General features: G+C 63.3%; 49 protein-coding genes and 7 tRNA genes (1 of these 56 running past the window's edge). 14 read left to right on the top strand and 42 right to left on the bottom strand.

Going from position 1 to position 57,671, the window contains the following annotated elements; genetic code table 11:
* Nucleotides 1-58: 58 nt before the first annotated feature.
* The 3 genes from gloB to HNQ60_RS02200 all read left to right on the top strand — a co-directional run bounded on the left by gloB (nt 59) and on the right by HNQ60_RS02200 (nt 3,530).
* Nucleotides 59-835 (top strand): hydroxyacylglutathione hydrolase, encoded by a 777-nt coding sequence (gene gloB / locus HNQ60_RS02210; protein WP_184329377.1) that lies wholly within the window; start codon nt 59-61, stop codon nt 833-835.
* 106 nt (nt 836-941) lie between these two features.
* Nucleotides 942-2,615, top strand: coding sequence for a LysM peptidoglycan-binding domain-containing protein (locus HNQ60_RS02205; protein WP_184329376.1), 1,674 nt, complete (start codon nt 942-944; stop codon nt 2,613-2,615).
* A 126-nt stretch (nt 2,616-2,741) separates the two neighbouring features.
* Nucleotides 2,742-3,530, top strand: a complete 789-nt coding sequence (locus HNQ60_RS02200; protein ID WP_184329375.1) for an enoyl-ACP reductase FabI — start codon at nt 2,742-2,744, stop codon at nt 3,528-3,530.
* A gap of 99 nt (nt 3,531-3,629) precedes the next feature.
* Here the strand turns inward: HNQ60_RS02200 and HNQ60_RS02195 are convergent, their stop codons facing one another.
* The 15 genes from HNQ60_RS02195 to gltX form a co-directional block, all read right to left on the bottom strand.
* Nucleotides 3,630-5,528 (bottom strand): SurA N-terminal domain-containing protein, encoded by a 1,899-nt coding sequence (locus HNQ60_RS02195; protein ID WP_184329374.1) that lies wholly within the window; start codon nt 5,526-5,528, stop codon nt 3,630-3,632.
* 136 nt (nt 5,529-5,664) lie between these two features.
* A tRNA-Asp gene (locus HNQ60_RS02190) sits at nt 5,665-5,741 on the bottom strand.
* 87 nt (nt 5,742-5,828) lie between these two features.
* A tRNA-Val gene (locus HNQ60_RS02185) sits at nt 5,829-5,904 on the bottom strand.
* 109 nt (nt 5,905-6,013) lie between these two features.
* Nucleotides 6,014-6,286 carry an HU family DNA-binding protein gene (locus HNQ60_RS02180; protein WP_184329373.1) on the bottom strand — a complete coding sequence of 91 codons (273 nt, stop codon included), beginning with the start codon at nt 6,284-6,286 and terminating at the stop codon, nt 6,014-6,016.
* A 167-nt stretch (nt 6,287-6,453) separates the two neighbouring features.
* The gene (gene lon, locus HNQ60_RS02175; RefSeq protein WP_407676422.1) at nt 6,454-8,898 is read right to left on the bottom strand and encodes an endopeptidase La; all 2,445 of its coding nucleotides are present in this window, start codon (nt 8,896-8,898) and stop codon (nt 6,454-6,456) included.
* 266 nt (nt 8,899-9,164) lie between these two features.
* Entirely contained in the window at nt 9,165-10,484 is a 1,320-nt protein-coding gene (gene clpX / locus HNQ60_RS02170; RefSeq protein ID WP_184329372.1) for an ATP-dependent Clp protease ATP-binding subunit ClpX, read from the bottom strand.
* A 175-nt stretch (nt 10,485-10,659) separates the two neighbouring features.
* Nucleotides 10,660-11,268, bottom strand: coding sequence for an ATP-dependent Clp endopeptidase proteolytic subunit ClpP (clpP, locus tag HNQ60_RS02165; RefSeq protein WP_184329371.1), 609 nt, complete (start codon nt 11,266-11,268; stop codon nt 10,660-10,662).
* A 106-nt stretch (nt 11,269-11,374) separates the two neighbouring features.
* The gene (gene tig / locus HNQ60_RS02160) at nt 11,375-12,670 is read right to left on the bottom strand and encodes a trigger factor (RefSeq protein WP_184329370.1); all 1,296 of its coding nucleotides are present in this window, start codon (nt 12,668-12,670) and stop codon (nt 11,375-11,377) included.
* A gap of 60 nt (nt 12,671-12,730) precedes the next feature.
* Nucleotides 12,731-12,815: transfer RNA gene (locus HNQ60_RS02155), tRNA-Leu, on the bottom strand.
* A gap of 166 nt (nt 12,816-12,981) precedes the next feature.
* Nucleotides 12,982-13,057 (bottom strand) — tRNA-Lys (locus HNQ60_RS02150).
* Nucleotides 13,058-13,073: 16 nt separating this feature from the next.
* Nucleotides 13,074-13,149: transfer RNA gene (locus HNQ60_RS02145), tRNA-His, on the bottom strand.
* 124 nt (nt 13,150-13,273) lie between these two features.
* Nucleotides 13,274-13,350, bottom strand: a tRNA-Arg gene (locus HNQ60_RS02140).
* 26 nt (nt 13,351-13,376) lie between these two features.
* A tRNA-Pro gene (locus HNQ60_RS02135) sits at nt 13,377-13,453 on the bottom strand.
* A gap of 99 nt (nt 13,454-13,552) precedes the next feature.
* The gene (gene cysS, locus HNQ60_RS02130) at nt 13,553-14,965 is read right to left on the bottom strand and encodes a cysteine--tRNA ligase (protein WP_184329369.1); all 1,413 of its coding nucleotides are present in this window, start codon (nt 14,963-14,965) and stop codon (nt 13,553-13,555) included.
* A gap of 2 nt (nt 14,966-14,967) precedes the next feature.
* Complete coding sequence (gene gltX, locus HNQ60_RS02125) at nt 14,968-16,398, bottom strand: glutamate--tRNA ligase (RefSeq protein ID WP_184329368.1); 1,431 nt, start codon at nt 16,396-16,398, stop codon at nt 14,968-14,970.
* A 224-nt stretch (nt 16,399-16,622) separates the two neighbouring features.
* Here gltX and HNQ60_RS02120 point away from each other — a divergent pair, with 224 nt between their 5' ends.
* Both HNQ60_RS02120 and lpxH read left to right on the top strand, forming a co-directional pair.
* Complete coding sequence (locus tag HNQ60_RS02120; RefSeq protein ID WP_184330157.1) at nt 16,623-17,111, top strand: peptidylprolyl isomerase; 489 nt, start codon at nt 16,623-16,625, stop codon at nt 17,109-17,111.
* Between the two features lie 75 nt (nt 17,112-17,186).
* Nucleotides 17,187-17,921: a UDP-2,3-diacylglucosamine diphosphatase gene (lpxH, locus tag HNQ60_RS02115; RefSeq protein WP_184329367.1), complete on the top strand. Its 735-nt coding sequence runs from the start codon at nt 17,187-17,189 to the stop codon at nt 17,919-17,921.
* 39 nt (nt 17,922-17,960) lie between these two features.
* On the opposite strand, the gene miaE is transcribed toward lpxH, so the two are convergent.
* The 13 genes from miaE to prmB form a co-directional block, all read right to left on the bottom strand.
* On the bottom strand, nt 17,961-18,575 hold the full coding sequence (gene miaE / locus HNQ60_RS02110; RefSeq protein ID WP_184329366.1) for a tRNA-(ms[2]io[6]A)-hydroxylase: 615 nt from the start codon (nt 18,573-18,575) through the stop codon (nt 17,961-17,963).
* Complete coding sequence (locus HNQ60_RS02105) at nt 18,572-19,867, bottom strand: serine/threonine-protein kinase (protein ID WP_184329365.1); 1,296 nt, start codon at nt 19,865-19,867, stop codon at nt 18,572-18,574. Before HNQ60_RS02105 ends, miaE begins: the two co-directional genes overlap by 4 nt.
* A gap of 28 nt (nt 19,868-19,895) precedes the next feature.
* On the bottom strand, nt 19,896-21,407 hold the full coding sequence (purF, locus tag HNQ60_RS02100; protein ID WP_184329364.1) for an amidophosphoribosyltransferase: 1,512 nt from the start codon (nt 21,405-21,407) through the stop codon (nt 19,896-19,898).
* A 4-nt stretch (nt 21,408-21,411) separates the two neighbouring features.
* Nucleotides 21,412-21,945: a CvpA family protein gene (locus HNQ60_RS02095; protein ID WP_184329363.1), complete on the bottom strand. Its 534-nt coding sequence runs from the start codon at nt 21,943-21,945 to the stop codon at nt 21,412-21,414.
* 185 nt (nt 21,946-22,130) lie between these two features.
* On the bottom strand, nt 22,131-22,796 hold the full coding sequence (locus HNQ60_RS27795) for an SPOR domain-containing protein (RefSeq protein ID WP_184329362.1): 666 nt from the start codon (nt 22,794-22,796) through the stop codon (nt 22,131-22,133).
* Between the two features lie 81 nt (nt 22,797-22,877).
* The gene (gene folC / locus HNQ60_RS02085; RefSeq protein ID WP_184329361.1) at nt 22,878-24,164 is read right to left on the bottom strand and encodes a bifunctional tetrahydrofolate synthase/dihydrofolate synthase; all 1,287 of its coding nucleotides are present in this window, start codon (nt 24,162-24,164) and stop codon (nt 22,878-22,880) included.
* A 32-nt stretch (nt 24,165-24,196) separates the two neighbouring features.
* Nucleotides 24,197-25,069: an acetyl-CoA carboxylase, carboxyltransferase subunit beta gene (gene accD, locus HNQ60_RS02080; protein ID WP_184329360.1), complete on the bottom strand. Its 873-nt coding sequence runs from the start codon at nt 25,067-25,069 to the stop codon at nt 24,197-24,199.
* Nucleotides 25,070-25,109: 40 nt separating this feature from the next.
* Complete coding sequence (truA, locus tag HNQ60_RS02075) at nt 25,110-25,916, bottom strand: tRNA pseudouridine(38-40) synthase TruA (RefSeq protein ID WP_184329359.1); 807 nt, start codon at nt 25,914-25,916, stop codon at nt 25,110-25,112.
* 160 nt (nt 25,917-26,076) lie between these two features.
* Nucleotides 26,077-29,043: a FimV/HubP family polar landmark protein gene (locus HNQ60_RS02070; protein ID WP_184329358.1), complete on the bottom strand. Its 2,967-nt coding sequence runs from the start codon at nt 29,041-29,043 to the stop codon at nt 26,077-26,079.
* A gap of 129 nt (nt 29,044-29,172) precedes the next feature.
* On the bottom strand, nt 29,173-30,195 hold the full coding sequence (locus tag HNQ60_RS02065; protein ID WP_184329357.1) for an aspartate-semialdehyde dehydrogenase: 1,023 nt from the start codon (nt 30,193-30,195) through the stop codon (nt 29,173-29,175).
* Between the two features lie 12 nt (nt 30,196-30,207).
* On the bottom strand, nt 30,208-31,374 hold the full coding sequence (locus tag HNQ60_RS02060; protein WP_184329356.1) for an MFS transporter: 1,167 nt from the start codon (nt 31,372-31,374) through the stop codon (nt 30,208-30,210).
* A 19-nt stretch (nt 31,375-31,393) separates the two neighbouring features.
* Nucleotides 31,394-32,494 carry a chorismate synthase gene (gene aroC, locus HNQ60_RS02055; protein ID WP_184329355.1) on the bottom strand — a complete coding sequence of 367 codons (1,101 nt, stop codon included), beginning with the start codon at nt 32,492-32,494 and terminating at the stop codon, nt 31,394-31,396.
* A gap of 66 nt (nt 32,495-32,560) precedes the next feature.
* Nucleotides 32,561-33,460: a 50S ribosomal protein L3 N(5)-glutamine methyltransferase gene (gene prmB / locus HNQ60_RS02050; RefSeq protein WP_184329354.1), complete on the bottom strand. Its 900-nt coding sequence runs from the start codon at nt 33,458-33,460 to the stop codon at nt 32,561-32,563.
* 87 nt (nt 33,461-33,547) lie between these two features.
* Between prmB and HNQ60_RS02045 the strand changes: the two genes are divergently transcribed.
* The 4 genes from HNQ60_RS02045 to HNQ60_RS02030 are packed head-to-tail and all read left to right on the top strand — an operon-like array spanning nt 33,548 to nt 36,540.
* Entirely contained in the window at nt 33,548-34,180 is a 633-nt protein-coding gene (locus tag HNQ60_RS02045; protein WP_184329353.1) for an SCO family protein, read from the top strand.
* Between the two features lie 19 nt (nt 34,181-34,199).
* Nucleotides 34,200-35,105 carry an archaetidylserine decarboxylase gene (gene asd / locus HNQ60_RS02040; protein WP_184329352.1) on the top strand — a complete coding sequence of 302 codons (906 nt, stop codon included), beginning with the start codon at nt 34,200-34,202 and terminating at the stop codon, nt 35,103-35,105.
* Nucleotides 35,102-36,055, top strand: a complete 954-nt coding sequence (gene epmA, locus HNQ60_RS02035; protein ID WP_184329351.1) for an EF-P lysine aminoacylase EpmA — start codon at nt 35,102-35,104, stop codon at nt 36,053-36,055. The genes asd and epmA overlap by 4 nt, the downstream gene beginning before the upstream one ends.
* 2 nt (nt 36,056-36,057) lie before the next feature.
* Nucleotides 36,058-36,540 (top strand): GAF domain-containing protein, encoded by a 483-nt coding sequence (locus tag HNQ60_RS02030; protein ID WP_184329350.1) that lies wholly within the window; start codon nt 36,058-36,060, stop codon nt 36,538-36,540.
* A gap of 132 nt (nt 36,541-36,672) precedes the next feature.
* Here HNQ60_RS02030 and efp read toward each other — a convergent pair whose 3' ends face one another.
* Complete coding sequence (gene efp / locus HNQ60_RS02025) at nt 36,673-37,242, bottom strand: elongation factor P (protein ID WP_184329349.1); 570 nt, start codon at nt 37,240-37,242, stop codon at nt 36,673-36,675.
* A 142-nt stretch (nt 37,243-37,384) separates the two neighbouring features.
* Between efp and epmB the strand changes: the two genes are divergently transcribed.
* Together epmB and HNQ60_RS02015 are read left to right on the top strand one after the other, a co-directional pair.
* Nucleotides 37,385-38,452, top strand: coding sequence for an EF-P beta-lysylation protein EpmB (epmB, locus tag HNQ60_RS02020; protein ID WP_184329348.1), 1,068 nt, complete (start codon nt 37,385-37,387; stop codon nt 38,450-38,452).
* Nucleotides 38,453-38,526: 74 nt separating this feature from the next.
* A complete protein-coding gene (locus HNQ60_RS02015) occupies nt 38,527-40,578 on the top strand; it encodes an EAL domain-containing protein (protein ID WP_184329347.1) in 2,052 nt (683 codons plus the stop codon).
* Between the two features lie 104 nt (nt 40,579-40,682).
* Here HNQ60_RS02015 and parC read toward each other — a convergent pair whose 3' ends face one another.
* The 5 genes from parC to HNQ60_RS01990 all read right to left on the bottom strand — a co-directional run bounded on the left by parC (nt 40,683) and on the right by HNQ60_RS01990 (nt 47,623).
* On the bottom strand, nt 40,683-42,947 hold the full coding sequence (gene parC, locus HNQ60_RS02010) for a DNA topoisomerase IV subunit A (RefSeq protein ID WP_184329346.1): 2,265 nt from the start codon (nt 42,945-42,947) through the stop codon (nt 40,683-40,685).
* Nucleotides 42,948-43,062: 115 nt separating this feature from the next.
* The gene (gene parE, locus HNQ60_RS02005) at nt 43,063-44,949 is read right to left on the bottom strand and encodes a DNA topoisomerase IV subunit B (protein ID WP_184329345.1); all 1,887 of its coding nucleotides are present in this window, start codon (nt 44,947-44,949) and stop codon (nt 43,063-43,065) included.
* A 153-nt stretch (nt 44,950-45,102) separates the two neighbouring features.
* Entirely contained in the window at nt 45,103-45,693 is a 591-nt protein-coding gene (locus HNQ60_RS02000) for a DUF3501 family protein (RefSeq protein WP_184329344.1), read from the bottom strand.
* A 2-nt stretch (nt 45,694-45,695) separates the two neighbouring features.
* Entirely contained in the window at nt 45,696-47,048 is a 1,353-nt protein-coding gene (locus HNQ60_RS28020; RefSeq protein ID WP_184329343.1) for a heterodisulfide reductase-related iron-sulfur binding cluster, read from the bottom strand.
* A 158-nt stretch (nt 47,049-47,206) separates the two neighbouring features.
* A complete protein-coding gene (locus tag HNQ60_RS01990) occupies nt 47,207-47,623 on the bottom strand; it encodes a rubrerythrin family protein (RefSeq protein WP_184329342.1) in 417 nt (138 codons plus the stop codon).
* Nucleotides 47,624-47,825: 202 nt separating this feature from the next.
* Here HNQ60_RS01990 and HNQ60_RS27345 point away from each other — a divergent pair, with 202 nt between their 5' ends.
* The 3 genes from HNQ60_RS27345 to dxs are packed head-to-tail and all read left to right on the top strand — an operon-like array spanning nt 47,826 to nt 50,942.
* Complete coding sequence (locus HNQ60_RS27345; RefSeq protein ID WP_407676421.1) at nt 47,826-48,119, top strand: exodeoxyribonuclease VII small subunit; 294 nt, start codon at nt 47,826-47,828, stop codon at nt 48,117-48,119.
* A gap of 4 nt (nt 48,120-48,123) precedes the next feature.
* Nucleotides 48,124-49,032: a polyprenyl synthetase family protein gene (locus tag HNQ60_RS01980; protein WP_322096830.1), complete on the top strand. Its 909-nt coding sequence runs from the start codon at nt 48,124-48,126 to the stop codon at nt 49,030-49,032.
* Between the two features lie 26 nt (nt 49,033-49,058).
* Entirely contained in the window at nt 49,059-50,942 is a 1,884-nt protein-coding gene (gene dxs / locus HNQ60_RS01975) for a 1-deoxy-D-xylulose-5-phosphate synthase (RefSeq protein WP_184329339.1), read from the top strand.
* Nucleotides 50,943-51,118: 176 nt separating this feature from the next.
* Here dxs and HNQ60_RS01970 read toward each other — a convergent pair whose 3' ends face one another.
* From HNQ60_RS01970 to nrdR, 8 genes are all read right to left on the bottom strand, one after another.
* Nucleotides 51,119-52,402, bottom strand: a complete 1,284-nt coding sequence (locus HNQ60_RS01970; protein WP_184329338.1) for a serine/threonine-protein kinase — start codon at nt 52,400-52,402, stop codon at nt 51,119-51,121.
* 33 nt (nt 52,403-52,435) lie between these two features.
* Nucleotides 52,436-52,918 carry a phosphatidylglycerophosphatase A family protein gene (locus tag HNQ60_RS01965; protein ID WP_184329337.1) on the bottom strand — a complete coding sequence of 161 codons (483 nt, stop codon included), beginning with the start codon at nt 52,916-52,918 and terminating at the stop codon, nt 52,436-52,438.
* The gene (thiL, locus tag HNQ60_RS01960; RefSeq protein WP_184329336.1) at nt 52,915-53,871 is read right to left on the bottom strand and encodes a thiamine-phosphate kinase; all 957 of its coding nucleotides are present in this window, start codon (nt 53,869-53,871) and stop codon (nt 52,915-52,917) included. Before thiL ends, HNQ60_RS01965 begins: the two co-directional genes overlap by 4 nt.
* An 89-nt stretch (nt 53,872-53,960) precedes the next feature.
* Complete coding sequence (gene nusB, locus HNQ60_RS01955) at nt 53,961-54,413, bottom strand: transcription antitermination factor NusB (protein WP_184329335.1); 453 nt, start codon at nt 54,411-54,413, stop codon at nt 53,961-53,963.
* 104 nt (nt 54,414-54,517) lie between these two features.
* Nucleotides 54,518-54,994 (bottom strand): 6,7-dimethyl-8-ribityllumazine synthase, encoded by a 477-nt coding sequence (ribH, locus tag HNQ60_RS01950; RefSeq protein WP_184329334.1) that lies wholly within the window; start codon nt 54,992-54,994, stop codon nt 54,518-54,520.
* Between the two features lie 119 nt (nt 54,995-55,113).
* Nucleotides 55,114-56,217: a bifunctional 3,4-dihydroxy-2-butanone-4-phosphate synthase/GTP cyclohydrolase II gene (ribBA, locus tag HNQ60_RS01945; protein WP_184329333.1), complete on the bottom strand. Its 1,104-nt coding sequence runs from the start codon at nt 56,215-56,217 to the stop codon at nt 55,114-55,116.
* A complete protein-coding gene (gene ribD / locus HNQ60_RS01940; protein WP_246433354.1) occupies nt 56,214-57,344 on the bottom strand; it encodes a bifunctional diaminohydroxyphosphoribosylaminopyrimidine deaminase/5-amino-6-(5-phosphoribosylamino)uracil reductase RibD in 1,131 nt (376 codons plus the stop codon). The genes ribBA and ribD overlap by 4 nt, the downstream gene beginning before the upstream one ends.
* Nucleotides 57,344-57,671, bottom strand: the 3' portion of a protein-coding gene (nrdR, locus tag HNQ60_RS01935; protein ID WP_184329332.1) for a transcriptional regulator NrdR. The gene runs 191 nt beyond the window's last position; 328 of the gene's 519 nt are visible here — the last part of the coding sequence; its start codon lies off the right edge, out of view; the stop codon is at nt 57,344-57,346. Before nrdR ends, ribD begins: the two co-directional genes overlap by 1 nt.

Raw genomic sequence — 57,671 nt, 5'->3', positions numbered from 1 at the left:
AGGAAGTCCGCATGTTTAATACGCCCTTGCCAGAGCCACCCGGATCCATTCGCGAACGATGCTGCAGGTCACGCCGGTCCAGGCCTTCTCGGATAACTACATCTGGCTGATCCACTCGCCGCGCGATCCGCGCAAGGTTGTCGCAGTGGACCCGGGCGATGCCGCGCCTGTTCATCAGGCATTGACCGATCGGGGACTCCAGCTTTCGGGCATTTTCATGACCCATCACCATCGGGATCATGTCGGCGGTGTCGTCGAACTGCTACGTCAGCATCCGGTCCCCGCGTTCGGTCCGGCCGGCGAAGCGGTTCCCGGCGAACCGGCCCGGCTGCGCGAGGGCGAGGCTGCGTCTCTCGAAGCCCTCGGCCTCGACTTCCGCGCGATCGACGTGCCGGGCCACACGGCCGGCCACATCGCGTATGTCGGCCATGGCGCGCTTTTCTGCGGCGATACGCTGTTCAGCGCGGGCTGCGGGCGGCTGTTCGAAGGGACAGCGGAACAAATGACGGCTTCGCTGGCCAAATTTGCCGCGTTGCCGGATGAAACGCTGGTCTACTGCGGTCACGAGTACACCGTGAACAATTTGCGCTTCGCGCTCGCGGTAGAACCGGGCAACGAGGAATCGGCAGCCTACCTGGAGGAATGCCGACAGAAACGGGCCCGGCATGAGGCAACGGTGCCGTCGGACATGAGGCGTGAGAGGAATGTGAACCCGTTCTTGCGCTGCCATAGACAGACTGTGAAACAAGCCGCGGAAGCCCGGGCGGGGCGCGAGTTGAATCCCGTGGAGGTTTTCGCAGTCGTTCGCGAGTGGAAGGACGGATTCAAGGGTTAGTGAAAACGCGCCCGCGACCGAGGTGGGCGAGGTGAAAGATCAAGGCAAAGGGGCCTGCTCGGCCCATGGTACGGCGGACTTCAGGTCCGCTTCGGTGGAGGGGTTGATGACTATGGTCCGAGGCATCCCGGCGGCGCTGCTTGCAGCCGCGTTCCTGACGTTCTTCAACGCCGGCTGCAGCCATGTCGCCAAGACCGCTGCCCCTGCCGTCGAAGAAGATCCGGAACTGGTCGCCGCGGACGACGCGGACACGGACGCCCCCGACGAACCCACCAAGGTCGACGAAGCCGATATCGGTATCGCCGGCCCCGACCAGATCGAAGCCGCCATCGAAGCGCTGGACGCCCAGGCGGGCGGCCCGTCGCTCGTCACGGAACTCGGCGCCAATGGCGCACCCGCTGCCGTCCCAGGCGGCGACCTCTTCGACCGCATCCGCTCGGGTTTCGCGTTGACGGACATCGACCGCGCGGAAATCGACCGCGAGCAGTCCTGGTACGTCAAGCATCCCGCTTACCTCGACCGCACTTTCAAGCGCGGCGAACGTTACCTGTACCACATCGTCGGTGAGCTCGAAGCGCGGAACATGCCGCTCGAACTCGCGCTGTTGCCGGTCGTCGAAAGCGCCTTCAATCCGGTCGCGTTTTCTCGCGCCCGTGCGTCGGGACTCTGGCAGTTCATTCCCGCGACGGGCCGGCGCTACGGCATGAAGCAGAACTGGTACTACGACGGCCGTCGCGATGTTCTCGTTGCGACGACGGGTGCTCTCGACTACCTGCAATTCCTGGCGAACGAATTCGACGGCGACTGGTTGCTCGCGGTCGCGGCCTACAACTGCGGTGAAGCGGCCGTTGCGCGCGCGATCGCGAAGAATCGCGCTGCCGGCAAGCCCACCGACTTCTTCAGCCTCAAGCTCCCGAAAGAAACCCGCGCCTACGTGCCGAAGCTGATGGCGATGCGCCGCATCGTCGCCGACCCGACGAGCCAGGGTCTCGCATTCGCACCGATCGCAAATCAGCCTTACTTCTCGAAGGTGGACGTCGGCGGCCAGATCGACCTGCACGTCGCCTCCGAGCTCGCCGAGCTGCCGAAGGAAGAGCTCCTCGCGCTCAACCCGGCCTTCAATCACTGGGTGACGGATCCGGATGGTCCGCATCACCTCCTCGTCCCCGTCTCCTATCATGCCCGCCTGACAGACGCCGTTGCTGCCCTGCCGCCGGAGAAGCGCGTTCGCGTCGTCTATCACCGCGTTCGTCCGGGCGATACGCTCGGCGCGATCGCTGACAAATACGGCGTCAGCGTCAGCACGCTGAAGGCTTCCAACAAGATCCGCGGAACCGTGATTCATCCCGGCCAGGATCTGCTCGTAACCGCGGCTCCGCGTGGCATGGAAGCTCGCGTTGCCTACGACGAACCGCGCACGACAACGACGCGGCGCACCTCGTCGTCCAGCAAACACATCGTCCGCCGTGGCGACACGCTCTGGAGCATCGCCCGGGCCCACAGCATCAGCATGGATAGCCTGGCGACCACCAATGGTCTGCAGCGCAACAGCACGCTCGCCGTCGGCCAGGTCCTCGCGATCCCCGGCACTGCGACGCTCGCATCCACGAACGCCAGCGCGATTGCCGCCGAGCCCACGACCTACGTCGTGCGCCGGGGCGACACCCTTTCACGCATCGCCACCAAGTTCAGCGTCAGCATGTCGGACCTGCTCGGCTGGAATCGCCTGAGCAAGAATTCGGTCATCAAGCCAGGACAGCGGATCGTGATGTATCGATGATCAGAGGCTGGCCAACTGGCTAGCTGGCCAACTGGCTAGGTGGCCGGAAACGGACGGCCAACGGCCACCTCCCCTCCCTCGTGGCACAATACGCTCCGGTTTCATTCGTCGACCGGAGACAAGCGTATGGGATTTCTCGCCGGCAAACGGGCCCTGATCGTCGGGCTCGCCACTGAACGCTCGATTGCGCATGGAATTGCCACGGCAATGCGGCGCGAAGGCGCGGACCTGGCTTTCAGCTACCAGGATCGGTTCAAGGACCGCGTCATCGGCATGGCGGGAGAGTTCGGCTCCAGCATCGCTTTCGAGATGGATGTCGCGAACGACGACAGCATCCAGTCGGGATTCGATCAGCTGAAGAAGAGCTGGGACGGACTGGACATCCTCGTGCACGCCGTCGCCTTTGCCCCATCCGATGCAATCCGCGGCGGATTCGTCGAATCGACCACACGTGAGAATTTCCGCATCGCCCACGACATTTCGAGCTACAGCCTCACGGCGCTCGCCAAGGCCGCGTATCCGCTGATGGACGGCCGACAGGCTTCGTTGCTCACGCTGAGCTATCTCGGCGCCGTGCGCTCTCTGCCGAGCTACAACGTGATGGGACTCGCCAAGGCGAGCCTGGAGGCGAACGTGCGCTTCCTGGCGGCGGATCTGGGTCCCAAGGGAATTCGCGTCAACGGCGTCTCGGCAGGGCCGATCAAGACGCTCGCAGCGGCGGGCATCGGCGGCTTCCGCAACATGCTCAAGCACGTTGCGGGCATCGCTCCGATTCGTCGCAACGTCACCGCGGAGGACGTCGGCAACACGGCAGCGTTTCTCTGCTCCGATCTGGCCGCGGGCATCACGGGCGAGATCGTTTACGTCGACGGTGGATTCAGCACAGTCGCCATGTCGTTCGGCGACGGCGAGTAGGACGCAGGAAGGCGGTGAGCAGCGAGTGATGAACAACGAGCCAGCGCCGAAACGCGGTTCTGGCTCATCGCTCGCAGCTCGTCGCTCGCTGCCTCGAATTTATTCGAACACTTTCTCGTTGCGGACGATCTTGACCTTGCGCTCGGCTTCGGTCACGTACGCGGCGAACTCTCCGCCGCCGACCTGCTGCGCAACCTGACGCTGACGTGCGCTCCGTTCGTTTGCGGACTGGGCCCCGGCCGCGCCGTTGCGAACCGCGCTGATCGCGAACAGGGCGTAGTTGCCGTCGTCGGTGGTCGTCGTGCCGTAGTGCGGCTTCTCTTCGGAGACACCGCCGGACGACGCGCTGAACGCCGCGCGGACGATTGCCGCGGGAACGATCGTGTCCTGTCTCGTCACATAGCGCTTGCCGACCGCGGTCAATCCGAACTCGCTCGCGACAGCGGACCAGGGAGCGCCCTGCTGCAACTTGGCGAGCGCGCCGGCACCCTTTGCGCTTGCGGCATCACGCGCCGCCTGCAGCTTGAGCTGGGCTTCGATCTGGGCACGTACTTCAGCCAGCGGACGCGGAACAGCAGGCTTGTGGTTGGCCACGCGCAGGACGATTGCGCGATCCTCACCGACAGCAACCAGCGGACTATTGCGACCCTGCGTCAGGACTTCATCGCTGAACGCTGCGTCGATGACGCCCGGATCAGCACCGAGTTCGCCGCCGCCTTCCCGCGAAAAGCCTGTCACGGTCTTGATAGGCAGATCCAGCTGCTTCGCGACGGAGTCGAGTTCCGTCAGGCTGGAGAACGCGAGGTCCGCCAGCTTCTGCGATTCGTCGTAGAACAGTGACTGCGAGCGCTCCGTCCGATAGTCGGCTTCGAGTTCCGCCCGAACGTCGTCATACGGACGAACCTGACCGGCTTCGACCTTCTCCAGCTTGATCACGTGGTAGCCGAACTGGGTCTTGACCGGGCCGCTGATGTCGCCCGGCTTCATGCTGAACAGCGCTTCTTCGAACGGACCGACGAACATGCCGCGCTGGGCCCAGCCCAGATCGCCGCCCTGCTGCGCCGAGCCCGGATCCTTCGAATTCTGCTTCGCGAGCTCCGCGAAGTCGGCGCCTGATTTCGCCTGGGCTGCGAGCTCGTCGGCCTTCTTGGACGCCGCGGCATCATCGACGCCGTCGCCGGTGGTGATCAGGATGTGACGCGCCTGGCGACGCTCCGGCGATTCGAAGCGCTCCTTGACCTGCTCGTAGTGATCCGTCAATTCCTGTTCAGTCACTGCGACGGCGCTCTCAGCCTTCGCGCGCGTCAGCTCGACGTACTGCAGATCCACCGTTTCCGGGATCAGGTAGTTGTCCTTGTGGGAGTCATACCAGGCCTGGATCTGCTCGTCGGTGACGTTGACCTGACCCGCGAAATCGCTCGTCGCGATGAGGGCGTAGTCGATCTCGCGTTCCTGCTTCTCGAGCGCGAACCGGCGATCGAGTTCGTAGGGCGCGACGAACGCCGACTGCACGACGCCGTTCTGCAACTGATTGATGGCCATGTTCGAGCGCAGATCGGCCTCGAACTGCGGCTCGGTGCGACCCTGCTGGCGCAGCAGCATCGCATAGCGGTCGCGGGAGAATTTGCCGTCCACCTGCAACTGTGGGAACTGCATGATCTGCTCGGCCAGATCTTCATCACTGACGCGATAACCGAGCTTCTGCGCGCGGTTTGTCAGGAGCGTGTCGCGGATGAACTGATCGAGCAGCGCGGCCTGCTGCGACTTCACGAGGTCGGGCGGCAATTCCGTCCGCATCATCTGCTGCAACTGCTGCTGTCGCTGCTGCCAAGCGCGCCGGACCTGGTCCGTGGGAACCGTTTCGCCGTCGACCTTGGCAGCGTAGTTGCCGGCGGCGGACTTCAGATCGACGCCGAAGAGAGCGAACACGACGCCGATGGCGCCGAGCACGATGATGGCGATCCAGCCGCTGGTCTTGTCTCGTATTGTTTGCAGCATGTGCAGGGTGCGCTAGTGACGGACGGTCAGTGACGATTCGACGACAGGAATCGACGATACGACGCAGCGCGAGCAAGGTTTGATCTTTGTGATCTTGCTCGGCACACGTCGTTCGTACACGTCACTGTTGGTGGAATGGCGGAGCGGACGGGACTCGAACCCGCGACCCTCGGCGTGACAGGCCGATATTCTAACCAGCTGAACTACCGCTCCGCGCTTGAAAACCTTGAGAACTCTTTACCACGGCCCTGTCACGAGGCTTTGGCACGATGCTATGGCCATGGTGTTGCGGCCAAGGCGTGGTGGGTGCTGAGGGGATCGAACCCCCGACATTCGCCTTGTAAGGGCGACGCTCTACCAGCTGAGCTAAGCACCCTTTGTCCGCCTGGCACCCGGCGCAAAAACGCCGGCTTGCCTCAACCTAACCCTGAGTCCTCGCGAAAGAAACGTTCCGACTATTGGCCGGGCGCCCTTTCAAAGGCGCGCTAATTTACAGCATCCTTCAGGCCCTTGCCAGCCTTGAATCCGGGCACTTTGCTTGCCGCGATCTGGATCGGCTCGTTGGTGCGGGGATTGCGGCCCGTACGAGCAGCGCGCTCCTTCACGACGAACGTGCCGAATCCGAGCAGGGCCACGGAATCGCCGGCCTTGAGCGCCGCCGAAATCGAATCGAACACGGCATCCACCGCACGCGTGGCATCGGCCTTCTGCAGGCCCGTCTGTCCACTCACCGCTTCGATCAGTTCGGCTTTGTTCATTTCGGGATTCCTTCGTTTTATGTCGGTTCGCCTGCGGCAACAGGCGGGGGCGCGTTATAGCAGCGACCCAAAGACAGAATCAACCTGAACGATCGCGCAGCCGACGGCGGAAAGCCGACAGGCAGGGCGGATTCGCGCCCTGCCCTGCCTCGCAACCGCCTGTCAGATCAGTGAGCGCGGACCTGCTTCGTCCCGCGCTTTGCAGCACGGCGGGGCCGTCCCTTGTCGTTCCCGCGCGACGGCTCGGCGGTCGCACCAAGCGGTGCAGGCATGTGCGTGAGTGCGACCTGCAACACTTCGTCGATCCATTTGACCGGCTTGATCTCCAGGCTGTCCTTGATGTTCTGCGGAATGTCCGCGAGATCCTTCGTGTTCTCGTCGGGAATGAGAACCGTGCGAATACCGCCCCGGTGCGCAGCGAGCAGTTTTTCCTTCAATCCGCCGATCGGCAGCACCTGTCCGCGCAATGTGATTTCGCCCGTCATCGCAACATCGGAACGCACCGGCACCTTCGTCAGGGAAGAGACGAGCGCCGTGCACATGCCGATACCTGCGCTCGGACCATCCTTCGGCGTAGCGCCTTCCGGCACGTGGATGTGCACGTCGGCCTTCTGATAGAAATCCGGATCGAGGCCGAGAATGCTGGCGCGGCTGCGCACCACCGTCATCGCTGCCTGGATGGATTCCTGCATCACTTCGCCGAGCTGACCGGTGTGCGTGAGCTTGCCTTTGCCAGGCACGACGGCCGCTTCGATCGTCAGCAGTTCGCCGCCGACTTCCGTCCAGGCAAGGCCAGTCACCTGACCGACATGATCCTGCTCTTCCGCGCGGCCATATCGGAAGCGACGGACGCCGAGGAACTTGCTCAGATTCTTCGGATTGACGTTGACGACCTTGGTGTCCTTTTCCGTCAACAGCTGCTTCACGGCCTTGCGGCAGATCTTCGAGACTTCGCGCTCGAGGTTACGGACGCCCGCTTCGCGCGTGTAGTAGCGGATGATATCGAGCACCGCGGTATCAGCGACTTTGAGCTCGCTGTTCTTCAGGCCGTTCTGCTTCACCTGCTTCGGCACGAGATAGCGACGCGCGATCGCGCTCTTCTCGTCTTCCGTATAGCCCGGCAGACGAATCACTTCCATTCGATCGAGCAGCGGCGCTGGAATGTTCAGACTGTTTGCCGTGCAGACGAACATCACCTGCGACAGGTCGAAGTCGACTTCGAGGTAGTGATCGTTGAACGTCGTGTTCTGCTCCGGATCGAGCACTTCCAGCAGCGCCGACGACGGATCGCCGCGGAAGTCCATCGCCATCTTGTCGACCTCATCGAGCAGGAAGAGCGGATTGGCGAAACCCGTCTTCACCATGTTCTGGATGATCTTGCCGGGCATCGAACCGATGTACGTCCGGCGATGGCCGCGAATCTCGGCTTCATCGCGCACTCCGCCGAGCGACATGCGGACGAACTTGCGATTCGTCGAGCGCGCGATCGACTGACCCAGTGACGTCTTGCCCACGCCCGGCGGGCCGACGAGACACAGGATCGGTCCCTTGAGCGTCTTCACCCGCTGCTGCACGGCGAGGTATTCGACGATGCGCTCCTTGACCTTCTCGAGCCCGTAGTGATCTTCGTCCAGCACCTTCTCGGCGTGCTGGATGTCGTGGTGGACCTTGGTCTTCTTTTTCCAGGGACACTTCACGAGCCAGTCGACGTAGTTGCGGACGACGGTCGCCTCGGCCGACATCGGGGACATCAGCTTCAGCTTGTTCAGTTCCGACATCGCCTTGTCGCGCGCTTCCTTCGGCATGCCCGCCTTCTGGATGCGCTGTTCCAGTTCCGCGAGCTCGTTCGGCGCGTCTTCGATCTCACCCAGCTCCTTCTGGATGGCCTTCATCTGTTCGTTGAGGTAGTACTCGCGCTGGCTCTTCTCCATCTGCTGCTTCACGCGGCCACGGATGCGCTTTTCGATCTGCAGCACATCCATCTCGCCTTCGATCAGCGCGAGGATGTGTTCGAGGCGTTTGCGGACGTCGTGGATCTCGAGCACTTTCTGCTTTGCATCGAGTTTCAGCGACATGTGGGCCGCAACCGTGTCCGCCAGGCGGCCGGGCTGCTCGATGCCCGCGAGCGAGGTGAGGATCTCCGGCGGCACTTTCCGGTTGAGCTTCACGTACTGCTCGAACTGCGAAATCACCGAGCGCGACAGCACGTCGATCTCGCGCTCGTCGAACTGCTCGACATCGCGCAGCGGGCTGATGTCAGCGGAGAAGTACTGGTGCGCGTAGAGCTTCTCGAGCTTCGCTCGCTCGACGCCTTCCACCAGCACCTTCACCGTGCCGTCCGGAAGCTTGAGCAGCTGCAGGATCGTTGCGACCGTGCCGAGCCGGTACAGATCCTGCGGACCCGGATCGTCGACATCCGCCTGCTTCTGCGCGACGAGCAGAATCTGCTTGCCGGCACGCATCGCCTGGTCGAGCGCGAGGATGGATTTCTCCCGCCCGACGAACAGCGGAATCACCATGTGCGGATAGACCACCACATCGCGCAGCGGCAGGACCGGGATGCCGCTGGGCGGCGTTCCGGACTGTTCGACTTCAGGAGTATCTGTGCTCACGCGATGTACCTTTTGCTTGGGCAGCCGATCCTCGTGCGTTGCGATCGGCTGAGGGGAAATTCCGAACTGAAAATACCGGAAGCGGTGCCCTGCTACCAGCGCCAGCGACACGCAAATCGTCTCGGCTTGCACCGAAGACAATCGTGTATCCGCGCAGAGAAGCGGCCATTCGTGCGGCAGGCCGTGAACATGAGCGCTGCAGACCGCAGTGCATGAAAAAAGGGCGCCACCAGGGCGCCCTTTTCAGTCAATGCCTGAGGCAAAACTCAGTGATGATCGCTGCCGGTCGGGCGGCGCTCTTCCACGGCGTTGGTCCGGGCTTCGTCCGAATTGCCGTAAACGATGTAGGGCTTGCTCTCTCCGCCGATCACCGACTCATCGACGACAACCTTCTGCACGTTACGCAGCGAAGGCAGTTCATACATGGTCTCGAGCAGAACGTTCTCGAGGATCGTGCGCAGACCGCGGGCGCCGGTCTTGCGCTGCATTGCCTTGTTGGCCACGGCCTTCAGGGCATCGACGCGGAACTCGAGCTCCACGCCTTCCATGTCGAACAGCTTGCGGTACTGCTTGCTGAGCGCGTTCTTTGGCTCGAGCAGGATCGATACGAGGGCCGCTTCATCCAGCTCATCGAGCGTCGCCACCACCGGCAGACGTCCGACGAATTCAGGAATCAGGCCGTAGCGGATCAGATCCTCGGGCTCGACGTCGTGAAAGACGTCGCTGCCATGCGGACGTTCCGACTGCTGGCGCACATCGGCGGTGAAGCCGATGCCGGTCTTCTGGGTGCGGTTCAGGATGATCTTTTCGAGTCCGGCGAATGCGCCACCGCAGATGAAGAGGATGTTGGTCGTGTCGACCTGCAGGAACTCCTGCTGCGGATGCTTGCGGCCGCCCTGCGGCGGTACCGAAGCGATGGTGCCTTCGATCAGCTTGAGCAGCGCCTGCTGCACGCCTTCACCCGAAACGTCGCGGGTGATCGACGGGTTGTCGGATTTGCGGGAAATCTTGTCGATTTCGTCGATGTAGACGATGCCGGTCTGCGCCTTCTCGACGTCGTAGTCGCACTTCTGCAGCAGCTTCTGGATGATGTTCTCGACGTCCTCACCGACGTAACCGGCTTCGGTGAGCGTCGTCGCATCGGCGATCGTGAACGGAACGTTGAGCAGCCGTGCGAGCGTCTCGGCGAGCAGCGTCTTGCCGCAACCCGTCGGACCGATCAGCAGGATGTTGCTCTTGGCGAGTTCGACCTCGTCCTTCGAACGCTGCTCGCCCGTCTTGGTCTGCAGGCGCTTGTAGTGATTGTAGACGGCGACCGAGAGAACCTTCTTGGCGCGCGGCTGGCCGATCACGTATTCGTCGAGGACCTTCTTGATCTCGTGCGGGCGCGGCAGTTTGTCCCGCGTGCGCTCAGCTCGTTCCTCGAGCTCTTCGCGAATGATGTCGTTGCACAGCTCTACACATTCATCGCAGACGAACACCGACGGGCCGGCAATGAGCTTGCGCACTTCATGCTGGCTCTTGCCGCAGAAGGAGCAATACAGAAGCTTGCCGTCGTCGTGTTTCCCGCGTGAGTCATCAGACATGAGTCACCCATCAAATGGCCGCCGCAGTGGGCCGTGATCGACAGAATTGAGCAATTCCGTCTCGTTTCAAGGCAGTGCGCGGGTTATATAGCACGCACCGCCATCAGGGCGCAAAGACGCCCCTCCCGGGTGTTGCATAACACCCGAAAAGTGTCGAAATTCCTCACAGACTCAATCATTTAGCCCCGTTTGTAGGGACCTGCTCGCGCTGCTCGAGGACCCGGTCGATGAGACCGTATGTGGCAGCCGCTTCGCCGCTCATGAAGTTGTCGCGGTCCGTGTCCTTGGCGATCTTCTCGATGCTCTGGCCCGTGTGCTTTGCAAGAATCCGGTTCAGCCGGTCGCGGGTGTCGAGCACTTCGCGGGCGTGGATGTCGATATCCGACGCCTGACCCTGGAAGCCTGCCAGCGGCTGGTGAATCATGATCCGCGAGTGCGGCAGCGAGTAGCGCTTGCCCTTCGTCCCGCCCGACAGCAGCACGGCGCCCATGCTGGCCGCCTGCCCTACGCACATCGTGCTGACGTCGCACTTGATGAACTGCATCGTGTCGTAGATCGACAGGCCGGCGCTGACCGAACCGCCCGGCGAATTGATGTAGAGCGCGATGTCCTTCTCGGGGTTTTCCGATTCGAGGAACAGCAGCTGCGCCACGATCAGGTTCGCCATGTGATCTTCGATCGGGCCGACGATGAAGATCACGCGCTCCTTCAGCAGGCGCGAGTAGATGTCATAAGCACGTTCGCCGCGAGCAGTCTGCTCGACGACCATGGGGACGAGATTCATAACGGGGCTGGTTCTCACGCTCATCGGTATCACTCGCTCGCTGTGACTTGAGCTTAGTTTGCAGCAAAGTCACAGCGGGCGCCCACGCCAAAACGCCAGATTTACGCTACGCGCCGAAATTCATCAGTTCTTTGAAAGTCGACGGCTGATCCGTCACCTTGGCGCGTTCGAGAATCCATTCGACCGCTTGATCTTCCAGCACGCCGGCTTCCATCTGCCGGCGGATCTGGGGATTGCTGCGGTATGTCTGCAGAGCCTTGTCGGCATCAGGGAATTGCTGAGCGAGATCTTCGAACCGCTCCATCACTTTCGCCTGGTCGACGCGCAGGCTGGCCTTCTTGATGACTTCGCCCATGAGCAGGCTGAGGGCCACGCGACGCTTCGCCGCTTCCACGAAGTTCTCGGCCGGCGGCAGCTGCGACACATCCTTCGCACCGAGGCGACGGCCCGCATCGATCTGCAGCTCACGCACCTGCTGATCGACGACCGACTTCGGCAGCTCCACCGGATTCGCAGCGAGCAGTGCATCGAGAACCTGCTTCTTCACGCGCGCATTGATCGCATCCGCGAGTTCGCGACGCATGTTGTCTTCGACTTCCTGGCGCAGGCGGTCGATGCCACCTTCTTCGACGCCGTACGACTTGCAGAACTCATCATCGAGCTCAGGCAGCTTCTGCTCTTCGACAGTGTGCGCCTTGATCGCGAACTTCACGGCCTTGCCGGCGAGCTCCGCACCACCGTAGTTCTGCGGGAACGTCAGGTCGATCGTCTTGTCCTCGCCCGCACGGATGCCCTTCAGGCCCGCTTCGAAATCCGCGAGCATGCGACCGGCGCCGAGCACGACCGGGACGTTCTCACCCTGGCCGCCGTCGAACGGCTTGCCGTCGATCGTGCCGGCAAAATCGATCGTCACGCGATCGGTGTCGCGGGCTTCGCGATCGACGGACGCAAACGTCGGACGCTGCTGGCGCAGGTTCTCGATCATCGCGTCCACATCGGCGGGCGTGACTTCGGCATTCGGCTTCGAGACGTCGATGGTTTCGACGCCCGCGAGCTCGATCTGCGGGAATACTTCGAACACGGCGCGATACTTCAGATCGCTGCCCTGCTCCATGCTGATCGGCTCGATGCGGGGATTCGCGGCGGGCGTGAGATTCTGCTGGCTCACGGCTTCGGCGAATGTCGACTGCACGACGTCGCCCAGCACTTCCTGGCGCACCTGCTGGCCGAACTGCTGACGTACGACTTTCACGGGCACTTTGCCGGGACGGAAGCCCTTCAGCCGCACGGTACGGCTCATCGACTGCAATCGCTCGTCGATCGCCTTCTCGACGCGCTCGGCCGGAACCTGAACTTCCATGCGGCGCTCGAGGGCGCCGGTTGTCTCTACCGAAACCTGCATTTGACCAACAACCTCTGTAATGACTGCTTCGCGGCTCATTCGCGGCTGACCGGCGGTACATGGTGCGAAAGGAGGGACTCGAACCCTCACGGGGTTACCCACTGGAACCTAAATCCAGCGCGTCTACCAGTTCCGCCACTTTCGCCGAACCGACCGCCTGCCCGGCCGGCCGGGGGGCGCGGAGTATACCCGACGAAAAGACGCCTGACGGCAGGCAGTTGACGTTTGATCGCCGGAAAACGTTCAGGAATTCACCCGCCCCAGGCCCCATGCGGGCCCTCCCCGGGAGGGGAACTTCGAGGCGGGGGAAGTGGTGGGCCGTATAGGACTCGAACCTATAACCAACTGATTAAGAGTCAGCTGCTCTACCAATTGAGCTAACAGCCCACGAAACCGAATTGAGTGGGGTGGACGATGGGACTCGAACCCACGACGGCCGGAATCACAATCCGGGGCTCTACCAACTGAGCTACGTCCACCATCGTCCCGCCATCGATTCCCATTTTTCCCGCCGGCGATGGCTACCGGCAGAATTCGCCCATCTCAAGGGCTTGAGAGACCGCTTCCTGCGATCCTTCCTCTTACCGGGCCCGCCGCATCAAGTGGCGCGCCCGGCAGGACTCGAACCTGCGACCCTCGGCTTAGAAGGCCGATGCTCTATCCAGCTGAGCTACGGGCGCAGCGTCATCAGCAACGACCGGTGAGTTGGTCGGGGCAGAGGGATTCGAACCCCCGACCCTCTGCTCCCAAAGCAGATGCGCTACCAGACTGCGCTATGCCCCGCCAGAAAGCCGCCCCCGCTCGGGGCGCGAATCATACGTGCGAGGTCCGATAGCGTCAATTTGAGTATTGGGCGTCGGCCGCCCAAGGGATTCCGTCGCATCAGCCCCGTCGCCAAAGCGTCGCACCGTCCGGTTTGTCTTCCAGAACGATCCCGGCCTGTGCCAGTTGATCCCTGATGCGGTCGGATTCCTTGAAGTTGCGTGACTTGCGCGCCGCCGCACGCGCGGCAATGAGCTCCTCGACCGCCGACTCCGACAGCCCCGATGCCGATTCCGTGCCCTGCCCTTTGGCGGACTTCTGCAGAAACGCTGCGGGGGAAGCCTGAAGGACACCGAGCACCGAACCGAGATGCTTCAACTCCGCGGCGAAGGCCGCAGCCCTGGCCGCATCGACACCCTTCGCCTTGTTGATCTCGCCTGCGAGCCATTGCAGCGCCGCGAGCGCATCGGGCGTATTGAAGTCATCGTCCATCGCCGCGACGAATTTTCCAGTAGCTTCGCTCGCCTCCCACCTCTGCGCGGGGACGACATCACGCAACGCCGAGTAGAGGCGCGCGAGCGTGGTGTCGGCCTGCTCGATCTGCGTGAGCGAATAGTTGATGGGCCCGCGATAGTGGCTCGACAGCAGGAAGAATCGCAGCACTTCCGGGTCGCGCACGTGCCCCGAACCGAGCACGTCGCGGATCAGGAAAAAGTTGCCGACAGATTTCGCCATCTTCTCGTTGTCGACGTTCACGAAGCCGTTGTGCATCCAGTACGTCGCGAACTGTTCGCCGGTCGCCGCGCACGACTGCGCAATCTCGTTCTCGTGATGCGGAAACTTGAGATCGAGACCGCCGCCGTGAATGTCGAAGCGCGTGCCGAGCAGATCGAGCGTCATCGCCGAGCATTCGATATGCCAGCCGGGACGTCCGGCTCCCCACGGCGAAGGCCACGAGGGTTCACCGGGCTTGGCTTGCTTCCAGAGCACGAAATCAAGCGGATCCCGCTTCGCTTCGTCCACCGCGACGCGCGCGCCCGCGCGCAGATCGCTCAGCTGCCTGCCCGACAACTGGCCGTATGGCTTGAACGCGCTGACCGAATACATCACGTCGCCATCGGACGCGACGTAAGCGTAGTTCTTGTCGATCAGTGATTGCGTCATCGAGACGATCGTCGGGATGTGCTCCGTCGCCTTCGGCTCGAAGTCGGGGCGCAGTATGCCCAGACGATCGTAGTCTTCGTGCATCGCCGCGGTGAAACGCGCAGTCAGCGCCTGCACCGGCTCGCCGTTCTCGGCGGCGCGCTTGATGATCTTGTCGTCGATGTCCGTGATATTGCGGACGAACGTGACCTTGTAGCCGCGATAGGCGAGATAACGCCGGACCACGTCGAATGCGATCTTCGAACGCGCGTGGCCGATATGGCAGTAGTCGTAGACGGTATCGCCGCACACATACATGCGCACGACACCGGGCTCGAGCGTACGAAGCTCTTCCTTGCGACCACTCAGCGTGTTGAAGATCTGAAGCATCGTCAGCGTGTCCCGCTCGCGATCTGGCGAGCCTGTTCCAGTCGTTTCGTGATTTCCTGTGACGACAGCAACGCCAGCAGGGGCCCCAGTTCGGGTCCATGCAGAACGCCTGTCAGCGCGGCGCGCAGTGGCATGTATAGCCCCGGGCCCTTTCGCCCGGTGCGCTGACCGATTTCCTTCGCGATCTGCCGGAACTCACCCGCGATCTGCGCGAACACGCTCTGAGTCGTGACGAAGAAATCGGCACCCGCCTCCCGAATCACGGTCAATGCTTCCGCCGGCAACGCAGGCAGCTCGCCGAACACGACATCCACCCACAGCTTTGCATCACCGGGGAACTCGATGTTGTGCCGGATCGCTTCCGCGAACTTGCCCAGCTGCGCGGTGGCCACACCCGTGGGCATCTGAGCAGAGATCCACACCAGGAAATCATCGGTGCTCAGACGTGCCACCGCTTCCTTCTGCCAGTGCTTGAGCTGCGCTTCATCGAACTTGGCAGCCGCACGACCCAGACGCGACAGGTCGAACTCCGCACGCATCGCTGCATCGTCGAGCCAGCCATCGGAAACGCACGTGTGCCCGAGCCGTACGAGATGATTGCGCAGTGCGCTGGGCAGATATCCCCGACGGCGCAGGTCTCGCAGGCTCAGATCACCATGTCGCTTCGACAGCGGCGAACCATCCATTCCCAGCAACAATGCAACGTGCGCGTATCGCGGCACGGGCAATTCGAGCGACTGCAGGATCAGCATCTGTCGCGGTGTGTTCGTCAGGTGATCGTCGCCACGCAACACGAGCGTGATGCCCATGAGAGCGTCGTCGATGGCATTCGAGAAGAAGAACGCGGTGCTGCCGTCGGCGCGGCGGATGATGAAGTCGCCGATGTCATCGGTACTGAAGCGCTGCTCGCCGTGAACCACGTCGACGAAGCTCACGACCTGCCCGTTGGGCACGCGGAACCGCAACGCAGCGGGCTTGCCGCTCACGAGTCGTTCGGCACGTTGTTCTTCCGTCAGTACGCGGCACGTGCCCGCATAGCGCGGCGGCTTGCCCGCGGCGAGCTGCTGCTTGCGGGCGATGTTGAGCTCGGCCGGCGTGCAGAAGCATGGATAGGTCAACCCGGCGGCATCGAGCTTCGCCAGCCAGTCTTCGTAGATCTGGCGGCGCTGCTGCTGACGATAGGCCACGTGGGGACCACCGACGTCGGGGCCTTCATCCCATTCCAGCCCGAGCCAGCGCAGATCCTGGAACAGCTCGCGCATGAACTCTTCCGAGCTGCGAGCCTCGTCCGTGTCCTCCACGCGCAGGATGAACTGACCACCCGATCCACGGGCAGCCAGAAAGTTGAGCAGCGCCGTGCGGGCGTTACCCAGGTGCAGATGCCCGGTGGGGCTCGGTGCGAAACGTGTAACTAGAGGACTCGAAGACGTCATTACTTGGTGGGGACGACGCGGACCACCCTGGTCGCGTGAGCCCTGCATTCTATACACGGCCGCTGCGGGCGTCCTCCCCGGCGCTTGAGGCCGCGGGGGGATTGCTTGCTAAGATGCCTCATCGATCCGACATCCGCCTCAAGAGCTTTTCCATGCGCCGACTGCTGTTCGCCGTCCTCCTGACATCTTGCGGGATTCTCTCAGCCCAGGCTCAGAGCCCGGTGCTGGTCCGCGTGCACACCAACGCGGGCAGTTTCCTGATCGAACTGGACACCACCCGGGCGCCGCTGACCGTGGCGAATTTCCTCGAGTACGTGAGGGCCGGCCACTACAACGGCACGATCTTCCACCGCGTGATCGGCAACTTCGTGGCGCAGGGCGGCGGGTACGACGAGCAATACGTGGAGAAGCCCACGCACTCCAACGTTCCCAACGAATCCGGCAATGGTCTCTCGAACCGGCGCGGTACGGTCGGGATCGCACGCACCGGCGACCCGCACAGCGCCAATGCCCAGTTCTACATCAATCTCTCGGACAACGCGGCGCTCGACCCCCAGCCGAGCCGGTGGGGCTACGCAGTCTTCGGCAAAGTCATCGAAGGCATGACCATCGTGGATGAGATCGGCGCTGTTGCAACAGGCTCGGGCGGACCGTTCGACAAGGACGTGCCGATCAAGCCGGTCATCATCGAGCGGATGGAAGAACTGAAGTGACATGTCGCGGGGCAAGCCCGTCCTGCGATGGGCCGGCGGAATGGACTCCATCGCGTCCATGAGCCTCGTCTTGCCGTGACGACGTTATTCATCTCCGACCTGCATCTCGACGGCGCGCGGCCGGACATCACGGATCAGTTCCTCGACTTTCTTTCGCGCGAAGCCCGCGGCGCGCATGCGCTGTACATCCTCGGCGATCTCTTCGAGGCCTGGATCGGCGACGACGATCCCGACCCGGACAAACGACGCGTGCTGGCCGCGATGAAGCAGATCACCAGCGGCGGTGTTCCGTGCTACGTCATGCACGGCAACCGTGACTTCCTGCTCGGCAAACGCTTCTGCGCGGACAGTGGAGCGAAGCTCATCGATGACGGCACCGTCGTCGACCTCTACGGCAAGCCGGTGCTGCTGATGCATGGCGATACGCTTTGCACCGACGATCACGCCTATCAGCGCCTGAGAAGGATCGTCCGCAATCCGCTGGTCAAGTTCGTGCTGCGCAACCTGTCGCTTTCGCAACGACAGAAGCTCGCGGCAAGGATGCGCGCAGGGAGCAAGGCGCATATCGAGGCGATGGACACGGCGGCTCCCGCGATCATGGATGTGAACAATGCCGCGGTGGACAAGGCGTTTCGCCACTACGGCGTCGATTGCCTGATTCACGGCCACACGCATCGGCCCGCGGTGCATGAATTGACGGTCGATGGCCGGAAGGCAACGCGGATCGTACTGGGCGACTGGTACGACCAGGGCAGCGTACTGCGCTGGCGGAAAGAGGGATTTGAGCTGGCGGGACTGCGGCGCGGGTAGTCTTCCCGTGGGTCCGACTAAGTCGGACCCACAAGATGACTAGTTGGTCGGACAGCCCGAATGAAACCGGAACTGCGCATCCGGCGACGTAGCGAGGTCGGCTTCCACTTCACCGATCACACGCAACCTCTCCTTCCAGTCCTCCCCTTCCGCCCTCTGCTCGGCGAGGCGCAGATAGAGCCCCTGGTGCCGCGCTTCCGATTGCGCGAGGCCACCGTAAAACGAACCCATCGGTTGCCGCAGTCGTGGCGCCAGTCCTTCGAAGCGCTCACAGGAACGGGCCTCGATCAACGCCCCGCACAGGAGCAGGTCCAGCAGTCGCTGCGGCTCATGCGTTCGCAGACACCGACGCAAGCCTTCGGCGTAGCGCGAGGGCGACAGCCGCACCCACGGTGCTCCCATTTCCCGCATCACTTTCTGCACTTGTTCGAAGTGCCGCAACTCCTCTCGGGCCAGGCGCGATATCCGATCCGTCAGCGCCGCATCGTGTGCGTACGTGAATATCAGCGAGAGCGCCGTCGATGCCGCTTTCTTCTCGCAGTTGGCGTGATCGACGAGCAGCTCGCGCCAGCGGTCGACAGCGACATCAAACCAGCGCGTCGGTGTAGCCGCCAGAAGAACGCGCGGCGCCTGCACATCGGGGATGGCGTTCATACGCTCACCTGAATCTGGCGGATGCTCTCGAGCAGCGCCTTCGCCGATTCAAAGCGATCAGCGGGCTCCTTGGCCAGCAGTCGATCCACCAGCGGCTGATACACCGCAAGCTCCTTCTCTAGCGAGGGAACCGGCGCATTGCCGTGAAGATAGAGCACCGCCATCGCGTTCGGGCCCACGAAGGGTTTTCGTCGAGTCAGCATTTCGTAGAAGATCACACCGAGACTGTAGAGATCGCTGCGTTCATCGAGATCGTGGCCGTGACCCTGCTCCGGGCTCATGTAGTACGGCGTTCCGAAGATCTCTCCCGTGCCGGTCATGTCGACATCCATCGCGACGTGCTTCGCCAGGCCGAAGTCGATCAGCGCGATCGAGCTGTCCGAGCGCATCATGATGTTTCCCGGCTTCAGGTCCCGATGCAACACGCCGACCTCGTGGACGACCTGCAACGCGCCGGCCATCTGCGCGAGGTACGTCAGCGCCTCCTTGGGCCGCAGAGCACTCGCGATGTGACCGCGAAGATCACCCAGCGGGAAGTATTCCATCGCAATGTAGGCGTGGTCGTCGGCGACACCCAGATCATAGATCCGCACGACGTTCGGGTGCCGGATCCGCGAGATCAGTTCGTACTCCTGCAGGAATCGGGAGAACTGCGTCTGCACGTCGCCGCTCTCCTGTGTATCGCGCAGGACTTTGAGCACGACCATTTCACCGGCGCGCTCGCTTTCAGCGAGATACACCATGGAAGTTCCGCCGATCGCGAGCTCGCGCACACAGCGATGACCACGAATCATCACGGGCCCGAAGGTGGAAGCAGCTTTCGATTGCGCACTGGTGCGTCGCAAGGCAAGCGCCTGTCGGCGGCGCTGGACCGCGTCGCGCATCGCCGATGCGAACCTTCGATGATCGATGCGTTCGCGGGCAAGGCAATCGACTACGCGCGGCATCACGCGCTTCACGAGGTCAGCGTCATCGCCCGCCGCGAGATAGATGAGCGGAGGAAAGGACTCGCGTCGTGTGACATTTTCCAGCCACTCCTCCCCTCGCCCGCGCTCGACGCGGTCGTCCAGCACGACGACGTCGTAGCCCAGTGCCGTGAACGCTGAATGTAGTCTTCCCGACACCAACGGGGCATGGACGCGGCATTCGGCATCCGACCAGACGACGGAAATGTGTTGTTCGAGCGCGCGGCCCAGTTCGGTGTGATCGGTGATGATCAACACGCGTGGACCGGCCGGCGCATTCGTCGGTGGGGCGTTACGGCCTGCTGGACTGGGAACACCCGAAGACATGGGCCGAATGTCTCCGGCGCGGTCGGCTTCAGACCGCGCGAATCGCCTTCAGCGAATGGCGATGGACCTGGCGACGCTTCTCCTTCGCCTGGTCCGAGCGCTCCGATTCGAGGCGGGCCAGGTACGACGGCGTGATATCGCCCGTAACGTACTCGCCCGAGAAGCATGAAGTGTCGAACTCATGCACCTGCGAATCGTGATGCTGGCAGGCGTGAACGAGATCGGTCAGATCCTGATAAATGAGCCTGTCGGCGCCGATGATCCGCGCCACCTCTTCTTCCGTGCGGCCCGACGCCACGAGCTCCGACGCCGCAGGCATGTCGATGCCATAGACGTTGGGATAGCGCACCGGCGGCGCTGCGGAAGCGAAGTACACGCGACGGGCACCCGCTTCACGAGCGAGATCGATGATCTGTGCGGAGGTGGTGCCGCGCACGATCGAGTCGTCGATGAGCAGGACATTCTTGCCGCGGAATTCGAGGTCGATCACGTTGAGCTTCGACCGAACGGACTTCGCGCGCTGCTCCTGCCCCGGCATGATGAACGTGCGGCCGATGTAGCGGTTCTTCACGAAGCCTTCGCGGTACTTGATGCCCAGCAGCTGCGAGACCTGGACCGCGGCCGTGCGACTCGTGTCCGGAATCGGAATGACCACGTCGATGTCGTGATCCGGCCAGATGCGACGGATCTTCTCCGCGAGCAGGTCGCCCATGCGCAGGCGGGCCTTGTGCACGGAGATGTTGTCGATGATCGAATCGGGACGAGCGAAGTAGACGTACTCGAAAATGCACGGCGTGCTGGTTCCCGCGGGAGCGCACTGCTGGGCGTAGAGCCGGCCCTGTTCGTCGATGAACACCGCTTCGCCGGGGGCGACATCGCGAACGCGGGTGAAGCCGAGCATGTCGAGCGCAACACTCTCCGAGGCGAGCATGTACTCCGACCCGTCGGCGTGTTCGCGCTTGCCGAGCACCAGCGGGCGAATACCGTGAGGATCGCGGAAACCGACGAGACCGTGGCCGACGATCATCGCAACGACGGCGAATCCGCCACGGCAGCGGCGATAGACGGCCTGGAGCGCGGAGAAGATGTCGGCGACCGAAGCGCGCGGCGAGCCCGCCTGCGACAACTCGCTCGCGAGCACGTTGAGCAGGACTTCCGAATCCGAACTCGTGTTCAGATGCCGGCGGTCTTCACGGATCAGGACTTCGGCGAGTTCCGAAGCATTGGTGAGATTGCCGTTGTGGCCGAGGCAGATGCCATACGGCGAGTTGACGAAGAACGGCTGTGCTTCCGAGGCGCTGTCGCAGCCCGCGGTGGGATAGCGGACGTGACCGATGCCGATATTGCCCTTGAGCGCGAGCATGTGCCGATGCTGAAACACATCGCGCACCAGTCCGTTCTGCTTGCGAAGGAACAGCTCGCCTTCGTGGCAGGTCACGATGCCGGCGGCATCCTGCCCACGGTGCTGCAAGACCGTCAGCGCGTCGTAGATCTGCTGATTAACAGGCGAGTGACCGACGATACCGACGATTCCGCACATGAACTCAGACCCTCGAAGACGCCGCCGTCACAGAATTGGGGAGCCGCGCCCGCTCTTCAAGCATACGCATGCCGGTTTCAGCAAACGCCTCAATCCATGACGCACATTCGCTGGCATAGGGAAGCAGGACCGACCGCTTCCACCATTTTACTTCGTTGAGCTGCGCGAATTGCGCGAGCAGAACCAGTGCGGCAATCACCACCGCCCCTCGGATCAGGCCGAAGACCATGCCCAGCAGGCGATCGACCATGACGCTCAGGCCGGAGTGGCGCAGCAGATAGGCGAGGATGCCGGCGATGAGCCAGCCGATCAGCACGATGGCCGCGACGATGAGGATACGGGCTGCCCATGTGCGAACCGGCGGTTCGCCGAGTGCGCCGCCGAGCAGCGGTTCGACGAGCGGTGCATAGCGCCACGCCAGCCACAGTCCGCCCAGCCACGCGAGCAACGCGACGGACTCGCGCACGAATCCGCGATACATGCCGAGCAGCATGGACACAGAAAGCACGCCCAGGATGATGTAGTCAGCGCCGTTCATGAAGTCGGATTCCTCTAGTCCTTGCTACGTCCGTGCGGTTGAAGCGTTTCGCGCTCGTGTCGGTCGCAGTGAAAGAGGAAAAAATGGAAGCCGTATTGCAGCGCGCGAATTCTACCAGCCGCATTCATGACCGACCAATTGCATCCGCGGGCACCGCGGAAAACGATCATTCCGGCAATGAATCCTCAGGGATGCTTGACAACGGTCGCGGCCGGCACGGTCGTTTTGACCCGGCTCAACACTTTCGCCGCCGATTCGCGATCTTTCATCGGACCGATACGCACTCTATAGAGAGTTGCCCCGCCTGATTTGACGGGCATCACAAAAGCCTCGTGACCGTCCGCCTGGAGTTTCCTGACCATCCCGTCAGCAGTTGCGCGGCTCGAAAAGCTGCCGAGCTGTACGGCCCAGCCAGCCGCGGCTGGAACCACCGTCTGCGGCGGGGGCGTGGTTGCCACCCTCGGCGGCGGAGGCTCCGTACGCGTTTCACGCTGCGGCTCTGGTGCACGCTGATCTGGTGCACGCTGGGGCTGAGAAGGAGGCGCGTCGGTCTGCACGGGCACCGGACGTGGTGCTTCAGCCCTCTCGGGTTCAGGGTTTGCCTGAGCCACGGTGGGAGGCGCGGTCTCGCCCGGGGCACTCGGTTCGGGCACCGGCGATGATTCCGGCGGTGGTGCTTCCGTGGGAACCGGTTCGTCGACGATCGCCGACTGCGCGGTCGGCGACTTGGTCAGGTCGATGGTGTACGTCTTGAGAGGTGCCTCACCCGCCGCGGACGCGGGCTCTTCCGGTCTGCGATCAGGGCCGGAAAGCATCTCGGGGATCAGGATGACGGCAGCTGCGACGAGCACTGCCGCGCCTACGAGCCGTTCTTTTACGTGACGTTCCACGGGCGCGAAGTATAAACATCCGCTGCAAGCGATGCCTCGCTGTTATGAACGCTCGCTCGTCCAGCCTTGCTGCTGCAGCCACTCCATTCCGGCTGCAACGGTGAGGAAGGAACCGAAGATCACGACCGTGTCGACCGGCGAGGCAAGATGAGCCGCCTTCACGCACGCGGTGGCGACATCCGGGGCCATCATCGAGACGCTGGCGCCACCTGCCCGCAGCCGCTCGGCCAGGCGCTCCGGAGAAATCGTTCGATCGCCGCTCAGCCCGGCGGCGATCCACTCATCGAAACTCGACCGCAACGCCTGCGCGATGCCTTCCGCATCCTTGTCGCCGAGAATGCCGCAGATCGCGATCGTGCGACCGGTCCTGGAGCGCGCGGCGAGTTGCGATGCCAGCGTCTGGGCAGCAGCCGGGTTGTGCGCGACATCCAGGATCCATTCGTTGCGGCCGCGAATGCGCTGGAAGCGACCCGCGATCCGCACCTTCTGGAGTCCCCGCTCGATCGCCGAGCGCTCCACTGGCAGCCGATCCGACAGCGTTTCCAATGCCGCCAGCACACCAGCGGCGTTGTCGAACTGAATATCGCCGACCAGCGCAGGCGACGGCAGCTCCTGGAACGAGGTCCGGCTGCCTTGCCACGTCCATCGATCGCCATCGCGCTGATAGCGGAAGTGCTGCCCCAACCGCCGCAGTTGAGCGCCGATGGCATCGGCGGTGCCTTGAACGGACGCAGGCATCGACAACGAACCAAAGATCGCAGGCCGCCCTGCCCTGAAGATTCCCGCCTTCTCGCGGCCGATCTGTTCGACGTCGCTGCCGAGCCATTCGCAATGATCGAGTGCGATCGATGTGACGATCGCAACGTCGCTGTCGACGACGTTGACGGCATCCAGGCGTCCGCCCATGCCGGTCTCGAGGACGATGGCATCGAGGCCGGCGGTCTCGAAGATCAGGAACGCGGCGATGGCGTTGAATTCGAAGAAGGTGAGCGTGTCCTCGCCCCGTGCGGCGTCGATCCGCTCGAAGGCTGCCATCAGCGACGCATCCGACACTTCACGGTCGGCGATCACGATTCGCTCGTTGTAGCGAAGAAGGTGCGGCGAAGTGAACGTCCCGACGCGATACCCGGCCTCGCGCAGGATGCTGTTGAGCAGTGCGACGCTGGATCCTTTGCCGTTCGTTCCGGCAACGGTGATGACGGGACAGGACGGTTGCCGCCAGCCCAGCCGCACGAGCGTGCGGCGGATGCGATCGAGCCCCAGATCGATCGTGCTCGGATGCAGCGTTTGCTGCCACGCGAGCCATTCGGGCAACGTGGAGAAGGACATGGCGGCCCGCCCGGCGGCGGAAGTGTGCGTGCTTATGACTGCGGCGGCGCCGGCGACGGCTGATTCATGAACATGGTGATCAAGCCGGCGATGCGATCACGCATATCGCGCCGGTCCACGATCATGTCGAGAGCGCCGTGCTCGAGCAGGAACTCGCTGCGTTGGAACCCTTCGGGCAGCGTTTCACGCACGGTCTGCTGAATGACGCGCGCTCCCGCGAAGCCGATGAGCGCCTTGGGCTCGCCGATATTCACATCGCCGAGCATCGCGAGACTCGCCGACACGCCACCGGTCGTGGGATCGGTCAGCACCGAAACGTACGGAATGCGCTCACGAGCGAGTCGCGCCAGCGCGGAGCTCGTCTTCGCCATCTGCAGCAGAGACAACAATGCTTCCTGCATTCGCGCGCCGCCGCTCGCCGAGAAGCAGATCACCGGCTTGCGATGCTCGATGCCATGCTCGACCGCGCGGACGAATCGCTCACCGACGACCGAACCCATCGAGCCGCCCATGAACTGGAATTCGAATGCAGCCGCGACAACCGGCAGGCTGTGCAGCGTCCCGGCCATGACGATCAGGGCGTCGCTCTCTTCGGTGGTCTTCTGCGCCGTCTGCAGACGGTCGCGATATTTCTTGCTGTCGCGAAACTTGAGCGGATCCTCCGGCTCGACGTTTTCGGCCAGCTCGGTGAACGACTCAGGATCGAGGAAGCGCTCGAGCCGTTCGCGCCCGCCGATGCGCATGTGATGCGAGCACTTCGGGCACACGTGGAGATTGCGCTCGAGCTCGGCGCGGTACAGCACGGCATCGCAGGCCGCGCATTTCATCCACAGGCCTTCGGGGACCGAACGCGTCCGGCGTTCCGTCTTGATCCGCGAAGGCATGATCTTTTCGAACCAGGTCATTGAGAGCGTGTTCCGTGAGCGGTCTCGCAGGAGGCGGCATCTATACTTGGTCCGGGCGAACCGGGCAAGCCAGGCCGAAGATCTCGCCGGCCTCACTGGGGAGGCCAAGTGCCGGATCGTAATGGATTCCCGCCAGGTAAAGCCCGTTCGGCGGCGCCGTGATGCCCCCCACCTTGCGGTCGCGGGCCGCCAGCACCTCGCCCACCCACTCCACCGGTCTATCCCCGCAACCCACCGCGATCAGCGTACCGGCGATGTTGCGAACCATGTGATGCAGGAAGGCATTGGCCGTGACTTCGATGGCGATCAGCTCGCCGCGGCGACGCACCGAGATGCGGGCGAGGCGCCGCACTGGACTGCGCGACTGGCACTCGGCGGCGCGAAACGAGGAGAAGTCGTGTTCACCGACCAGCTGCTGGGCAGCGAGGTGCATGCGCTCGTGATCGAGCGGCTCGCGAACCCAGGTGATGTTGTTCGCGCCGAGCGCCGGACGCACTGCGCGGTTGAGAATGAAATAGCGATAGCTGCGCGCCATCGCGCCGTAACGTGCGTGAAAGCTGTCGGGCACTTCCTTCGCCCACAGGACGGTCACCTGCTTCGGCAGATTCGCATTCGCCCCAAGCACCCAGCTGCGAGGCGTACGCGTCACCTCGGTATCGAAGTGAATCACCTGGATGGCGGCATGAACGCCCGCATCTGTTCGACCGGCCGCAGTCACTTCGACGGGATGATCGGCGACAAACGCAACCGCGGCTTCGACGGCCGCCTGGACGCCACGAGCATCGTGCTGCGCCTGCCAGCCGGCGAACGCACTGCCGTCGTATTCGATACCCAGAGCGATGCGCATCAGAGGAAGGGGATGGCGGATAGCGGATGGCGGATGGGGTTTCGGAGCAAGACCGATCCAACGGACCGAGGAATAGCAGCGACGGCGCAGTGAAGCCGCTTACTCGCAGCCACTGCGCCTCTGACTATCCGCCATCCGCTATCCGCTATCTACTTCCGCATCATCGGATTGAATCGAGCAGCCGCTGCGCTTCCTGCTTCTGGTTCGAGGTGCCTTCTTGCAGCACTTCTTCCAGGATGCTGCGTGCACCGTCCGGATCGCCCATATCCATGTAGGCGCGCGCGAGGTCGAGCTTCGTGCCCACTTCGCTCATCGTGACGGGTTCGAGCTCGGACAGCTCCATCTCGGTCACGACCTGCTTGTTGGTCGGCGCATGGTCATCGGCACCGAGCGCTTCACCCACGTCGAGATCGATCTTCGGGAACTCGCTCGTGCGGTCCGCGAACACGTCATCCGAGAACCGGTCCGAATCGGCACGCGGCTGGCGCAACGTATCGCCGCCGCGCTGCGGAGTTTCATCGAAGCCGCCGAGATCGACATCGAGATCGACTTCACGGGGTTTGCTCATCGAAGCGGTCGAATCGATATCGATCCGCGGCTGTTCGACCGTGTCGTTGCCCGACAGATCGACCTGATCGATGTAGATCGTACCCGTGCTTTCGATATCGAACTTCTCCGGACGCGGTGCTTCCATCGTGCGATCGAGACTGCTCAGCGTCGCGCGATCAAGGCTGGCGAGCGACGGCGCGAGCTGGGTCATCTCGTCGTCGCGCAACACGCGCGATGCGGCCACGGTCTCCTCGGGCGGTTCCTTCTCGAGCGAAGCCGTGTGTTCGAGGGCTCCCGTCGTCTCGAGTGAATCCACATCCAGGCCGAGATCGTCGAGCGACAGCTCAGCCGTCTGCTCCGCGGACTTGCCGAAACCCTGGCTCTCGATCTTCTCGCGCACGGTCTGCGACGAGCGATCCAGCATCGGCGATTCGATCGTCGGTGTTTCCTGGGTCCGGGCGAGCGGATCCATTTCGCGCGTCGGCTCGTCGTCCGATTCCAATTTCGGCTCATCGAGCAGGAAATCGAGATCGGAGCTGCCACCGGATCCGACCGGCGCTTTGCGCTCGCCGCTTGTGAACTCGAGATCGAGGCCACCGGCGTCGTCCGAGGACGGCTCGGCGAACAGATCCACGTCGACGCGGTTCTCGCCGCCTTCGAGGTTGACGTCCACCAGGTCGAGACGGGCCGAACCGGCGTCGCCCTTGAACATCGCGTCTTCCGGCGCGATCTGGCGGCCCATGATCAGCACCTTGTCCCACTCGCCCGCTGCTTCCTGATCGCGGGTGTTGTAGAGATCGCGCGCCGTATCGAGGAACAGGTCGCGGTTGCCCCACACGAAATAGATTTCGAGCAGCTTGAGCTTCAGGTCGCGGCGCTCAGGCTCGCGATCGATGGCGATCTTCACGAGATCCGCGGCCTGGTCGTACAGACCGTAGGCCATGTGGAAATCGGCTTCCGCCAGCGCGTCCTGCTGATCGAGACGGACGGAGGTCTCGCTGCTCAGCGTGTCATCGATCGGCTTCGGTGCGGTGACCGCGGCCGACGGACGCGTCACCGGCGCGTCGTTGCGCACTGCTGTAACAGGCGGCGTGACATCCGCATCACGGAAGTTCGTTACAGGCTCTTCTGCGAAGTCGTCATCGTCGACGCTGAACACGTCAGCGCGTTCGCGTGATGCCGTGGACAGCGAAGCCGCGGACGCCCGCTCTTCACGCGGCTCGAACATGGACGGCGAGAACGCCTCCAGGTCCGGGCTGCCGGCCGCTTCGCGACGACGCTTGAGGAAGACCATGATGACTGACAGCACCAGCAGAACGCCGGCGACCACGAAGGCCCACCAGAACTCGCCGATGCGGCTCATCAGCGACGGTGCGGGCTCCTCGACGGGCTGCGGACGCGGACGCACCGGACGGGCTTGCTTCTCGGGCTCGGCGGCGGGCGTTTCCGTTGCAGCGGGCGGCGTCTCGGTTGCAGCCGGAGGCGTTGCCTGCTCGACCGGTGTCTCTGGCTGGGCTGCAGGCGGCGTTTCAGTCGCGCCCTGCTGTACGCCCGCGAGGCCTGGGCTCGTAACTTCAAGGCGCTTGTCCGGTGCCGTTGCGGGAGTCGTTCCCGTAGCGCCCGGCGCAGCTGCCGCAGCCGGCTGGGTGGCTGCGGACGGAGTCGTCGGCGCCACGGTCGCTGGAGGCGTCTCTTCCGGCGTCACCAGACGCAGGCGCGAGCTTTCGTCCTCACCTTCCGCACGGAATGCGCTGCTCCAGGCCTGCTGCTGCTGAGCCACTTCGGCCGAGGCCTCGGAGCGGGAAATCGTGTCGATCTCGGCGAGATCCGGAACGCGCAGGACACTGCCGGCCTTGAGCCGGTTGATGTTGCCCGCGAACGCCTCCGGGTTGGCCCGGAACAACGCGATCATCGTCTGGTTCTGGGCACCTCCCGAGGCGCCCGGATTCACGCGGCGAGCGATCTGCGACAACGTATCGTTGCGCTGGACTTCATAAGTCCCCGAAATCGACTCAGGCGCGGCGGACGGTGTCGCTGCCGGCGTCGGCTCCTCACTGACGGCCTCGGGCGGCGGGACCGGACGGGTCTGCTCAGGCGCCGGGGTTCTTTCGATACGTCCTTCCGGCTGCGCTCCCGCCTGCGGTGCCGTAACCGGCTTGTTCGCTTCGGGCTGGGACGGAGTGAAGACCGGCGGATCGAGCAGGACCGTGTACTCACGCAGCAACCTGCCGCGGCCCCAGTTGGCCTCGACGAGCAGCGTGACGAACGGTTCGGTGACTGAACGGTTGGATGTGACTTTGATGGTCACATTGCCGTCGCGCGTGCGGCTGACGGCGAATTCGAAGCTGGACAGATAGGCCGGGCGATCGATGCCGTAGCGTGAGAAGAGCTCGTTGCTGGCCAGCGTGACCCGGAGTTCGGCAAGTTCCTCGCGCGTCGGCGCAATGACTTCGATATCCGCGTCGAAAGGCTGGTTCAACGCGGAATTGAGACGAATCTCACCCAGGCCCAGCGCGTACGAGATCGCAGGGGATAGCAGTGCGCCCGTCAGCAGCAGGCGCGGCAAATGTCTTCTCATCAGCTCTCCCGGTACCGTGTCCTGAGGCATCCCTAGGTGCGTTGCCGGCTAGTTATGTAATGGGATCGGCGCGACATTTTTCTGATCAAAAGCTCATGTGCTTCATGACCTTGCGCGCGCAAATATAGCTTACAGGTAGTCTTTTACCAAAATCTCGGCGATCTGGACGCTATTTAAAGCAGCTCCCTTGCGAACGTTATCGGACACAATCCACAGATTCAGACCTCTGTCGTGGCTGATGTCCTCACGAATGCGACCCACGTACACCGGGTCAGCGCCTGCTCCTTCCGTCACCGGTGTCGGGTACCCCCCCGGCTGGCGGTCGTCCAGCACCACCACCCCCGGAGCGCGGGAAAGGATCTCCCGGGCCTGGGCTGCCGAAACCTTCCGCTTCGTTTCGATGTGGACGGCCTCCGAATGGCCGACGTACACCCCGACCCGCACGGCCGTGGCGTTCACGCGGATCGTCTTGTCCTCGAGGATCTTCTGGGTCTCCCAGAACATCTTCATCTCTTCCTTCGTGTAGCCGTTGTCCAGGAAGACGTCGATCTGCGGCACGCAGTTGAAGGCGATCTGCTTGGCGATGACTTTCGCCGTCACCGGCTCGCCCGCCCCGATGGCGCGGGCCTGGGCCGTCAGCTCGTCCATCGCCTTCTGGCCGCCGCCCGATACCGACTGGTACGTCGCGACGTTGATGCGCTCGATCTGGGCGGCATCGTGCAACGGCTTCAGCGCAACCAGCATCTGCATGGTCGAGCAGTTCGGGTTCGCGATGATGTTGTGCTTGCGATAGCCGGCGATCGCATGCGGATTCACCTCCGTCACGACCAGCGGGATGTCGTCCTGGTAGCGGAACTGGGAAGTGTTGTCGACGACAACGCAGCCGGCCGCACCGGCCCGCGGCGCATGAATCTTCGAAGCGCTGGCTCCAGCGGAGAACAAGCCGACCTGCGCCTTGGAGAAATCGAACGTCTCGACATCGAGCACCGGGACATCAATGCCCTTGAACTTGATCGACCGGCCCACGGAGCGCGCACTCGCGAGCGGATACAGCTTGTCGACGGGAAAATTGCGCTGCTCGAGGATCGACAGCATGGTCTGGCCGACCAGCCCGGTCGCGCCGAGGACCGCTACGTTCCAACTTCTGCTCATGACGACTTCATCTCACGGACTTTGCGAAGGAGCCTTGTCTAGCGCGGTGCCACGCAACCCGAGCACGGCGCAAATGGTTGCCAACATTACAATAAACGCCGCACACACATAAGCATCACGCGGTGAAAACGTCGTCCAGATCACACCCGCGAGCAGGCTGCCGAGCAGCCCTCCGCCTCCATACGCGACGCTGCTGAACAATGATTGGCCCGTGCTCTCGAGGCCGCGGGGAAATTCTCGATGGGCTGTCAGTACGATGGCGAAATGCAGGACCGCGAAACTCAGGCAATGCAGAAGTTGCGAGGCCGGCAACAGGACCCGACTGGAAGCAAAGAAGGCGACGACCAGCCAGCGCACCGCGCTGCCGATCGCCGCGGCCATGAAGAGCGCGCGGATCGAGAACCTCGACAGCAGCGTCGACCCGAACGCGAAGATCGCAACCTCCGCCATCACGCCGAGAGCCCACAGCAGGCCGATGGTCCCTTTGCCGTAGTGGTTCATCTCAAGCCAGATTGAGAAGAAGGCGTAGTACGCGCCGCTGCTCATTACCACGAGCGTTGCGACCACGAGCGCGACGAGCACAGCGCGCGATCGCAGCACGTCCCGCAAACCTCGCACCGGCACGAGCCCCGGGGCGACACGCATCGGCGAAATCGTGAGCGTCACGAGAAACGCACAGATCATCGGCGGCAAAGCAAGCCACGGCACCAGCGAGTAGCCGTTGCGGGCCAGCAGCGCACCGCCAATCCAGGATGAGGCAATGAAGCCCACCGAACCCCAAAGCCGCACCCGGCCGTACCGGGCCGAATGCTCGCCCAGATGATTCAGCGTATGCGTGTCATACAGCGGAATGACCGCGTTCCAGAACGCGCCGAAGAGCAGGCTCAGGATCGCGAACTGCAGGAGGCCGGACTGCAGCGGGAACACTGCGAACGTCAAAGCCGCGCACAACGCTGCACCCTGCAACACGCGCGTCGGACGATGCGTCACATCAGCAAGCCATCCGAGACCGATTGGAACGACGGCGCGTGCCGCGGCGACCAGCGCCATCAGCAGGCCAATCTCGAGCGCAGTGAATCCCCTGGCGGCGAGATACGGACTCCAGAACGGCGCGAAGATGCCGACCGCGGCGAAGTACATGAAGTACCCGCCCGCCAGCCGCACGGCGTTCGACTTCACTGAATGCGTGGGATCAGGCTCACGGCGCCTGCGCGGGAATGATGGGTGTCGTGCTCCTGACGTCCCCGTTCTGCGCGCGATGGCGCAGATAGTGATCCATGAGCACCAGCGCGAGCATCGCTTCGGCAATCGGCGTCGCACGCAAGCCGACGCACGGATCGTGACGACCTGTCGTGACCACATCGGTCACGTTGCCGCTCACATCGATCGTCTGGCCCGGAATGATGATGCTCGAGGTGGGCTTGAGCGCGATGCTGACGAGGATGTCCTGCCCGGAAGAGATGCCGCCGAGCACGCCGCCCGCATTATTCGACCGGAAGCCCTGCGGCGTCAGTTCGTCGCGATGCTGCGAACCGCGCTGCTCGACCGCCGCGAAGCCCGCGCCGATCTCCACTCCCTTTACTGCGTTGATGCTCATCATCGCGAAAGCGATGTCCGCGTCGAGGCGATCGAACACCGGCTCGCCGAGGCCGACCGGCACACCGCTGGCGATGACGTTGACGCGAGCGCCGACGGAATCGCCGTCGCGCCGCAGATTGATCATGTACTGCTCGAGCTCGTCGAGCCGCGAAGGATCAGGACTGAAGAAAGGATTGTCGTACGCGGTGTCGATCGACTTCGGTTCCAGCCGGATCGGCCCGATCTGCGCCAGGTAGCCGCGAATCGTGAGCGACAGGCGCTCCTGGAGATACTTGCGAGCGATCGCGCCCGCCGCCACGCGCATTACCGTTTCCCGCGCCGAGGAACGACCGCCGCCGCGATAGTCGCGGAAGCCGTACTTCTGCTGGTAGGTGTAATCGGCGTGCCCGGGCCGAAAACGGTCCTTGATCTTCTCGTAATCCCGCGAACGCTGATCCTCGTTCTGGATGAGCAGGCCGATCGGCGTCCCGGTCGTGCGACCTTCGAAGACCCCCGACAGGATCTGCACGCGGTCCGGCTCCTGGCGCTGGCTCGTGTGACGCGACGTTCCCGTGCGTCGCAGCTCCAGCCAGGGCTGGATGTCGGATTCCGCCAGCTCGAGCCCTGGAGGACATCCGTCCACGATGCAGCCGAGCGCAGGCCCGTGGCTTTCGCCGAAGGTCGTGACGGTGAACAGTTTGCCGAGGGTGTTCCCAGACATAGGTAGGAGAGAAGCGGTTGGCGGTTAGCGGTTGGCGGTTGGTGAAGCGGGAGAGGATTCTAGCCGCTATCGGGAGTCGGCCATCTGCTTCAATTGCTCTGAAGTGAGTAGAAATACGCCGCCGCCGCCGCGGGAGAATTCGAGCCACGTGAATGGGACGCGCGGGAAAGCGTCGACCAGAACGTCTTCGGAGTTGCCGACTTCGGTGATCAGGATGCCGTGGGGTTCGAGATGGTCGTGGGCTTCGGCCAGGATGGTCCGGACGATGTCGAGTCCATCGTCGCCGCCGTATAAGCCGAGCCTCGGTTCGCGGTGATACTCCTCGGGCAAGCCTGCGAGCTCTTCGCTGCCGACGTAGGGAGGGTTGGTCACGATGACGTCGTAGCGGCGGCCCTTCAGAGCACTGAAGACATCCGACCGCACGGCGCGAACGCGATCGGCGACGTTGTGACGCTCGATGTTCATCCGGGTGACCGCGAGGGCGTCATCGGAGATATCGGCCGCGTCGACCTTCGCATCCGGCAACGCCAGCGCGGCGGCAATCGCAATACACCCTGAACCCGTTCCGATATCCACTACCGACCGGATCCGGTCTGCTTCGATCCAGGGTTCGAATCCGGCTTCGATCAGTTCGGCGATCGGCGATCGCGGCACGAGCACGCGCTCGTCGACGTAGAACTCGTGACCCGCGAACCACATCCGATGGGTCAGGTACGCGACCGGCACCCGTTCGCGAATGCGGCGCTCGAAAAGCTGCAGCACATCTTCGCGATGGCGCGCGCTCAGCTCGCGCGAATAGACCTTCGGCGCATCTTCGTGTCGCAAGCCGGCACTGAAGAAAACGAGCTCCGCTGCCTCGTCGAAGGCATTGTCCGTACCGTGACCAAACCACAGGTTCGCCTGCGCAAAAAGCGCCGCGCCATGACGGATCAGATCTTCGACGGTACGCAGTTGTGGGACAGGCATGTTCGTTGGGCGATTCCGAGGCGGTGATCGGGGCTCGACCGTGCAATAATCCGCGCCCCCGAAGGCCGGATTCCGCGACCGAGAGTGATGTCTCGCACCCCATCGATCGTCGTTGCCGCGATTGTCGCCATTGTAGCCATTGCGAGCGGCATGCTGCTCGCGCGCTCGATCCTCGGGGGCGGCGGCTCCACTCAGCTCGGCCTGGCGAGGGCAACCCTTCTCGAGCCCGCGCGGCCCTTGCCGGATTTCACGCTCGTCGACCAGGACGGTGCGCAATTCGGTCCGCAGCGCGTGAAGAATCAGTGGACGCTGCTGTTCTTCGGCTTCACGCACTGCCCTGACGTCTGCCCGACGACGCTCGGCATGCTCGCCCAGACGGAAAAGCAGCTCGCGGACCTGCCTGAAGCGCGGAGACCGCACGTTGTCCTCGTCTCCGTCGATCCGAAGCGCGATACGCCGCAGCAGCTTGCTTCGTACGTGAAGTTCTTCTCGCCCTCCTTCACCGGCGTCACCGGTTCGCAGGAAAGCATTGACGATTTCACCCGCGCGCTCGGCGTACCCGTGGGAATCAGCCCGACCTCGAACGGCGGTTACAACGTCGATCATTCCGCTGCCATCTTCCTGATCGATCCGAACGGCGCGATGCGCGCCCTGTTCTCCACCCCGCACGAATCGCAAGTGATCGCGGCCGACTACCGCCGCATCGTGACTGCGGACTGACGCTGGAATCCCTTCACCGATGACCGACCGCGTTCCGGATTCCGACACTCCTGCAGCGCTGGGCGACCGGCTGTTCGCCGCGCTTCAGTACGTGCTGCCCAAGCATCTGCTGTCGCGCCTCATCTACCACGTGATGCGCGCCGAATCGCCCGCGGTCCGCAAGCTGATCATCTCGTCGTTCCTGCGCGGCTACGACGTCAACATGGCGGAAGCCGTGCAGTCCGACCCCTTCGCGTATCGAAGCTTCAACGATTTCTTCACGCGCGCGCTCAAACCAGGCGCCCGCCCGATCGATCCCGCACCTGCTGCAATCGTGAGCCCCGTCGATGGCACGCTCAGTCAGCGCGGCGGCATTCACGACGGCAAGATCCTGCAGGCGAAAGGCCAGCACTACACGCTTGCCGAGTTGCTGGCGAATGACACCGAGGCAGTCGAGGCCTATCGCGACGGGAGCTTCGCGTGCATCTATCTCGCACCGTACAACTATCACCGCATCCACATGCCGTTCGCAGGTCGCGCACTCAGCACGGTTTACGTTCCTGGTGATCTGTTCAGCGTGAACGCCGCGACTGCGCGCACTGTGCCGAGACTGTTCTCGCGCAACGAACGCGTGATCTGCGACTTCGACACGACGATCGGCCGGATGGCGATGATCCTCGTCGGCGCCCTGTTCGTCGGCAGCATGGAAACCGTGCATTGCGGCGAGATCAACCCACCGCCCCGCCCGCGCAAGGCGGCCGTGCGTATCGATCGCGGCAACGGACGCGACTTCGCGCGCGGCGAGGAACTCGGACGTTTCAACATGGGCTCGACGGTCGTGCTGCTGTTCCAGCGCAATCGCGTGCGCTGGGACGATGCATTCACGAGCCAGATGAAAGTCCAGCTCGGACGCCCGATCGCGCGAACTTCTTCGATTCCCTCATGAGTGACTGGAAACCGACTGCACCCATCGCCACGCTCGAAGTCCGCGCGGGGATGCTCAGAGCGGCGCGAGAATATTTCGCGGCTACACGGGCACTGGAAGTGGAAACGCCGACGCTCAGCGCCGCCGCGGTGACTGATGTGCATCTCGCGAGCGTCGAGGCCACCGCCGTAGGACAGCGCCGCTACCTGCACACTTCGCCCGAGTACGCGATGAAGCGCCTGCTGGCCGCGGGTTGCGGCGATATCTGGCAGATCTGCCGCGTCTACCGCGACGGCGAGTCTGGCCGCTGGCACAACCCGGAGTTCACGCTGATCGAGTGGTATCGGCTCGCCATCGATCATCACGCGCTCATGTCCGACGTCGAGCGACTGATCAGCGCAATGATGCCGACCACGCGCCATTTCGATCGCAGCGAACGCCTCACCTATCGCGAGGCAGTGCAACTGCATGCCGGCGTCGATGCGCTCGAGGATCCGGTGCAGGTTCTCGTCGCGCGACTGGAAAGCGCGGGCATCGAAGTTCCTCCTTCGATTCGCGGCGATCGCGATGGCTGCCTCGATCTCATCATGAGCGTGCTGGTCGGGCCGCACCTGGGACATGATCGGCTGACGTTCATCTACGACTACCCGTCCTCGCAGGCGGCGCTCGCGCAAGCACGCGGCCCGGTGGCTTCTCGATTCGAGGCCTACATGAACGGCATCGAACTCGCGAACGGCTTCCACGAGCTTGGCGATGCGCCCGAGCAGCGCTCGCGCTTCGAGCAGGATCTCGTCGGCCGACGACAGCGGAAACTGCCGCCGATGCCGATCGATGAACGTTTCCTCGGCGCGCTCGAATACGGATTGCCCGACTGCTCCGGTGTCGCGCTCGGTTTCGATCGCCTGGTGATGTGTGCGGTCGGCGCGACGCACATCGATGAAGTGATTGCCTTCCCGTTCGAGCGAGCCTGACCATGCACGAATCGAAGATCAGCCAGGATCTGCCGAAGCCCGAGCTGTACAAGCAGCTCGCGGGCGAGCTTCAGTCACTGATCGCGGGCGAACCCGATCTCATCGCCAACCTGGCGAACACGTCCGCCCTGCTCTATCACTCGCTGCCCGATCTCAACTGGGCCGGCTTCTACCTGATGAAGGGTGGCGAACTCGTCGTCGGCCCGTTCCAGGGCAAACCCGCGTGCGTGCGGATCGCAGTCGGCAAGGGAGTCTGTGGCACAGCCGTCGCGCGACGCACGACGATGCTCGTGCCGAACGTGCATGAGTTCCCGGGGCACATCGCGTGCGATGCGGCGTCGAACTCGGAGATCGTGATACCGATGATCGTGAACGATGCAGTCATCGGGGTCCTGGACATCGATAGCCCGAAACTGGGGCGGTTCGATGAGGAGGATCGGGCGGGAATTGAACGACTGGTGGAGATTCTGGCCAGGAGCTTCTAGCCGCGGGCTACTGGCGGCCGGCCAGAGAAGCAAGCCAAAAAAAAGCTTCGGAACCCTCAGGATTCCGAAGCTCCGTTTCTGGCCAGCAGCCAGTAGCCAGCTGCCAGTGGCCCGCCCAGCGCCAGCGGGCTCTTATCCCTTCGCTCTCTGGATGTACTCGCCCGTCCGCGTATCCACGCGAATCACTTCGCCTTCATTGATGAACAGCGGGACGCGCACCACGGCGCCGGTCTCGAGTTCAGCGGGCTTGCCGCCACCCGTCGCGGTGTCGCCACGAATTCCCGGATCGGACTTGGTGATTTTCAGTTCGACGTGGGCCGGCGGGGTCACGTTCAGCGGCACGCCGTTCCACAGCATCACGACGCATTCCATGCCGTCCTTCAGCCACTTCATCGTGTCGCCGACGGCTTCTTTGCCGGCGGTGTACTGCTCGAACGTGTCCGGAACCATGAAGTGCCAGAACTCACCGTCGGCGTAGAGGTACTGCATGTCCGTCTCGACGACGTCGGCCGCTTCGACCGTGTCGCCCGACTTGAACGTGCGCTCGATCGTCCGGCCCGTCTTCAGATTGCGGACGCGCACGCGGTTGAAGGCCTGGCCCTTGCCGGGCTTGACCATTTCGTTCTCGACGATCGAGTAAGGATCGTTTTCGAGGATGATCTTTACGCCGGCCTTGAATTCGTTGGTGGAAATGCTGCCCATGAAATAGGTCGCCTGAGTCGGTTGCTTACGTGACAAGCAGCTCAAAGTTCCGCAGTCGCTGCAGTGACGGCGAAAAAACGATCTGCGAAAATCCCGGCTTTGTTGGGGCCGCATCGGCGCAGCCCCCCGGAAAAGGGCGCAGATGATAGCCGCAACCTCCATTACAGGCCAGCCAAGGCCGCGCTGGCAGCAGGCGATGGCCGACGCCATCGCCAGCCCGGCCGAGCTCTGCGGCATTCTCGGGCTCGACCCGGCCCAGCTTCCTGCCCTGATCCGCGACCCGGTCGCGATACAGGGTTTCCCCCTGCGCGTCCCCCGTGGGTTCGTCGCCCGCATGCGTCATGGCGATCCCAACGACCCCCTGCTCAGGCAGGTTCTGCCGCTCGACGCGGAATCCTCCGCCACTGCCGGATTTGCCCTCGACCCCGTCGGAGACATGGCGGCCCGGGCGGGCGCCGGGCTCCTGCACAAGTACGAAGGCCGGGCACTCCTGATCGCCACCGGCGCCTGCGCGGTGCACTGCCGTTACTGTTTTCGCCGCCACTTCCCCTATTCGCAGGAAGCCGCGCTCTCCAACGGCTGGCGCGAGGCGATCGACCTGCTGAAAGCCGATCCTTCCATCAACGAGATCATCCTGAGCGGCGGCGATCCGCTCAGCCTGTCGGACCGGCGCCTGGCGCAGCTCACGGAGGCACTGACCACCGTGCCGCATATTCGGCGTCTCCGGATCCATACACGTCAGCCAGTAGTCCTGCCGGAGCGGGTCGATGCGGGACTGCTTCGCTGGCTGTCCGGCCTGTCGCTGCAGAAGGTCGTCGTGATCCATGCAAACCACGCGAATGAGATCGACGACCAGGTCGCCTCTGCCTGTCGGGATCTTGCCGGCTGCAACGTGACCCTGCTCAATCAATCCGTGCTGCTCGCAGGCGTCAACGACAGCGTCGACGCCTTGGCCGACCTGAGCGAGGCGCTGATGTCCGTCGGTGTTCTGCCCTACTACCTCCACCTGCTCGACCGGGTCCAGGGCGCGGCTCATTTCGAGGTCGACGAGGCGACGGCGTTGCGGCTTCACGCAGCACTCCTGCAACGCCTTCCGGGCTATCTTGTCCCCCGGCTGGTCCGGGAAATCCCCGGCGCCGCATCCAAGACGCCCGTCACGCTTGGGGACAGGGACTTGCTGAGAGAATATGTCACCGCGTCCAGCGATTAGCGCCCATGCCGGTTCCGTCTCTGACGAACCGCTAACCGCCAACCGCTAACCGCTTCTCCTTAAGGAGTCCCCGCTTGGCCGAGCAAGCTGCCGTTCCGCTGATCGTCCTGACCCGCCACCAGGACAACGTCGAGGCCGTCAACAGCACGCTGCGCAACGCAGGTCACGCGGTGCGTTGTAACTGGATTCGCGAACTCAACGACCTGGGTGACGCGCTCGCGCAGATCAATCCGTATGCGCTGATCGCTTTCGTGGGACCGGACGCGTCCGACACTGCCAAGGTGATGACGGTCGCGAACCAGGCGGGCAATGGCATCCCCGTCATCATCGCTCGCGACCAGGTCGACGAAGACATCATGGCGGCAGCCATGCAGCAAGGCGCACGGGATGTGGTCACCCTGCGCAACGCAGTCCGCCTTCAGGCAGTGGTCACGCGGGAGCTCACCGCTCACCGCCAGTCGCGGACGCTCAACAACACGCTGCATTCCGCTCGCGAGTACCGCGAGCAGCTCAAATCATTCATGGCCGGCTCCGCCGACGCGCTCGCGTATGTGCAGGAAGGCATCATCGTCGATGTGAATCCCGCATGGCTCGAGATCTACGGCCATCCGACGCCGGACGCTATCGTCGGTACCCCGTTGATGGATGCATTCGATCCCGCTGCGCACGCCGCGCTGAAAGGCGCGCTGGTGGCCTGCCTGCAAGGCAAGTGGTCGGATCATTCGCTGCGCGCCCCCGCCCTGCTGGCCGACGGCTCATCGGTGCCGATCGACATCGAGCTGAGCATCGCTGAATTCGAAGGTGAACCTGCGGTACGCCTGCGGGTTGCTTCGCAGAAGAGCAATGACGCAAACATCGGCGAGCAGCTGACTGACGCGCTGGAACGCGATGCCGCAACGGGAACGCTGCAGCGGAAATTCTTCGTGCAGTGGCTGAAGGAATCGCTGACGCAACCGATCAAGGCCGGCGTGCGGCAGCTCGTATCAATCGAGCCGGATCATCTGAGCGCGGTCTTCGACGATGTCGGTCCGCTGCACGTCGAAGATTTCATCGGCCAGTTCGCCGGCCTCATCAACGAAGTCCGCCAGCCCAACGATCTGATCGGCCGCTTCGGCGATGGAACGTTCATGCTCCTGATGGAGCGCGGCACGACGCGCGACATCGAAACCTGGGCGAACAATCTCGTGCGCAAAGTTGCAGCGCAGGTGCTGCGGATCGGCGACAAGCAGATCTCGTGCACGTGCTCGATCGGCATCGGCATGGTTGATCCGCGTACTCCGAACCCCGCTGCTTCGATCACCGATGCGATCTCCGCGCGCCTCAACGCACAGCAGGCCGGAGGCAACCGCGTCCAGCTGGTCGATCACCTCGAGGAAGACACGCGCCAGCAGGCCGCGGACGAAATCTGGGTGAAGCGCATCCGCGCCGCGCTGATGGAGAATCGTTTCCGGCTCATGCAGCAGCCGATCGCCAGCCTGCTCGGCGAAGAGCGCAGCATGTTCGACGTGCTCGTGCGCATGATCGACGAACAGGGCCAGGAACTGCTGCCGGCGGAGTTCATGTCCGCCGCCGAACGCAACGACCTGATGAAGAACATCGACCGCTGGATCATCGGCGCCGCGATGTCGGTGTGCGGCAGCCGTAAGGTCGAACAGTTGTTCGTGCGCCTGTCGAAGGATTCCGTGCGCGACAAATCGCTGCTGCAGTGGCTCTCGAACCAGCTCAAGGCCTCGCGCGTCGATCCTTCGCACATCGTCTTCCAGGTCAGCGAACAGATCGCGACCGAGTACCTCGCGGACACCGCGGAGCTCGCCGGCGGCCTGCGCAAAGCGGGCTTCCTGTTCGCCCTGGAACATTTCGGCACGGGCCGCGACCCGCAGCGCCTGCTCGCCAACCTGCCGATCAACTACGTGAAGATCGACGGCACCCTGATGCAGGGCCTGGCTGTCGACCAGGGCTCGCAGCAGCGCGTGCGCGAATTCGTCGACCAGGCAAAGTCACGCGAAGTCCGGACGATCGCCGAACGCGTGGAAGACGCGAACACGATGGCCGTGCTGTGGCAGCTCGGCATCGAGTTCATCCAAGGCTATTTCGTGAATGAGCCCGAGCAAGTGACGATGGGGTAAGTCGGCAACGCCGACTGCCCATCGTCATCCCCGCGAAAGCGGGGATCTCGAGACGACGCAGTGGACTCCCGCTTTCGCGGCAGTGAAGGAACTCTGGCTAACGGCTAGCCGCCTTCCTTACTCTCCACTTCCAGCCTCTCCACCTTCCGCCATCCTCTCGGCAGCACCGCTCCGCGCTGCGCGCGCTCACCGCGATAGTCCTTCAGCTCGGCGTACTTCAGCGTCATCTTGCGTTCGCCGGAGCGCACGAGGAGGTTCTGGCCCGGAGAGACGACGGCGATGCCGGCGAGGAATTCCTCGCGGCTTTCCACCTTCTTGGCATTCAGGCCGAAGATCTTGTTGCCCTTGCCGCGAGGCAGCTCGGGCAGATCGCCCACCGGGAAGGCGAGCAGCTTGCCGTCGCTGCTCACCGCGCAAAGCAGCGCGCCTTCGACTTTCGGTACAGCGGACGGCGCCAGCACGCCCGATCCGTCAGGGACCTTGAGCACTGCCTTGCCCGCCTTGTTGCGCGAGAAGAGCTCCTCGAGTTTCACGACGAAGCCATAGCCGGCATCGGAAGCGACCACCCAGCGATCCTCGGGATCACCGATCATCACACCCGCGAACGTTGCGCCCTCTGGCGGATCGATGCGACCCGACAGCGGCTCACCCTGACCGCGTGCCGATGGCAACGTATGTGCGAGCAGGCTGTACGCACGGCCGGTGCTGTCTAGAAACACGGCCTGCTGCGTACTGCGGCCGCGAGCAGCCGCCTGGAACGAGTCGCCCGTCTTGTACGAAAGCGTTGCGGGATCGAGCTCGTGGCCCTTCGCTGAGCGAACCCAGCCGCGCTCCGAGAGAACCACGGTCACTGGCTCCACAGTGACGAGTTCAGTCTCATCGATGGCCTGTGCAGCTGCTCGCTCGACGATGCGCGACTTCCGGTCATCACCGAACGTCTCTGCATCCGCGACGAGCTCGTCGCGCACGAGCTTGTTCAGCTTCGCTTTGCTCTTGAGGATCTTCTCGAGATCGTCGCGCTCCTCGGCCAGTTCCTTCTGTTCGCCGCGGATCTTCATTTCCTCGAGCTTGGCGAGATGCCGCAACTTCGTTTCAAGGATCGCTTCGGCCTGGATCTCCGAGAGATCGAATCGCTTCATCAGAACCGGCTTCGGCTCTTCCTCGCGACGAATGATGCGGATCACTTCGTCGAGATTCAGGTACGCCGCGAGCAAGCCATCGAGGATGTGCAGTCGTGCATTGACCTTGTCGAGACGCCACTTCAGGCGCCGCGTCACGGTATCGAAGCGGAACGTCAGCCACTCCTGCAGGACGGACTTCAGGTCCATCACCCGCGGACGTCCGTCGAGGCCGATGATGTTGAGGTTCACGCGGTACGTGCGCTCGAGATCCGTCGTCGCGAACAGGTGCGCCATGAGCTGCTCGACGTCGACGCGGTTCGAGCGCGGGACGATGACGATGCGGGTGGGATGCTCGTGGTCCGATTCGTCGCGCACGTCCTCGACCATCGGCAGCTTCTTCGCCTGCATCTGCGCAGCGATCTGCTCCTGGATGCGACTCCCCGAGACCTGGTACGGGAGCTGGGTGAGAACGATGTCGCCGTCTTCCATCTCATAGACGGCGCGCGCCCGGATGGAGCCGTTGCCGGTCTTGTAGATCTGGCGAATTTCTTCCTTCGACGAAATGATCTCAGCACCGGTCGGATAGTCCGGCCCCTTGATGCTCTTGCACAGATCGCCGAGCGTCGTATCCGGATCGTCGATCAGCTTCACGCACGCCGCGACCACTTCGCGCAGATTGTGAGGCGGAACGTCGGTCGCCATGCCGACCGCGATACCTGTCGCACCGTTGAGCAACACGTTCGGCACCCGCGACGGAAGCAGCACAGGCTCCTCGAGCGTGCCGTCGAAGTTCAGCTGCCAGTCGACCGTGCCCTGGCCGAGCTCCGACAGCAGCAACGACGCGTACTTGGTGAGACGCGATTCGGTGTATCGCATCGCTGCGAACGACTTCGGATCGTCGGGCGAACCGAAGTTGCCCTGCCCGTCCACCAGCGGATAGCGGTACGAGAACGACTGCGCCATGAGCACCATGGCTTCGTACGCTGCCGAGTCGCCGTGCGGATGGAACTTGCCGATGACGTCGCCGATCGTGCGCGCCGATTTCTTGTGCTTCGAAGCGGCCGACAAGCCCAGCTCGCTCATCGCATACACGATGCGTCGCTGGACGGGTTTCAGACCATCGCCGATGTGCGGCAACGCGCGATCGAGGATCACGTACATCGAATAGTCGAGGTACGCCTTCTCGGTGAACGCCCGCAGAGGCTGGCGCTCGATGCCTTCGAAGTTGAGTGGGGGCTGGGTAGGCATGATGTCCTGAGGAAGTAGATAGCGGATAGCGGATGGTGACTAGGAGCGGATAGGAGCCGGTGTCTTCCAGGATCGTTCTGCCCTAGTCACCATCCGCTATCCGCCATCCGCTTCTTTAGATTTGCGCCAGATTTCCCTTCGTCTCCAGCCACTCGCGGCGATCGCTCGCGCGCTTCTTGGCGAGCAGCATGTCGAGTGTCTGGTCGGCGTCGTCCTTGGCTTCGACCGTAAGCTGCACGAGGCGGCGCGTTTCGGGCGCCATCGTGGTCTCGCGCAACTGCAGTGCGTTCATTTCGCCGAGGCCTTTGAAGCGGGTGACGACCGGCTTCGCGCGCGGGTTCTCCGCGGCGATGCGATCGAGGACACCGGCTCGCTCGGCGTCGTCGAGCGCGTAGTACACCTGCTTGCCTACGTCGACGCGATACAGCGGTGGCATTGCGACGTACACGTTCCCTGCCAGTACGAGCGGGCGGAAATGGCGCAGGAACAGTGCGCAAAGCAGCGTTGCGATATGCGCGCCGTCCGAGTCTGCGTCCGCGAGGATGCAGATCTTGTGATAGCGCAGGCCTTTCAGGTTGTCGGAGCCGGGATCGACACCGATCGCGATGGCGATGTGATGTACTTCCTGCGACTGCAGCACTTCGGATGCGTCGACTTCCCAGGTGTTGAGGATCTTGCCGCGCAGCGGCATCACTGCCTGGAACTCGCGATCGCGCGCCTGTTTCGCGGAGCCCCCGGCCGAGTCGCCTTCGACGAGGAACAACTCCGAGCGTTCGGGTTCCTGCGATGAGCAATCGGCGAGCTTGCCGGGCAGTGCCGGTCCGCTCGCGATGCGCTTGCGGGTCACTGCCTTCGATGCCTTGAGGCGCGCCTGCGCTCCGGCGATAGCGAGTTGCGCGATCTTTTCACCCGACTCCGGGTGCTGGTTCAGCCACAGGCCGAACTGATCCTTCACGACGCCGGAAACGAACGCCGCGGATTCGCGCGACGACAACTTCTCTTTCGTCTGGCCGGCGAACTGCGGCTCCTTCATCTTCGTCGACAGCACGTAGCTGACGCCGTCCCAGATGTCTTCAGGCGCGAGCTTCAGGCCCTTCGGCAGCAGGTTGCGGAATTCGCAGAACTCGCGGATCGCATCGGTCAGGCCCAGTCGCAGGCCGTTGACGTGCGTGCCGCCCTGCTCCGTCGGAATCAGGTTGACGTAGCTTTCCTCGACACGCGGTCCTTCGTCCACGCGCCAGGCAACGGCCCACTCGGCGCCTTCCGCGGCACCCGTGATGCTGCCCGAGAACAACTCGGGTGGCAGCCATTCGCCCTGCCCGAGTGCGTCGCGGAGATATTCGTTCACACCGCCCGTGTAGAACCACTCTTCCTTCTCGCCGGTCTGCTCGATGGTCAGCGTGACCTTCAGGCCCGGACACAGCACCGCCTTCGCGCGCAGCACGTGCTTGAGCTTCGGCAGCGAGAACGAGACTGTTTCGAAGAACTGCGGATCGGGCCAGAACCGCACCGTCGTGCCGGTGTTGTTCTTGCCGACCTCATCGACGACCTCCAGCTTCGACTTCACCTTTCCGTCTTTGAAGCTGATGTTGTATTCCTTGCCGCCGCGCTTCACCCAGCATTCGAGGTTCTTCGACAGGGCGTTCACGACCGAGACGCCGACGCCGTGCAGACCGCCGGAGAACTCGTAGTTCTTGTTCGAGAACTTTCCGCCCGCGTGCAGGCGCGTGAGGATCAGCTCGACGCCGCTCACCTTCTCTTTCGGGTGGATGTCGACGGGCATGCCGCGGCCGTCGTCGGCCACCTGCAGCGAACCGTCCTTGAAGACGGTGACGTCGATGCGCTTCGCGTGTCCGGACAGCGCTTCGTCGACCGAGTTGTCGACGACTTCGTGAGCGAGATGGTTGGGACGGCTCGTATCCGTGTACATGCCGGGACGGCGTCGTACCGGATCGAGTCCGCTGAGTACTTCGATGTCTGAAGCGGTATAGGACTGGGCCATTAGGAGAAGCGGTTAGCGGTTGGCGGTTGGCGGTTGGCGAGAAACGGAGCTCGCCCGACCGGAGGCGGCGCGAAGTCTAGCGCACCGCTGCGCTTCCGAAACAGAGCCCAGCAGCGGCTTTATCTTCTCTGGCTGGCTTGCTAACCAGCTGGGCTAGCTGGCCGGCCTCAAGTCCCCCGCCAGCGAATCCCGGATTGACTTCGGGAGCGGGCGCACTTCGTGCGCGTAACTGTCGTGATCCACGCCGATGCTCACATCCATGCCGCTTTTCACCGCCGCGGTCATGGGAGGTGTCAGCTCGAAGCGCAGGAAATGGACCGCCGAGGTTTTTTCGTCGTTTTCCCGGTCGAGATCCTCGTCGGCAATTGCAAACACCCTTTCGAAACCATCGACCTGCACCCAGCAGCGGTCTTCGATCCCCTTCAGCTGCGCGAGCTTCACCCGTCGCTCTTCGGCGTCCGGAAACTCGATGAGAAAAGTCGCCTTCCAGTTGCTGCCGTCGGGGATCAGCGGGTTGTAGGCATCGAGCTCATCCTGGATGCCGTGCGATTCGAAGATGCGCTCGACCCTGAGCATCTCCTGCACCTGATACTGGATCGTCAGGCGATCCTCGAACGACCAGCTGGTGTTCGGCCCGACGGTCAGGATGCGGTCGCGCTTGTGATCGAGCACCTTCGTCCGGAATTCCTTGCGGTCGACGGAGTACTGCTCGAGGGACATGAGGTCGGTGCGGGTGAGTTTCATTTTCAGATTCCATACGCCATCCGCAACAGTTTCATCGGATGCGTCGGCTCCTTGTGCGATTCCAGGCCCGACTCGATCTGATGTCCAGCCATCGGGCAATCACTGGCGTAGTGATCCGCGCCCGAATCGGCGACCTTGCGGATGACCGGACGGCCGATCTTCATCGAGATATCCCGATACTCGCGCTTCACGCCGTAGGTTCCGTTGTGACCGGAACAACGCTCGATCGGCTCGACCTGGGTTTCCGGCACGAGCATGAGGACGTCGCGGGTGCGCAGTCCCAGGTTCTGGACGCGCAGATGACAGGGCACGTGGTAGCTGACCTTGCCGATCTTCCGCGGGAAATCGGTCCGCATGAGCCCCGCCTTGTGGCGGGCCCACAAATACTCGAAGGGATCGAACATCGCCTCCTGGACTTTGCGGACCCGCGGCTCGTCCGGAAACATCAGCGGCAATTCCTGCTTGAACATCAGCGTGCACGAAGGAATCGGCGTGACGATGTCCCAGCCCTCGTCGACTTTCGCAGCGAGCGCCGGGATGTTCGCGTCCTTGAGCTTCGCGATCGCGTCGAGGTCGCCGAGCTCCAGCTTCGGCATGCCGCAGCACTTTTCCTGCCGCAGGATCGTGACCTCGATGCCGTTGTGCTCGAAAACGGCGGCCAGATCGTCGTTCAGATCCGGCTCATTGCGGTTGCCGTAGCAGGTGGCAAACAACACGACCTTGCCGCGCGTCTCGCCGCCCGCCTGCGGCTCGATCCTCGGATGCTGCCGCGACTTGTGGCGCTTGTGATAGGTGCGACTGTGATATTCGGGGATCGGCGCCTGCGGATGAACGCCGAGCGTCTTGTCGAGCATCGAGCGTCCGGCCTTCGTTGCCGCGACCGCATTCACGATTTCAGCGACGACGGGAATTCCGGCGATGCTGCCCACGAGGTCCGTCGAGCTCAGCACCTTGTCGCGGAATACCGGTGGCTGATTTTTGAATTTGTAAGCTTTCGCCCGCAGCATCAGATGCGGGAAATCGACATTCCAGGGATGCGGCGGCACGTACGGACACTTGGACATGTAGCACATGTCGCACAGGTAGCAGTGGTCGACGACGTTCCAGTAGACCTTGCGGTCGACGCCGTCGAGCTCTCCGGTGCTCGACTCGTCGATCGCGTCGAACAGCGTCGGAAAGGAATTGCAGAGACTGAAGCAACGGCGACAGCCGTGGCAGATGTCGAAGATCCGCTCCAGCTCCTTGAAGAGCGAAGCCTCGTTCAGAAATTCAGGATCTTTCCAGGCGATCGGATGGCGGGTGGGCGCTTCGAGACTTCCTTCGCGCGACCCTGCGGCGGTCTTCTTTTCTGCCACGCTATAGCTCTCGCTTGGCTGAGGCCATGAGCTTCGCGCTCACAACCTTCCGGCTGGCGGGAACAGCCGCCGAATTTCCTCGACGGCTGCCTACGTGAACGCGGCTGGCCCCGGCGCTCTTGCTAACCGCTAACCGCCAACCGCTAACCGCTTCTCTCCTACAGCGTATCCAGCGCTTTCTGGAACCGATTCGCGTGCGAGCGTTCCGCCTTCGCGAGGGTCTCGAACCAGTCGGCGATTTCATCGAAGCCTTCATCGCGCGCCTGCTTCGCCATACCGGGATACATGTCCGTGTACTCGTGAGTCTCGCCCGCGATCGCGGCCTTGAGATTCAACGAGGTGCCGCCGATCGGCAGGCCTGTCGCGGGATCGCCCACGACTTCGAGATATTCGAGATGGCCGTGCGCATGGCCGGTTTCACCTTCGGCGGTCGAACGGAATACCGCGGCAACGTCGTTGAAGCCTTCGACGTCGGCCTTCGCTGCGAAATAGAGATAGCGGCGGTTTGCCTGCGACTCGCCGGCAAATGCGTCCTTCAGGTTCTGCTCGGTCTTGCTGCCCTTGAGTTTGCTCATGCGTCGGACCCTCGTGTGTATTAGACAGAGTCTAACTGTCGTCGAATCTAGTCCCCTTGCCGCGGGCAAGTCAACGCCGCCGCCGGAGCGAAAGACGATCGGGTGTAGTCGCTTTGCACTGCAATTGACCACCTTGGAACGCGCGTGCAAGCTTGCCGCCGCCCGCATCCCCGCCAGCCGCAGAACCATCGCAACGCTGTCCGTGAGCAAGAAGACAACCGATACCCCGATTGACGCCACCAATGGCGCGCCTGCCCCCGACTTCGAAGCCTCGCTCGCCGAGCTCGAGGCCATCGTAGAGAAGCTCGAGCAGGGAGAGCTGTCGCTCGACGATTCGCTCAAACAGTTCGAACGCGGCGTTCAACTGACACGCGTCTGCCAGGCAGCGCTCACCCAGGCCGAGCAGAAGGTCGAGATCCTGTTGCGTAAGACGGGCGCCAGCGCGGGTGATGAGCTCGAAGCGGCGCCGTTCGATCCCGACTCCGACGAATCCTGATCCCGTGAGCATCCCCCGAGATCCAGGTTTCGCCAGCCGCCTCGAAGGCTGGCAGGTTCGCGTCGAAGCCGAGCTCGCAGCCCGCCTGCCGGGAAGCGAGGTCCACCCCACCCGGCTTCACGAAGCCCTGCGTTACAGCGTGCTCAACGGCGGCAAGCGCATCCGGCCCGCGCTGGTGTATGCGACTGCCCGCTCGCTCGGGCTCGCCGAATCGGCTGTCGATGGAGCAGCGTGCGCCGTGGAATTCATTCACGCCTATTCGCTGGTCCATGACGACCTGCCGGCAATGGACAACGATGACATGCGCCGCGGACGGCCGACGTGTCACAAGGCTTTCGATGAGGCCACGGCGATTCTCGTCGGCGATTCCCTGCAGGTGCTCGCATTCCAGATCCTGGCCACCGGGCACGGCCTGCCGAAGGACCCGGCCATCCGTCTGCGGCTCGTCGAACTGCTGGCGGAAGGCAGTGGCACCGGTGGCATGGCCGGCGGCCAGGCAATCGATCTCGCCGCCAAGGGAACGGCCCTGAACATCTCCGAGGTCGAAGAAATGCACGCCCGCAAAACCGGCGCGCTCATCCGCGCAAGCGTGCTCATGGGCGCGTACTGCGATGCGAACCTGCAGCGCGACGTCGCGCAGGCGCTCGACCGTTACTCCCGGGACATCGGTCTCGCATTCCAGATCCAGGACGATCTCCTGGACGTCGAAGGCGATCCGAAACTGCTGGGCAAAGCCACGGGGGCTGATCAGGCGAACAACAAGCCCACCTATCCCGCCGTCGCCGGCGTCGACGCCTCCCGGAAAAAGATGCAAGAGCTCCACGCGAGCGCGCTCGATGCCCTGGAAATCCTGGGGCCGGCGGCCGCTCCCCTGGCTTCCCTGTCGGACTGGCTTGTACTGAGACGGCACTGAAAGCGAGTACGGTAAACTCCCCCGCCATGACGAAACCCGCGTTTCCACTGCTGTCTCAACTGAATGCGCCGTCCGACCTGCGTGCTCTTCCGGCGGCGCAGCTGAACGACGTTGCGGACGAGTTGCGCCAGTACCTGATCGAAACGGTCAGCCAGATGGGCGGGCACTTCGCAGCGGGCCTCGGCACGGTCGAGCTGACGGTGGCGCTTCACTACGTCTTCGACACACCCGACGACCGACTGGTCTGGGATGTCGGCCATCAAGCGTATCCGCACAAGGTACTGACCGGTCGCCGCGATCGACTGCAGACCATCAAGCTGAAGGACGGCCTTGCGCCGTTCCCCACTCGCGGCGAGAGCGAGTACGACACTTTCGGTGTCGGCCATTCGAGCACATCGATCAGTGCCGCGCTCGGCATGGCGATCGCCGCGCAGCGATCCGGACAGAAGCGCCGCGTCGTTGCGATCATCGGTGATGGTGCGCTCAGCGCCGGCATGGCATTCGAAGCCCTGAATCACGCCGGCAGCCTCGACACCGACATGCTCGTCATCCTCAACGACAACGACATGTCCATCTCGGAGAACGTCGGCGCATTCTCCAACTACTTCGCACGCGTCCTGTCCGGGAAGCTCTATGCGACGCTGCGTGAAGGCAGCAAGAAAGTCCTCAAGCGCATGCCCACCGTGTGGGAGCTCGCGCGCCGCTCCGAAGAACACATGAAGGGGATGGTGTTGCCCGGGACCATCTTCGAAGAGATGGGCTTCAACTACATCGGCCCGATCGATGGCCACGACCTCACCGCGCTCGTGGCGACTTTGAAGAATCTCCGCGAAATGCGCGGCCCGCAGTTCCTGCACGTGATCACGCGCAAGGGCAAGGGCTACGCGCCGGCCGAAGCAGACCCGATCAAGTGGCACGGCCCGGGTCCGTTCGATCACAAGAGCGGCGTGATCTTCAAAGAGAAGGCCACGGGACCGAACTACTCGCAGGTCTTCGGCCAGTGGCTGTGCGACATGGCGGCACTGGATCCGCTCGTCGTCGGCATCACTCCCGCCATGCGCGAAGGTTCGGGGCTGGTCGAGTACTCGAAGAAATTCCCCGATCGCTATTTCGATGTCGCGATTGCCGAACAGCACGCCGTGACGCTCGGCGCCGGAATGGCCTGCGAAGGACTGCGGCCCGTCGTCGCGATCTACTCGACGTTCCTGCAGCGCGCCTACGACCAGCTGATTCACGACGTCGCGCTCCAGAATCTGCCCGTCACGTTCGCAATCGATCGCGCCGGACTCGTCGGCGGCGACGGCGCAACTCACCAGGGCAGCTACGATCTCTCCTACCTGCGCTGCATTCCCAACCTCATCATCATGGCGCCGGCCGATGAAAACGAATGCCGCCAGATGCTGTTCACCGCCGTGCGCAGCGAGAAGCCGGCTGCTGTCCGCTATCCGCGTGGCCAGGGGCCTGGCGTCGCAATCGAATCGGCGATGCAGGCGCTGCCAATCGGCAAGGCGCAGACACGTCGGGAAGGACGCGGCGGACTCGCCATCATCGCCGTCGGTGCGATGGTGCCGTTCTGTGAGCACATCGCAGAGCAGCTCGATGCGACGCTGATCAATCTGCGTTTCGTGAAGCCGCTGGACGAAGAACTGCTGGTCCGGCTCGCCGGCTCACATCGCGCGATCGTGACAGTGGAAGAGAACGTCGTTGCGGGTGGCGCAGGCAGCGCCATCGCCGAATGCCTGGCTTCTCACGGCCTGCCGTTGCCGACGCTGCACCTTGGCATCCCTGATCGTTTCATCGAACACGGTTCGCGCAACGATTGCCTGACCGCTGCGGGACTGGATGTCGCGTCGATCGAAGGCGCCGTGAAGCGATGGTGGCAGGTGCCGGCGAAAGCGGCGGCGAGATAATCCGTCATTCCCGCGAAAGCGGGAATCCATGCGTTTGAGAAGATGGATACCCGCCTGGGCGGGGATGACATCGCGGACAACAGTTCAGATGGATCCCCGCCTGCGCGGGGATGACATCGCGGACCACAGTTCAGATGGATCCCCGCCTGCGCGGGGATGACATCGCGGACGCGATGTCAGTTCGGACTCTGCAGTCGACTGATCAGGCTGCGCAGAAATACTTTGTTGAACCGCAGCTGGCAAGCCGCCGACGACTGCTCGAGCAGCGTCGAGCTCACCTTCATCAGCGTCACATCCGTGGTCGCCTTGATGGTTGCAAGCCGCTTGGCGCCGCGCACGTAGCTCGTTTCGCCGAAGCAGTCGCCCGCTTCCAATTCACCGACACCGTTGCCGTTGCGCATGACGGATGCGGTGCCGGAGACGATCACGTAGAAGCGGTCGTCCATCTCGCCTTCCTTGACGATCTCCTCGCCGCCCGAGTAGTCCTGCCACGTGCTCGCGCGGAGCACTTCGAGAATCTCGGCTTGCGAGAAATCGTGGAAGAACTTGAGCGTGCGCAGGATCGAGAACTGTTCCTGGCGATCGATCTTCGAGGAGCCCTCGCGCAGCGTCTGGTGAACGCGCGTGAGATCCGCCGCCAGCTCCAATCCGTTGCGATAGCGCTTCGCCGGATCCTTCTGCAGCGACTTCGCGGCGGTGTCCTCGAGAAGCTCCGGCATCTCGGGGCGCAGCGCGTGAATCGGTTGCGGCGTGGCGTAAACGATCTGGTGCAGCAGCTTCGAGAGATTGCCGCCGCGGAAGGGACGGAAGCCCGTGAGCAATTCGTACATCACGGCGCCGAGCGAATAGAGATCCGAGCGGTTGGTGATCTCGAGCGACTGCACCTGCTCGGGCGACATGTACGAAGGGCTGCCGGCGATACCCTCGATGCGTGAAATATCCGAGTCGGCAACGAGCGCGATGCCGAAGTCGATGATGCGCACGTCGTTCGCCTGCGTGAGCATGACGTTCGACGGCTTGATGTCACGATGGATCACGCCGCGGCTGTGTGCGTAGTGCAGCGCCTTCGCGCACTTGTACATGATCTCGACGACGTCATCGATCGGCAGCAGGTTGTCGGGCTTGCAGTAGGCCGACAGCGTGCGGGCACCGTGCACGTGCTCGGTGACGATGTAGTAGTGACCGTCCTCTTCGCCTGCGTCGTAGATCGGAAGGATGTTCGGATGCTGCAGCATGCCGACCATGTGAGCTTCCGAGAGGAACATCTTGCGCGTGACGCGCGCCTTGTCTTCGTCGTGCGACTCGAGGTTGTAGACCTTGATCGCGACGTCGCGGCGATAGTAAGGATCGTGCGAGAGATACACGACGCCGGTGCTGCCGCGGCCGACTTCCTTGACGATGACGTACTTCCCGACTTTCTCGGGAGTACGCTGCTCGCGTGTGGCAGGACGCTGGGCCATCAGGTTGCTCGGAAGGTTCAAGCTGTGAAGTTCTTATGTCTTAACGACGTGGGTCAGAACAAGCAGAATCGCCGCGGCAAACAGCCCCGCAATTACGTCATCGAGCATAATTCCCAGCCCTCCCCGGAGTCTGTGATCGGCCTCCCGGATCGGCCAGGGCTTCCAGATGTCGAACAGGCGGAACAATGCGAACCCGCCGATGAGCCCGTACCAGTTGTGAGGCGCGCCCAGCATCGTGATCGCAAAACCGGCGATCTCGTCCCAGACGATCCCCGGGTGATCGTGAACCTTGAGCCGTCGCGCACTTTCCCCGCAAATCCAGACGCCGGTCACACATGCTGCGATTGCAAACGCGACGTGGACCTGCCAGCCGAAATGCATGACGCCGAGCACGATCGGCACGGCGATCAGCGTTCCGAACGTGCCCGGTGCCCGCGGCATCAGCCCGGCGCCGAAGCCGAAGGCCAGAATGTGCACGGGTTCACGCAGGATGCGCGGATCGGCCGACCACTTCATGGCGCTGAGTCCTTCGTCGCGAAGTGGTCGTACCCTCTTCGTCGCACCGTCACGGGCAAGCCATCCCGAATGCACCGAACGTCCTTGCCCTTCGTGATCGCTCCGATACGCGTGCATCCCGCCGGAACGAGCGCCACCTGCGCCGGCCGGACGGTAAACATGATCTCGTAGTCATCTCCGCCTGCCAGTGCGTAGTCGACGCAACTTGCCTCATCGAACATCTCGCGCATCGCTGCGGATATCGGCAACGCACCGACATCGACTTCGGCACCGCAGTTGCTCGCGGCACAGAGCTTGTCGAGATCCGTCAGCAGTCCGTCCGAGATGTCCATTGCAGCCGTTGCGAACATTCGCAGATGTCGTCCGAGTTCGACGCGCGGCTGTGGACGCAGGAAGCGTTGACGCAGACTGCGCGACGCCGCAGCCCCGGGTCCCGACTGTTGAATCACACTCAATCCAGCCGCCGCCTCGCCAACAGAACCGGAAACAAAAATCAGGTCGCCCTCCTTCGCACCTGACCGCGTCAGCCAGCGATCGGTCTCGACATAGCCGGCGACCTGCACCGTGATCACCATCGGTCCGCGAACTGTGTCGCCGCCGATCAGTGCTACGCCATGAAGATCGGCAAGTTCGAAGAGTCCTTGAGCGAACGCCGCCACCCATTGCGCTTCCGACTCCGGCAGCGACAACGACAACGTCATCCAGGCGGGCTCGGCCCCCATCGCTGCCAGATCACTCAGATTCACCGCGAGCGCGCGATAGCCAATGTCCGCGGCCGCGGTGCCGACGGGGAAATGGACGCCTTCGACGATCGTGTCCATGGCGATGACCAGCCTCCGGTCGGCCGGCGTAGCGATGACCGCAGCGTCATCGCCAATGCCGAGCAGAACGTCGCCGCGGGCCGCATGACGGGCGAAGTACCGGGCAATGAGATCGAACTCTCCGAGGCTCATGGCCCGAAGAGTAGCCGCGAACGAGTGCCGAAAAGAAGGTCGGTGTGATGAAAACGCCCGTGCAGCACCTGGCTGCCGGGTGGGTGCGCCTAGCCGCGCTCCGCGCTTCTGATGTCGCGGGCCGCGCGATCGAGAACGGCGTTGATGTATTTGTGCGCGTCCGTGGCGCCGAAGCGTTTGCAGAGATCGACGCCTTCGTTGATCACGACGCGGTAGGGGATGTCGATCCGGTTCGTCAGCTCGAACAGGCCGATCATGAGGATCGCCCTTTCGACCGGATCGAGCTGCTCGATCGGGCGGTCGATGAACGGAGCGATGGCGGCGTTGATCTTCTCGGCCTGATCGACGCAACCCTTCAGCAACTCGGTGAAATACTCCCGATCCGAGCCCTCGATCTCCTCACTCGCGAGGAACTGCAGGTTGATGTCCGCTGCCGACTGGCCCGTGAGCTGCCACTGATACAGCGCCTGCATCGCCAGCTTGCGCGCGATCGATCGTGCGCGCGTGCCGCGGTTGGGTTTCTTGGCTGCGTCTGTTGTCATGGCTGAACTGTTCGAACGAAAAAGATCCGCGGCGTTCGTCGGGAACGCCGGGAAGCGACCATTGGTTTGCCGCCCGCGGTGTCCGCGGAGCCTCATCGGATCCGTTACTGCTCGATCTTGCGCAGCAGGTTCGCCATTTCAATGGCCGTCACCGCGGCATCGGCGCCCTTGTTGCCCGCCTTCGTGCCGGCGCGCTCGACGGCTTGCTCGATCGTATCCGTTGTCAGCACGCCGAAAGTCACCGGAATGCCCGTATCGTTGGCCACACGCGCCAGACCACCCGCGCATTCGCCTGCGACGTAGTCGAAGTGCGCCGTCGCACCCTTGATCACTGCACCGAGTGCGATGACCGCGTCGTAGCGCTTGGTCAGCGCGAGCTTGCGAGCCACGACCGGGAGATCGAAAGCCCCCGGCGCGCGCACGATCTCGATCTGCTTGTCGCTCGCGCCGTGGCGCTTGAGCATGTCGACCGCGCCGCGAACGAGCTGTTCGACGATGAAATCGTTGAAACGGGACGCGAGGATCGCGAAGCGCAGTTCACGAACCTGGAGATCGCCTTCGAGGGTTTTGATGGAATCCATGGGAGGGCTGGTAGCGATGAGCGACGAGCTGTGAGCCAGAATGGGATTGGGGCGCAGTATAGCTCAGCGAAGGGGCCTTCCGGACCGAGCCTTGGCTGGCTCGTCGCTCGCGGCTGTCCTCACCCATCCACGTACTCCACCACTTCCAGCCCAAACCCCGACAACCCGTGCATCTGCTTGGGCGCTGACAGCACCCGCATCCGGGAAATCCCGAGGTCGCGCAGAATCTGTGCACCGATGCCATAGGTCCGCAGTACGCCCGGACCCGCCGGCCGGGGCGCCGCCGGTTCGACGTGCACGAGCGATTGCACGGCGTCCATCAGGTCGCGAGCTGTTTCTTCCGGACGGAGGATGACAACGACCCCGTGACCATCCTTTGCGACTCGCTGCATCGCTGACCGCAAAGGCCAGCCGAGCATTTCGTTCTGAATCCCGACCGCGTCGCGCAGCGTGTCCTTCACGTGCACGCGAACGAGCGGCACTTTGCTCGCGGCCATGTCGCCGCGAACGAGTGCGAGATGCACCGTGCGGTTCACGTGATCTTCGAAGCAGATCATCTGGAACGGGCCGAACTCGGTCTGGATTTCCTGCTCGGCGATGCGCTCGACGGATCGCTCCTTCTCCAGCCGGTAGCGAATGAGGTCGGCGATCGTGCCGATCTTCAGCTGATGAAGCTCGGCGAATTTTTCGAGGTCGGGGCGCCGCGCCATCGTGCCGTCTTCATTGAGAATCTCGACGATCGCCGCGGCCGGCTCCATTCCCGCGAGACGTGCCAGGTCGCAACCTGCTTCCGTGTGGCCCGCTCGCGTGAGCACGCCGCCCGCCTGCGCCATCAACGGAAAGATGTGGCCGGGCTGCCGCAGATCCTCGGGCTTGGCATCACGTTTCACTGCGGCGCGAATAGTCTGCGCGCGATCGTGCGCCGAGATACCGGTCGTCACGCCCTCGGCCGCTTCGATGGAGATGGTGAAGTTCGTGGTGTGATCGATGTTCGTGTGACTCACCATCAGCGGCAGTCGCAGCTGCTGACAGCGCGCACGCGTCAGCGTGAGGCAGATGAGTCCGCGCGCATACCGCGCCATGAAGTTGACGTCTTCAGCGCGCACCGATTCACCGGCCATCACGAGGTCGCCTTCGTTCTCGCGATCCTCATCGTCCATGATGATGACCATCTTGCCGGCCTGGATGTCGGCCAGGATCTCGTCGATCGAATTGAGTTTCATGGGAGCTTCTGGGAATGAGTCCGCGTCTGCGGCCGCAGCACGAGCTTGAGATCGGCACCGACCGTCTCGCTGCGATGGAGCGCGAATTGTAAGCGATCGGAAAGCTTTTCGAGCCGCGGAAACTGCGCCATCGGACGCGCATCGGGGCCGAGCAGCACCGGCGCGATGTACACAATCAGCTCGTCAGCCAGCCCGGATTGCAGAAGGCGCCCAGCGAGCGTCGGGCCTGCTTCGACCAGCACGTCGTTGCACTGGAGCGTGCCGAGCTCACGCAGCACGTGATCGAGATCCACGCGACCGTCCGCATCGGCCGATACGCGTATCAGTTTCGCTCCGTGGTGCGCAATCGCCTCGCCGCCCGTCTGCTGTGCGGTAAAGACGATCGTCTCGCCCTTCTCCTCGAGCATCTTCGCTGTTGCCGGCATGCGGAGTTTCGAATCGAGCACGACACGCAGAGGCTGGCGACCGAGTGTTTCCAGCGATGCATCACGCACCGTAAGCTGCGGATCGTCTGCGATGACTGTATCGATGCCGGTGAGCACTGCGCTCGATTCGGCGCGCAGCTTCTGCACATCGGCACGCGCGGCCTCGCCCGTGATCCAGCGGCTCTCGCCATTCGCCAGCGCGACGCGACCGTCGAGGCTTGCCGCGATCTTCACGATCACGCGGGGCAACCCGCTGATCATGCGTTTCTCGAAACCCAGATTGAGCTCGTGCGCCTGCGCTTCGAGCAATCCCGTCTGCGTCTGCACGCCGGCTTGCTGCAGCTGCTTCATGCCCGCGCCGTGAACTTTGGGATTGGGATCGAGCGAGGCGCACACAACCCGCTTCACGCCGGCCTTGATGAGAGCATCCGTACAGGGCGGCATCCGGCTGTGATAGCAGTGCGGCTCGAGCGTCACATAGACAGTCGCATCGCGTGCGGCCGATCCCGCAGCCTGCAGTGCTAGCGGCTCGGCATGCGCTTCGCCGGATTTCCGATGCGCTCCCTCGCCAACGATGCGATCACCCTGCACCACCACGCAACCGACCCGTGGATTCGGCTGCGTCGAATACCTGCCGAGCGCTGCGAGCTCGAGCGCGCGCTCCATCATCCGTCGATCGAGATCCGAGAACTCCGCGGCCATCAACGCTTCTTCCGCTTCTCGCCGCCGGACCACAGAGCCAGCTGGTTCTCTTCTTCCTGCTTGGTCCGCCGGTGGCGCATGCGATCGATCTCCTCGCGGAACGCGTCGACGTCCTGGAAGCTGCGATACACGGACGCGAAGCGCACGTAGGCGACTTCATCGAGATCGTGCAGCTCTTCCATCACCAGCTCACCCACGGTGCGCGAAGGTACTTCGCGCTCACCCATCGCCCGCAGCTTGTTGCAGATGTGAACGACGGCCGCATCGATCGATTCGCTCGCGACGGGACGCTTTTCCAGCGCCTTCAGCATGCTGCCGCGCAGCTTC

Origin of the sequence: Povalibacter uvarum (genome assembly GCF_014202975.1) — a bacterium.
Classification (GTDB): domain Bacteria; phylum Pseudomonadota; class Gammaproteobacteria; order Steroidobacterales; family Steroidobacteraceae; genus Steroidobacter; species Steroidobacter uvarum.
The sequence above is the reverse complement of the archived record's forward strand: the minus strand, read 5'-3'. Positions and strand labels throughout refer to the sequence as shown.

Coding starts and splice junctions, on each gene's coding strand:
- gloB (WP_184329377.1), top strand. CDS start 59: ATGCTGCAGGTCACGCCGGTCCAGGCCTTCTCGGATAACTACATCTGG.
- HNQ60_RS02205 (WP_184329376.1), top strand. CDS start 942: ATGACTATGGTCCGAGGCATCCCGGCGGCGCTGCTTGCAGCCGCGTTC.
- HNQ60_RS02200 (WP_184329375.1), top strand. CDS start 2,742: ATGGGATTTCTCGCCGGCAAACGGGCCCTGATCGTCGGGCTCGCCACT.
- HNQ60_RS02195 (WP_184329374.1), bottom strand. CDS start 5,528: ATGCTGCAAACAATACGAGACAAGACCAGCGGCTGGATCGCCATCATC.
- HNQ60_RS02180 (WP_184329373.1), bottom strand. CDS start 6,286: ATGAACAAAGCCGAACTGATCGAAGCGGTGAGTGGACAGACGGGCCTG.
- clpX (WP_184329372.1), bottom strand. CDS start 10,484: ATGTCTGATGACTCACGCGGGAAACACGACGACGGCAAGCTTCTGTAT.
- clpP (WP_184329371.1), bottom strand. CDS start 11,268: ATGAATCTCGTCCCCATGGTCGTCGAGCAGACTGCTCGCGGCGAACGT.
- tig (WP_184329370.1), bottom strand. CDS start 12,670: ATGCAGGTTTCGGTAGAGACAACCGGCGCCCTCGAGCGCCGCATGGAA.
- cysS (WP_184329369.1), bottom strand. CDS start 14,965: ATGCTTCAGATCTTCAACACGCTGAGTGGTCGCAAGGAAGAGCTTCGT.
- gltX (WP_184329368.1), bottom strand. CDS start 16,398: ATGACGTCTTCGAGTCCTCTAGTTACACGTTTCGCACCGAGCCCCACC.
- miaE (WP_184329366.1), bottom strand. CDS start 18,575: ATGAACGCCATCCCCGATGTGCAGGCGCCGCGCGTTCTTCTGGCGGCT.
- HNQ60_RS02105 (WP_184329365.1), bottom strand. CDS start 19,867: ATGTCTTCGGGTGTTCCCAGTCCAGCAGGCCGTAACGCCCCACCGACG.
- purF (WP_184329364.1), bottom strand. CDS start 21,407: ATGTGCGGAATCGTCGGTATCGTCGGTCACTCGCCTGTTAATCAGCAG.
- HNQ60_RS02095 (WP_184329363.1), bottom strand. CDS start 21,945: ATGAACGGCGCTGACTACATCATCCTGGGCGTGCTTTCTGTGTCCATG.
- folC (WP_184329361.1), bottom strand. CDS start 24,164: ATGTCCTTCTCCACGTTGCCCGAATGGCTCGCGTGGCAGCAAACGCTG.
- accD (WP_184329360.1), bottom strand. CDS start 25,069: ATGACCTGGTTCGAAAAGATCATGCCTTCGCGGATCAAGACGGAACGC.
- truA (WP_184329359.1), bottom strand. CDS start 25,916: ATGCGCATCGCTCTGGGTATCGAATACGACGGCAGTGCGTTCGCCGGC.
- HNQ60_RS02070 (WP_184329358.1), bottom strand. CDS start 29,043: ATGAGAAGACATTTGCCGCGCCTGCTGCTGACGGGCGCACTGCTATCC.
- HNQ60_RS02065 (WP_184329357.1), bottom strand. CDS start 30,195: ATGAGCAGAAGTTGGAACGTAGCGGTCCTCGGCGCGACCGGGCTGGTC.
- aroC (WP_184329355.1), bottom strand. CDS start 32,494: ATGTCTGGGAACACCCTCGGCAAACTGTTCACCGTCACGACCTTCGGC.
- prmB (WP_184329354.1), bottom strand. CDS start 33,460: ATGCCTGTCCCACAACTGCGTACCGTCGAAGATCTGATCCGTCATGGC.
- HNQ60_RS02045 (WP_184329353.1), top strand. CDS start 33,548: ATGTCTCGCACCCCATCGATCGTCGTTGCCGCGATTGTCGCCATTGTA.
- asd (WP_184329352.1), top strand. CDS start 34,200: ATGACCGACCGCGTTCCGGATTCCGACACTCCTGCAGCGCTGGGCGAC.
- epmA (WP_184329351.1), top strand. CDS start 35,102: ATGAGTGACTGGAAACCGACTGCACCCATCGCCACGCTCGAAGTCCGC.
- HNQ60_RS02030 (WP_184329350.1), top strand. CDS start 36,058: ATGCACGAATCGAAGATCAGCCAGGATCTGCCGAAGCCCGAGCTGTAC.
- efp (WP_184329349.1), bottom strand. CDS start 37,242: ATGGGCAGCATTTCCACCAACGAATTCAAGGCCGGCGTAAAGATCATC.
- epmB (WP_184329348.1), top strand. CDS start 37,385: ATGATAGCCGCAACCTCCATTACAGGCCAGCCAAGGCCGCGCTGGCAG.
- parC (WP_184329346.1), bottom strand. CDS start 42,947: ATGCCTACCCAGCCCCCACTCAACTTCGAAGGCATCGAGCGCCAGCCT.
- parE (WP_184329345.1), bottom strand. CDS start 44,949: ATGGCCCAGTCCTATACCGCTTCAGACATCGAAGTACTCAGCGGACTC.
- HNQ60_RS02000 (WP_184329344.1), bottom strand. CDS start 45,693: ATGAAACTCACCCGCACCGACCTCATGTCCCTCGAGCAGTACTCCGTC.
- HNQ60_RS01990 (WP_184329342.1), bottom strand. CDS start 47,623: ATGAGCAAACTCAAGGGCAGCAAGACCGAGCAGAACCTGAAGGACGCA.
- dxs (WP_184329339.1), top strand. CDS start 49,059: ATGACGAAACCCGCGTTTCCACTGCTGTCTCAACTGAATGCGCCGTCC.
- HNQ60_RS01970 (WP_184329338.1), bottom strand. CDS start 52,402: ATGGCCCAGCGTCCTGCCACACGCGAGCAGCGTACTCCCGAGAAAGTC.
- HNQ60_RS01965 (WP_184329337.1), bottom strand. CDS start 52,918: ATGAAGTGGTCGGCCGATCCGCGCATCCTGCGTGAACCCGTGCACATT.
- thiL (WP_184329336.1), bottom strand. CDS start 53,871: ATGAGCCTCGGAGAGTTCGATCTCATTGCCCGGTACTTCGCCCGTCAT.
- nusB (WP_184329335.1), bottom strand. CDS start 54,413: ATGACAACAGACGCAGCCAAGAAACCCAACCGCGGCACGCGCGCACGA.
- ribH (WP_184329334.1), bottom strand. CDS start 54,994: ATGGATTCCATCAAAACCCTCGAAGGCGATCTCCAGGTTCGTGAACTG.
- ribBA (WP_184329333.1), bottom strand. CDS start 56,217: ATGAAACTCAATTCGATCGACGAGATCCTGGCCGACATCCAGGCCGGC.
- ribD (WP_246433354.1), bottom strand. CDS start 57,344: ATGGCCGCGGAGTTCTCGGATCTCGATCGACGGATGATGGAGCGCGCG.